Annotated in this window: 33 protein-coding genes and 2 pseudogenes (2 of these 35 running past the window's edge); 24 read left to right on the top strand and 11 right to left on the bottom strand. The window is 63.3% G+C overall.

Annotated features, from left to right (window positions below; translation table 11 throughout):
* The 3 genes in view from rnhB to AC56LV_RS07165 are tightly spaced (at most 50 nt apart) and all read left to right on the top strand, a layout consistent with a single transcriptional unit that may run on beyond the window.
* Positions 1-507 carry the 3' portion of a ribonuclease HII gene (gene rnhB, locus AC56LV_RS07175; protein ID WP_499556686.1) on the top strand. 162 nt of this gene lie to the left of the window's left edge, so only the last 507 of its 669 coding nucleotides appear in the window; its start codon lies beyond the left edge, outside the window; it ends in the stop codon at positions 505-507.
* Positions 504-1298, top strand: coding sequence for a TrmH family RNA methyltransferase (locus tag AC56LV_RS07170; protein ID WP_499556685.1), 795 nt, complete (start codon positions 504-506; stop codon positions 1296-1298). The genes rnhB and AC56LV_RS07170 overlap by 4 nt, the downstream gene beginning before the upstream one ends.
* Before the next feature lie 50 nt (positions 1299-1348).
* Positions 1349-2545, top strand: coding sequence for an EAL domain-containing response regulator (locus tag AC56LV_RS07165; RefSeq protein WP_499556684.1), 1197 nt, complete (start codon positions 1349-1351; stop codon positions 2543-2545).
* Positions 2546-2573: 28 nt separating this feature from the next.
* On the opposite strand, the gene AC56LV_RS07160 is transcribed toward AC56LV_RS07165, so the two are convergent.
* Positions 2574-3590: a LacI family DNA-binding transcriptional regulator gene (locus AC56LV_RS07160; RefSeq protein WP_499556683.1), complete on the bottom strand. Its 1017-nt coding sequence runs from the start codon at positions 3588-3590 to the stop codon at positions 2574-2576.
* A gap of 284 nt (positions 3591-3874) precedes the next feature.
* Between AC56LV_RS07160 and AC56LV_RS07155 the strand changes: the two genes are divergently transcribed.
* The 6 genes from AC56LV_RS07155 to AC56LV_RS07130 all read left to right on the top strand — a co-directional run bounded on the left by AC56LV_RS07155 (position 3875) and on the right by AC56LV_RS07130 (position 14001).
* The gene (locus tag AC56LV_RS07155) at positions 3875-6757 is read left to right on the top strand and encodes a TonB-dependent receptor (RefSeq protein WP_499556682.1); all 2883 of its coding nucleotides are present in this window, start codon (positions 3875-3877) and stop codon (positions 6755-6757) included.
* A gap of 82 nt (positions 6758-6839) precedes the next feature.
* A complete protein-coding gene (locus tag AC56LV_RS07150) occupies positions 6840-8171 on the top strand; it encodes a BNR repeat-containing protein (protein WP_499556681.1) in 1332 nt (443 codons plus the stop codon).
* A gap of 22 nt (positions 8172-8193) precedes the next feature.
* Positions 8194-9357, top strand: coding sequence for a glycoside hydrolase family 88/105 protein (locus tag AC56LV_RS07145; RefSeq protein ID WP_499556680.1), 1164 nt, complete (start codon positions 8194-8196; stop codon positions 9355-9357).
* Between the two features lie 67 nt (positions 9358-9424).
* Entirely contained in the window at positions 9425-11791 is a 2367-nt protein-coding gene (locus AC56LV_RS07140) for a beta-galactosidase (RefSeq protein ID WP_499556679.1), read from the top strand.
* Between the two features lie 49 nt (positions 11792-11840).
* On the top strand, positions 11841-13103 hold the full coding sequence (locus tag AC56LV_RS07135; protein ID WP_499556678.1) for a DUF2264 domain-containing protein: 1263 nt from the start codon (positions 11841-11843) through the stop codon (positions 13101-13103).
* A 268-nt stretch (positions 13104-13371) separates the two neighbouring features.
* Positions 13372-14001, top strand: a complete 630-nt coding sequence (locus AC56LV_RS07130) for a hypothetical protein (protein ID WP_499556677.1) — start codon at positions 13372-13374, stop codon at positions 13999-14001.
* A 46-nt stretch (positions 14002-14047) separates the two neighbouring features.
* On the opposite strand, the pseudogene AC56LV_RS07125 reads toward AC56LV_RS07130, so the two are convergent.
* Positions 14048-15135: pseudogene (locus AC56LV_RS07125) on the bottom strand (IS3 family transposase).
* Between the two features lie 949 nt (positions 15136-16084).
* Here AC56LV_RS07125 and AC56LV_RS07120 point away from each other — a divergent pair.
* From AC56LV_RS07120 to AC56LV_RS07105, 4 genes are all read left to right on the top strand, one after another.
* On the top strand, positions 16085-16696 hold the full coding sequence (locus AC56LV_RS07120) for a hypothetical protein (protein ID WP_499556676.1): 612 nt from the start codon (positions 16085-16087) through the stop codon (positions 16694-16696).
* A 153-nt stretch (positions 16697-16849) separates the two neighbouring features.
* Positions 16850-17182, top strand: a complete 333-nt coding sequence (locus AC56LV_RS07115) for an OmpA family protein (protein ID WP_499556675.1) — start codon at positions 16850-16852, stop codon at positions 17180-17182.
* Positions 17183-17196: 14 nt separating this feature from the next.
* Entirely contained in the window at positions 17197-20880 is a 3684-nt protein-coding gene (locus tag AC56LV_RS07110) for a hypothetical protein (RefSeq protein WP_499556674.1), read from the top strand.
* Positions 20881-20892: 12 nt separating this feature from the next.
* Positions 20893-24246 (top strand): tetratricopeptide repeat protein, encoded by a 3354-nt coding sequence (locus AC56LV_RS07105; protein ID WP_499556673.1) that lies wholly within the window; start codon positions 20893-20895, stop codon positions 24244-24246.
* A gap of 753 nt (positions 24247-24999) precedes the next feature.
* On the opposite strand, the gene AC56LV_RS07100 is transcribed toward AC56LV_RS07105, so the two are convergent.
* Positions 25000-26087, bottom strand: a protein-coding gene (locus AC56LV_RS07100; protein WP_499556672.1) for an IS3 family transposase whose coding sequence is annotated in 2 segments (ribosomal slippage) — positions 25000-25835 and positions 25835-26087 — 1089 coding nt in all. Because the reading frame shifts where the segments join, the coding sequence is not laid out codon by codon here.
* 453 nt (positions 26088-26540) lie between these two features.
* A pseudogene (locus AC56LV_RS07095) lies at positions 26541-27968 on the bottom strand (IS1182 family transposase); the annotation flags it as partial.
* Positions 27969-28091: 123 nt separating this feature from the next.
* Here AC56LV_RS07095 and AC56LV_RS07090 point away from each other — a divergent pair.
* Both AC56LV_RS07090 and AC56LV_RS07085 read left to right on the top strand, forming a co-directional pair.
* The gene (locus tag AC56LV_RS07090) at positions 28092-28406 is read left to right on the top strand and encodes a hypothetical protein (RefSeq protein WP_499556671.1); all 315 of its coding nucleotides are present in this window, start codon (positions 28092-28094) and stop codon (positions 28404-28406) included.
* A gap of 854 nt (positions 28407-29260) precedes the next feature.
* Entirely contained in the window at positions 29261-29644 is a 384-nt protein-coding gene (locus AC56LV_RS07085; RefSeq protein WP_499556670.1) for an Imm10 family immunity protein, read from the top strand.
* A 210-nt stretch (positions 29645-29854) separates the two neighbouring features.
* Here the strand turns inward: AC56LV_RS07085 and AC56LV_RS07080 are convergent, their stop codons facing one another.
* Together AC56LV_RS07080 and AC56LV_RS07075 are read right to left on the bottom strand one after the other, a co-directional pair.
* Positions 29855-30934: a glycoside hydrolase family 43 protein gene (locus AC56LV_RS07080; RefSeq protein WP_499556669.1), complete on the bottom strand. Its 1080-nt coding sequence runs from the start codon at positions 30932-30934 to the stop codon at positions 29855-29857.
* Positions 30931-31917 (bottom strand): family 43 glycosylhydrolase, encoded by a 987-nt coding sequence (locus tag AC56LV_RS07075; protein WP_499556668.1) that lies wholly within the window; start codon positions 31915-31917, stop codon positions 30931-30933. Before AC56LV_RS07075 ends, AC56LV_RS07080 begins: the two co-directional genes overlap by 4 nt.
* Before the next feature lie 186 nt (positions 31918-32103).
* Here AC56LV_RS07075 and AC56LV_RS07070 point away from each other — a divergent pair, with 186 nt between their 5' ends.
* The 6 genes from AC56LV_RS07070 to AC56LV_RS07045 all read left to right on the top strand — a co-directional run bounded on the left by AC56LV_RS07070 (position 32104) and on the right by AC56LV_RS07045 (position 43266).
* On the top strand, positions 32104-33621 hold the full coding sequence (locus tag AC56LV_RS07070; RefSeq protein WP_499556667.1) for a family 43 glycosylhydrolase: 1518 nt from the start codon (positions 32104-32106) through the stop codon (positions 33619-33621).
* 138 nt (positions 33622-33759) lie between these two features.
* A complete protein-coding gene (locus tag AC56LV_RS07065; RefSeq protein ID WP_499556666.1) occupies positions 33760-36102 on the top strand; it encodes a glycoside hydrolase family 2 protein in 2343 nt (780 codons plus the stop codon).
* A 106-nt stretch (positions 36103-36208) separates the two neighbouring features.
* The gene (locus tag AC56LV_RS07060; protein ID WP_499556665.1) at positions 36209-38461 is read left to right on the top strand and encodes a rhamnogalacturonan lyase family protein; all 2253 of its coding nucleotides are present in this window, start codon (positions 36209-36211) and stop codon (positions 38459-38461) included.
* 37 nt (positions 38462-38498) lie between these two features.
* On the top strand, positions 38499-39035 hold the full coding sequence (locus tag AC56LV_RS07055) for a PEP-CTERM sorting domain-containing protein (RefSeq protein WP_499556664.1): 537 nt from the start codon (positions 38499-38501) through the stop codon (positions 39033-39035).
* Between the two features lie 125 nt (positions 39036-39160).
* Positions 39161-41968 (top strand): exo-rhamnogalacturonan lyase family protein, encoded by a 2808-nt coding sequence (locus AC56LV_RS07050; RefSeq protein ID WP_499556663.1) that lies wholly within the window; start codon positions 39161-39163, stop codon positions 41966-41968.
* The gene (locus AC56LV_RS07045) at positions 41968-43266 is read left to right on the top strand and encodes a glycoside hydrolase family 28 protein (protein ID WP_499556662.1); all 1299 of its coding nucleotides are present in this window, start codon (positions 41968-41970) and stop codon (positions 43264-43266) included. Before AC56LV_RS07050 ends, AC56LV_RS07045 begins: the two co-directional genes overlap by 1 nt.
* On the opposite strand, the gene galK is transcribed toward AC56LV_RS07045, so the two are convergent.
* The 4 genes from galK to AC56LV_RS07025 all read right to left on the bottom strand — a co-directional run bounded on the left by galK (position 43241) and on the right by AC56LV_RS07025 (position 50251).
* On the bottom strand, positions 43241-44440 hold the full coding sequence (galK, locus tag AC56LV_RS07040) for a galactokinase (RefSeq protein ID WP_499556661.1): 1200 nt from the start codon (positions 44438-44440) through the stop codon (positions 43241-43243). The genes AC56LV_RS07045 and galK overlap by 26 nt on opposite strands.
* Positions 44441-44447: 7 nt before the next feature.
* Positions 44448-45527: a UDP-glucose--hexose-1-phosphate uridylyltransferase gene (locus AC56LV_RS07035; RefSeq protein ID WP_499556660.1), complete on the bottom strand. Its 1080-nt coding sequence runs from the start codon at positions 45525-45527 to the stop codon at positions 44448-44450.
* A gap of 34 nt (positions 45528-45561) precedes the next feature.
* Positions 45562-47232 carry a sodium:solute symporter family transporter gene (locus AC56LV_RS07030; RefSeq protein ID WP_499556659.1) on the bottom strand — a complete coding sequence of 557 codons (1671 nt, stop codon included), beginning with the start codon at positions 47230-47232 and terminating at the stop codon, positions 45562-45564.
* Between the two features lie 250 nt (positions 47233-47482).
* A complete protein-coding gene (locus AC56LV_RS07025; RefSeq protein ID WP_499556658.1) occupies positions 47483-50251 on the bottom strand; it encodes a glycosyl hydrolase 115 family protein in 2769 nt (922 codons plus the stop codon).
* A 275-nt stretch (positions 50252-50526) separates the two neighbouring features.
* On the opposite strand from AC56LV_RS07025, the gene AC56LV_RS07020 reads away from it, so the two are divergent.
* Entirely contained in the window at positions 50527-52359 is a 1833-nt protein-coding gene (locus AC56LV_RS07020) for a glycoside hydrolase family 2 protein (protein WP_499556657.1), read from the top strand.
* Between the two features lie 35 nt (positions 52360-52394).
* Here the strand turns inward: AC56LV_RS07020 and AC56LV_RS07015 are convergent, their stop codons facing one another.
* Positions 52395-53204 carry an NAD-dependent epimerase/dehydratase family protein gene (locus AC56LV_RS07015; protein WP_499556656.1) on the bottom strand — a complete coding sequence of 270 codons (810 nt, stop codon included), beginning with the start codon at positions 53202-53204 and terminating at the stop codon, positions 52395-52397.
* A gap of 231 nt (positions 53205-53435) precedes the next feature.
* Between AC56LV_RS07015 and AC56LV_RS07010 the strand changes: the two genes are divergently transcribed.
* Both AC56LV_RS07010 and AC56LV_RS07005 read left to right on the top strand, forming a co-directional pair.
* Positions 53436-56603 (top strand): TonB-dependent receptor, encoded by a 3168-nt coding sequence (locus AC56LV_RS07010; RefSeq protein ID WP_499556655.1) that lies wholly within the window; start codon positions 53436-53438, stop codon positions 56601-56603.
* Between the two features lie 65 nt (positions 56604-56668).
* On the top strand, positions 56669-57671 hold the 5' portion of the coding sequence (locus tag AC56LV_RS07005; protein ID WP_499556654.1) for a glycoside hydrolase family 43 protein. It continues 23 nt past the right edge of the window; the window shows 1003 of its 1026 coding nt (coding positions 1-1003); it begins with the start codon at positions 56669-56671; the stop codon falls past the right edge of the window.

The raw sequence follows: 57671 nt of genomic DNA, 5'->3' as shown, positions 1-57671 counted from the left end.
GGCCTGCGCGATTCGAAAAAGCTGACCGCCGCGCGGCGCGACGAACTCGCGCCGCTGATCCGCGCCCAGGCGCTGGCCTGGGCGGTGGCGGAATGCTCGTGCGAAGAAATCGACAGCATCAACATCCTGCAGGCGACCATGCTGGCGATGCGGCGCGCCGTGGAGGCGCTGCAGCATGCGCCAACCATCGCGCTCATCGACGGCAACCGCTGTCCCGAGCTGACAGTGCGCGCGCACGCGATCGTCAAGGGCGACGACAAGGTCAATGCGATTTCGGCCGCGTCGATCCTGGCCAAGACCGCGCGCGACGCGGCGCTCGTGCAGCTGCACGAACAGTATCCGCAATACGGCTTCGACCAGCACAAGGGCTATGGCACCGCGCTGCACCTGGAACGCCTGGGCGCGCATGGGCCGTCGCCGGCGCACCGCCGCTCGTTCGCACCGGTGCGCGGGATGCTGCAGACCGACCTGTTTGGCGCCATGGTCGGCAATGGGGTGACCGCATGAAGACCATCACCTCGCGCGACAACCCGTTCTACAAAGAGATCAAGGCGCTCGCCACCAGCTCGCAGGCCCGCCGCAAGGCCGGCCATAGCCTGCTCGACGGCGTGCACCTGTGCCAGACCTGGCTCGACCTGCGCGGCGCACCGCGCCACTGCGTGGTGTCCGAGGGCGCACTGGGCAATCCCGAAGTACAGGCCATCGTCGCGCGCTGCGGCGCCGTCAACGCGCCGGTGACGGCGCTGCCCGATGCACTATTCAACGCGGTCAGTCAGGTCGAGCATGGCGTGCACCTGCTGTTCGTGATCGACACGCCGCAGCCGGCGACGGCGCCGGCGCTGGTGATGGCCAGCGTGCTGCTCGATGGCGTGCAGGACCCCGGCAACGTCGGCTCGATCCTGCGCAGCGCCGCCGCTGCCGGCATCAAGCAGGTGTACTGCAGTCCCGGCACCGCGTTCTGCTGGTCGCCGAAAGTGCTGCGCGCGGCGATGGGCGCGCACTTCGTGCTCGAGATTTTCGAGCATGTCGAATTGCCGGACCTGGTGCACACCGCGCAGGTGCCGGTGCTGGCCACCAGCGGCTATGCGGCCGAAGGGCTGTACACGCTGGACCTGCGGCTACCTGTGGCGTGGGTGCTTGGGCACGAAGGGCAGGGCGTCTCGACCGAGGTGCTGGAGCTGGCCACGCACCGCGTCGCGGTACCGCATCTGGGGCAGGTCGAGTCGCTCAACGTCGCGGCCTGCGCCGCCGTGTGCTTCTTTGAAGGCCTGCGCCAGCAGCAGGCATTGCAGGCATAGACGGCGCCAGCGCCATCCAGTAGGCTAGCGGCTTGTAACGTGGAGTAACGATGGATATCGCGCATTTGCATTTTCTGGTGGCGCAAGCCGACCCTCTTGAACGCCGGGCGCTGGTGGCCTTGCTGGGCCAACTCGGCGCCGGCCAGGTCACCGACGTCGCCGACGGCGCGGCTGCGCTGCAGGCGCTGGAAGCTGGGGCCACGCCGGTCGTCAACGTCGCACTGATCGACCTGGACTTGCCCGGCATGGACGGCTTGACGCTGCTGCGGCGCCTGGGCGAGATCAAGTGCGCCGCGCGCCTGATCGTGACGGGCGCGCAGCCGGCCGACCTGCTGTTTTCCGTGGAGACGCTGGCCGAAGCCTTCGGCATCGAGCTGCTCGGCGCCATCGCCCGGCCGGTCACCGCCGTGACGCTCAAGCCGGTGCTCGAGAACTACACGCCGCTGCCGCGCTTCGCACAGGCGCCAGCCGAGCCACGCTTCACGTTCCAGCAAGTGGGCATCGGCCTGCAAAAGCGCCAGTTCGAGCCGTACTTCCAGCCCAAGATCGAGCTGGCGACGGGGCAGGTGAAGGGCCTGGAGGTGTTCGCGCGCTGGAACCATCCGGAGCACGGTGTGCTGGGGCCGGCGTCATTTGTCGATGCGCTGGGCGAGAGCGGCCGCATCGACTTCCTCGACTGGAGCATGATCGAGTTGTCGGTCGAGCGCCAGCGCTGGCTGCAGGACCAGGACATCGCGATCCCGATCTCGCTGAACATTGCCTCCGAAACCCTGGCCCATCCCGCGTTTGTGCGCCAGATGTCGGCGTGCCTGGAGCGCCACGGGGTCGCTGCGACCGACGTGACATTCGAGATCTCGGAATCGTCGGTGCTGAACACGGACCCCGACTTCATCGAACGCCTGGTCCGGCTACGGATGATGGGCTTCGGCCTGGCCATCGACGACTACGGCACCGGCCGCTCGAACCTGCAGCTGCTGGCACGTATCCCGTTCACCGAACTGAAGATCGACCGCAGCTTCGTCGACGGCGCCTCACGCCGCCTGCCACTGAGCACGCTCCTGCGCTCCTGCCTGAGCCTGGCCCACAGCCTGGACCGCAAATCGGTCGCCGTCGGCGTCGAAACCCGCCGCGACTGGGACTTCCTGCAGGCCCTCGGCTGCACCTACGCCCAGGGCTACCACATCGCCAACCCCATGCCCGCCACCGCATTCCCTGCCTGGCTGAGCGACTGGCGCCAATACTTCTAGCCCCCCCATCACGCGTCGCGCCTTCACGTCAGGTGCGCGCTGGCGGGGCGGTGGAGTTGCGCGTCACCAGTTCCAGGCTGTAGCGGATCCTGGCCGGCTTGATCTCGGCGCCCTGGATCAGGGCGATCACTTCGGTGACCGCGCGCTCGCTCATGGCGTCGTAGGGCGGGCGCATGGTGGTCAGTTTGGGGAAGACGAAGCTCGACGTCGGAATGTCGTCGAAGCCGATCACCGACACATCGCCCGGCACCGACAGGCCGCGGCTCTTGAGTGCATCCATGGCGCCGAACGCCATCTCGTCGTTGGCAGCAAAGATCGCGCTGGGCGGCTGGGCCAGCGCAAGCAACTGCTCGGTCGCCGCATAGCCCGAGGTCTGGTTGAACGCGCCTTGCACCACCAGAACCGGATCGGGTTCGACGTCCGCGGCGGCCAGCGCCTCGCAATAGCCCCGGTAGCGTTCCGCGCTCTGCCCCGTACCAGGGTTGCCGGCGATGAAGGCGATCCGGCGGTGCCCCAGCGACAGCAGGTGCCCGGTCGCGGTGCGCGCGCCGATACGGTTCTCGACCGTGATCACCGGCACGTTCATGTCCCGCGCTTCGGAATTCATCAGCACGCACGGGAAACGGCATTCGTTGACCACGTCCAGGTACTGGTCGCCGCAGGTTGGCAGTACCAGCAGCAGGCCATCGCACAGCTTGCTCAGCATCTCGCTGGTGCCCAGCCGGCCGGGACCGGCAAAGTGCTCGGCATTGAAAATGATCAGGTCGTAGCCGCGCGCACGCGCATGGTCGCTGATGGTGCGGATGATTTCATGCAGGATCACGGACCCGTAATTGTTGACGAAAACGCCGATCAGGTTGCTCTTGTCGCCGCGCATGCGCCGCGCCAGCATGTCCGGCGTGTAGTGGAGTGTTGCAGCCGCTTCCATGATGCGCGCACGGGTCGCGTCCGACACGTAGCCGACCCCCCGGACCGCCCGCGACGCCGTGATCGGGGACACACCCGCGAGCTTGGCCACTTCACTCAATTTACTCGGTTTGCGCATGCTGCATCCATTGATTTCAAGACGGTGATTGTAGTGTCTCGAGGTAGCTCCGGCTCATCGGCCAGAGCGATGTGCAGGAATTGTGGTGACGATACCACTTGCCGTGAAAAAATAAATTTCGTGATTTATTCGTAAATATTCAGGTACTTGCGTGAGCGTTTCGCGCGCCAAAAATCTTGACGTCTTGCAAATCAAAACCGTGATGGTAACGTGACCACATGCCCAGGGTGCGAAGACACCGGGTGCTGTAGTTCACCTACGGAGACAGAGAGATGAGACAGAAAATGTTAGTAACGCAGCTGGCGCTCGCGCTGGCAACGGCCTACGGTACCCAGGCGCACGCCCAGACGGCGACCGATGCACAGGAGGGGGCAACACCCGCCTCGGTCGCACCAGCGGGCACCGCAGCGCCGGCCGCCGACGCGCCCGTCGCCACCGTCCTGGTGACAGGCTTTCGCTCCAGCCTGCAGAAGGCGCTGAACCTCAAGCAGCAGGCCATCGGCGTGCGTGATTCGATCGTGGCCGAGGACATCGGTAAATTCCCTGAAGCGAACATCGCCGAATCGCTGCAGCGCGTGCCGGGCGTGATCCTGGTGCGGGACGAAAGCTCGGGCGAGGGGCAGCGTATCTCGATCCGCGGCCTGCCGACCGCGTATTCGGTGACAACGCTCAATGGCGCGCCGGTCAACGCCACGTCCACCAGCGGTATAGGCGGCGCGGCGCGCGGCTTCAACTACGACGTGTTCGCGTCTGAACTGTTTGGCCGCGTCGACTTCTACAAATCGCCACTGGCCGAGCTGACCGAAGGCGGTCTGGGCGGCGTGGTCGATTTGCAGAGCCCGCGCCCCTTCGACAATCCGAAGGGCGCGGTGCGCTATGGCGCCACGGCCAGCTACAACACCACGTCGAAGAAGATCGACCCGATGGGCTTCGCGCTGATGTCCAAAACCTGGGGCCAGTGGGGCCTGCTGGTGGGCGGCTCGCACTCGGGCGGCACCAACAACCGGTCCGGTTTCGAAGCGACCGGCGGCTACAACAGCTCGGCGCTGGGCAGCCAGAATCCGGTCCGCGGCAACTTCGCGCTGGCGCTTGACTATAACGACCCGCGCGCCAACCTGTCGGGTTACACCCGCGAGCAGGTCGACAATGCGCTGCTGCCCCGCATTTACCGGTTCTATGGCTCGAGCAACGAGCGCTCGCGCGACGGCATGGTGTCGTCGCTGCAGTACAAGACGCCAACCCTGAACCTGTCGTTCGATACGCTGTACTCGAAGCTGGAAAACGAGCGTGACGAGATTTTCTTTGGCGTCCTGATCCGCAGCACGCGTACCACCGAAGCCGGTCGCGCCACCGCAGCGCCGGGCACCAATACGCACAACGGGCTGGTGCCGATCGATGTGAAGATCGATCCGGCCTCGAACCTGCTGACCGGCACCTTCGGCAATACGTCCTACAGCAGCGGCGCTCTATACAGCACCGACGAGACGCGCTTTCGCTACAACGCCCTGAACGCCCAGTGGAAAGCCACCGACAAGCTGACCCTGACCGGCCAGATCAGCGACAACTCCAGTAAGGCCGAGCGCGCAAGCACCGAACTGTCGGGCCAGATCTTCGGCATCACCTCGACCATCGACTACGGCAGCGACCACGTCTATCCATCGCTGTCCTCGCCGACCAGTTATACCGATGCCGGCAATTTCGCCGGCTTCGCCAACTCGACCGGGTTGTTGCGTGAGCTCGACAAGGGCCGCCAGGCGCGCCTGATCGCCGACTACGACTACGCGTTGCCGGGCGAGTGGACCGGCCGTCTGAAGGGCGGCGTGGTGTATGTCGAAACCACCAAGGACATCCACCGGCGCAACGGCACCGCGAACGGGACCGCCAAGATCAACCAGGTGGGCACGGCCGGCATGCGGGCCGGCATGACGTCGAACCTGCCGATCGACAACCTCGACATCGGCGCCGGCTGGCCAGGTGCCTGGGGCACCTTCAACCGCGATTACGCCTACGGCAACTTCAATCCGTACACGCTCAATCCCGATGGCGCATTCTCTCCGGCAGACAGCTTTACTGCCGTGGAGGAGGTCCGCACCGCTTTCGTCCAGTCGGACTTCCGCGGCCAGGTCCTGGGGCGCGAGCTGCGCATGAACGCGGGCGTGCGCTATTCGGAAACCCAGACCGACATTGCCAACTACAAGCGGCGCGGGGCCGGCCTGCCGTACGATCCGAACGAAGAGCACGGCAAGTACAGCAATGTGCTGCCGGCGATGTCGGCGGCGTTCGACCTGACCGATACCCTGATGTGGCGTGCCTCCTGGGGCAAGACCATCTCGCGCGCATCGCTGTCGATCATCGCCGCCCAGACCGTCGTCCCGAACCCGTTCGACACCGTCGCCACGTCAGGCAACCCGAACCTGCGTCCGCAGGCGTCGACCAATATCGACACCAGCCTCGAATGGTACTTCCAGCCGGGCGGCCTGCTGTCTGCGGCGCTGTTCAAGAAGGAGCTGACCGACGCCACCGCGAACGTGTCCACGCAGACCACGTTCGGTGCGCTGGGGCTGCCGGATACGGTCATGGGCGCGCTGTTCCGGGATGCTTCGGGCCGGGTCGACCCGAACCTGCCGATGACGCTCAACACGTCCATCAATGCGGGCAAGCAGACCCTGAAGGGCCTGGAACTGGCGTACCAGCAGAACTTCGACTTCCTGCCCGCGCCGTTCAAGGGCTTTGGCGCGCTGGCCAGCTACACCTACATCGACCCGTTCAACAGCGCCAAGTGGATCACCAATGCCGGCCGCGAGATCGAGGTCAATTCGGTGCCGAAGTATGCGTACAGCGTCACGGGCTTCTATGACCGTGGTCCGCTGGCGGTGCGCTTCTCGTTCAATCAGAAGGGCCGGTCGCTGCACGGAGGCAATCCGCGCAATAACGGCGACGACCTGATTCGCTGGAACGGCGCGCGCGGTTATCTGGATGGCTCGATCAGCTACAGGCTCAGCGACAAGCTGGAACTGCGCCTTGACGCGCTGAACCTGTCGAACACCCTGGTGTACGACTACTTCGAGGACGCCACCGGCCAGTACGGCAGCGGCAGGAAGACCCGGATGGACTACGCCAAGTACGACGGCCGTACGATCAAGATCGGCCTGCGTGGCAGCCTCTAAGCCTGGTGGCTGCAACGTGACGAAGCCGGGCAGCGGATGGTTGGTCCGCTGTCCGTTTCCGCCATCTCTTTCTGGTGCGCGCATGACATTACCGAACCTTTCCGCCGCTCTCGTTTGCCTCGCCCTGCTGCTGGGTGGCTGCGCCTTGCCCGGTGCTGGCGGGCTTGTCAATGTGGTGGAGGTGGCGCCGGGCTGGGCGAAAAACTCGGTCAATGCCGTGGTGTTCCGCAAGAATTCGCTCGTGTCCCACGGCGACACGCAATACATCGCGTTCTACGACCAGGATGCCAACGTGGTACTGGGCAAGCGCCAGCTTGGCACAGCGCGCTGGCAACTGGCGCGCACCCAGTATCGCGGCAATGCCGCCGACGCCCACAACAGCATCAGCATCATGGTCGACGGCGACGGCTTCCTGCACATGGCCTGGGACCATCACAACGACCAGCTGCGCTACGCCCGCAGCCTGCAACCCGGGTCGCTGGCGCTGGGTGAGAAGCTGCCGATGGTGGGTGTGGACGAGGGGGCGGTCAGCTACCCCGAGTTCCACCTGCTGCCTGGGGGCGACCTGTTGTTCTTCTACCGAGACGGTGGGTCCGGCCGCGGCAACCTGGTGCTGAACCGTTACGACCGGGCGCGCGCCACCTGGACCCGCGTGCACAGTAACCTGATCAGTGGCGAACAGCAGCGCAACGCCTACTGGCAGGCGTTCGTCGACCAGCACGGCACCATTCACGTCTCGTGGGTGTGGCGCGAGTCACCCGACGTCGCCAGCAACCACGACCTGGCCTACGCCCGTTCGGTGGACGAGGGGCGCTCCTGGCAGAGTACGTCGGGCACGCCCTACGCGTTGCCGATCACGGCCGCGAACGCCGAATACGCGGTGCGGATACCGCAGAACAGCGAACTGATCAACCAGACCTCGATGGCGGCGGACAAGCGCGGCAACCCCTATATCGCCTCGTACTGGCGCGCAGCGGGGGAGCAGGTTCCGCAGTACCACGTGGTGTATCACACAGGAAGCCAGTGGCGTCAGCTCGACCTGAACTTCCGCAAGACACCGTTTTCGCTCAGCGGCCAGGGCACCAAGGCCATTCCCATCTCGCGACCGCAGATCATGGTCGATACGAGGGCCGACCGGCCATCGGGCCTCTTGGTGTTTCGCGACGAGGAGCGCGGCAGCCGCGTGTCGGTGGTGCAGATCGAGGACTTCGACGGCGCCAGGTGGTCGGTGCGCGACCTGAGCGAATCATCGGTCGGCGCCTGGGAACCGAGCTTTGATACGCAACTGTGGCGCCAGCGCGCAAAACTTCATCTTTACGCGCAGCGTGTCCGGCAGGCCGACGCCGAAGGCGTGGAAAAGGCCGCGCCAACCCAGGTGCAGGTGCTGGAGTGGACGCCGGCCTTCAACAAGTGAGATCACGAGGATGACAACATCAATGCACAAGAGACGACTGTACCTGAAGGCGCTGCTGGCCAGCGGCGCGGCGCTGGGCGCCGGCTGCACCATGGGCGCGCCCAACCGCAATGCCACCAGCGTCAACGCGACCCGCATCGAGGTGCTGGAAACGCTCACCCGTGCCAACGACTACTGGCAGGCCAACCATCAGCCCACCAGCTGGGCGTTCTGGGACTACGCCGCCTACCACACCGGCAATATGGAAGCCTACGCCGTCACCGGCAATGAACGATATCGCCAGTACTCGACCGCCTGGGCCGAGCACAATGGCTGGAGCGGCGCGAAATCGCAGGACAAGGCGGCGTGGAAGTACCAGTACGGCGAAACCGACGACTTCGTGCTGTTCGGCGACTGGCAGATCTGCTTCCAGACCTACGTCGACCTGTACCGGCTCGATCCGGCCAGGGACCGCCGCAAGATCGCCCGTGCGCTCGAGGTGTTCGAGCATCAGATGCGCACGCCGAACGTCGATTACTGGTGGTGGGCCGACGGCCTGTACATGGTGATGCCCGCCATGACCAAGCTGTACAAGGTGACCGGCGACAAGCGCTACCTCGACAAGCTGCACCTGTACTTCGTCTGGGCCGACCAGCTGATGTTCGACCAGGACGCCGGCCTGTACTACCGCGACGCCAAGTACGTCTACCCGAAGCACAAGGCATCCAACGGCGGCAAGGACTTCTGGGCGCGTGGCGACGGCTGGGTGTTCGCGGGCCTGGCCAAGGTGCTGGCCGATCTGCAGAAGGATCACGCTGCCTACGCGCTGGTGCTGGACCGCTACCGCCGCATGGCGCGCGCGCTCAAGCCCGCGCAGCAGAGCGCGGGCTACTGGACCCGCAGCATCCTCGACCCGAACCATGCGCCGGGGCCAGAATCGAGCGGCACCGCCTTCTTCACCTATGGCTACCTGTGGGGCATCAACCGCGGCATCCTGGCTCGGGACGAGTACACGCCGGTGGTGGCCAGGAGCTGGGCATTCCTGTCACGCACCGCGCTGGCCGACAGTGGCAAGTTCGGTTACGTGCAGCCGATCGGCGAGCGGGCCATTCCCGGCCAGCGCGTCGACCAGGAATCGACCGCACCGTTCGGCGTCGGCGCCTTCCTGCTGGCCGCCGCCGAGATGAGCCGGTTTGTCGGCGGCTGACCATGGCCGCGGTTGCCCAACCCTGGACTTTCGCCGCAAGGCGCCTTGCATATCGAGTGATACAACCATGACCACCACCATTCCCCGCCGCCGCCTCCTGCAAGGCGCGGCTGCCGCCGTCAGCGGCGCGCTGGTTCCGATGCGCGTCGTCGCGCAGGCCGCCTCACCGCGCTTTGCCATCGGTTCGCAGGACTTTCTGCTGGACGGCAAACCGATCCAGATCCGCTGCGGCGAGATGCACTTCGCCCGCGTCCCGCGCGAGTACTGGGGCCACCGCCTGCGCGCCATCCGCGCCATGGGGTTGAATACCGTCTGCGCCTACCTGTTCTGGAATTACCACGAGTGGCGCGAAGGGCGCTTCGACTGGGCCGGGCAGCGTGACGCCGTCGAGTTCTGCCGGCTGGCCCAGCAGGAAGGCCTGTGGGTCATCCTGCGGCCCGGGCCGTACGCCTGCGCCGAGTGGGAGATGGGCGGGCTGCCGTGGTGGCTGCTCAAGAAAAGCCCGTCCGACAGCTTCCTGCGTTCGAGCGACCTAGCCTTTGTCGACCCGGCGCGCCGCTACCTGGCCGAAGTCGGGCGCGTGCTCGGCCCGATGCAGGTCACCCGGGGCGGGCCGATCCTGATGGTGCAGGTCGAGAACGAGTACGGCTTCTTCGGCGAGGACAAGGACTACATGCGCGTGATGCGCCAGGCGCTGCTGGACGCGACATTCGACGTGCCACTGTTCCAGTGCAATCCCACCAATATGGTCGCCAAGACGCATATCCCCGGGCTGCTGTCGGTGGCGAACTTCGGCAGCGATCCCGAGCGCGGGTTTGCGGCGCTGAAGGCGGTCCAGCAGGGTCCGTTGATGTGCGGCGAATACTATTCCGGCTGGTTCGACACCTGGGGCAATCCGCACCGGCGCGGCGACAATGCGCGCGCCCTGCAGGACATCGCGTACATGTTGAAGAATAACGGCTCGTTCAGCCTGTACATGGCGCACGGCGGCACGACCTTCGGCCTGTGGGGTGGATGCGACCGGCCATTCCGGCCCGACACCACCAGCTATGACTACGACGCCCCGATCAGCGAAGCCGGCTGGGTCGGCACGAAGTTCGAGACCTACCGCGAGGGCATGCGCCCGTTCCTGGCGCCGGGCGAAACCTTGCCCGAGCCGCCGGCGAAGAACCCGGTCATCACCATCGACGCCTTCGCGCTGAAGGAAACCGCGCCGGTGTTCGCGAACTTGCCCGAGCGCGTCATCAAGACTGCGTCGCCGGAGCCGATCGAGCACTACGACATCAGCCGCGGGCTGGTGGCTTACCGCGTGCGCCTGCCAGCGGGTCCGGCCGGCGTACTGGCCGCCGCCAAGGTGCGCGACCTGGCCTGGGTGCACGTGGACGGCAAGCTGGTCGGCACCATGGACACACGTTACCGCCGCTTCTCGGTGGCGCTGCCGGCGCGCAGCAAGCCGGTCACGGTGGACATCCTGCTGTACACCATCGCGCGCGTGAACTTCGGCATGGAGGTGCATGACCGCAAGGGCTTGCACGGGCCGGTGACGTTCACGGCCGGGGAGGGCGCGCCCCAGGCGGTGGAAGGCTGGGAGATCCGCGCCATTGACTTCGACGCCGACGGCGTGCTGCCACCGCTGAAGTTTGCCAGGGGCCGGGCGAAGGGGCCGGCGTTCTGGCGCGGCAGCTTCGATGTCAAACGCACTGGCGACACGTTCCTCGACATGTCCAGCTGGGGCCAGGGCATCGTGTGGATCAACGGACGCTGCCTGGGCCGCTACTGGAACATCGGGCCGACCCAGACCATGTATTTGCCGGGCCCGTGGATCAACAAGGGACGCAACGAGATCGTGGTGCTGGACCTGACCGGGCCCGCCGTGGCGCGCATCGCCGGGCGCGCCGAGCCGATTCTCGACGAACTGCACCCCGAGAAAGACCTGCCGCGTCCACCGAGCACCGTCAAGCCCGCGCTGGGCAATGTCAAGCCGGCGCATGAAGGGCAATTCGCGCCCGGCGGCGCCACCCAGGAAGTGCGGTTTGCCGCGCCCGTGAAGGGCCGCCATTTCTGCCTGGAGTCGCTGAGCGCCTTTGACGGCAAGCAGTATGCGGCAGTGGGCGAGATCGCACTGTTTGGCCCTGACGGCAAGCCGCTCAACCAGCAGTCCTGGACCATCCTGTATGTCAGCAGCGAAGAGCGCAAGAAAGAGGATGGCTCGGCACTCAACGCCATCAACGGCCAGGCGTCGGATCACTGGCACACGGCGTTCAGCGGCAGCGGCGCGGGCGCGGCGCACCCGCACCAGCTGATCGTGGATATGGGACAGGAGGTGGACGTGGCGGGCGCGCGCTACACGCCGCGTCAGGGCGCCGAGGGCGTGACTGGCCGGATCCGGCAGTACCGGATGTATGTGGGCGAGAAGCTGGTTATCGACAAGTAGGCAACGACATCGTCCCAGTGACAACGACGAATAACGATCAGGAGACACGATGGAACGACGCAATTTTCTGGGCTCGCTGGTAGCCGGTTCGGCCGCCACGCTGGCCACCGCAGGCGAAGCACGCGCTGCAGACAAGCTGGCGGCACAGCCGGCCAGCGACCGCGCCTACATGGCCGGCCTGCTGCAAAGGATGACCGAGCCGGTATTGTCCGCCATGGCCCGGGGTGAACTGGTCAGGAAGTTCGAACTCGAAGTCAGCCCGACCTGGGACGGGCGCGACAAGCGTGTCAGCTACTTCGAATGCTTCGCCCGGCTGATCGCGGGCGCCGCGCCGTGGCTGGCGCTGCCCGATGACGGCACGCCCGAGGGGGCCACGCGCAAGCGCCTGCTGGACATGGCCCGGCAAAGCTATGTGAACTCGGTCGACCCGGCCAGTCCCGATCGGCTGATGTGGGACGGGCCCGGGCAGGTGCTGGTGGACTCGGCGTACTACACCAATGCACTGATGCGTGCGCCGCAAGCGCTGTGGGAACCGCTCGACGCCACCACCAAACGCCGCATCGTCGACCACGTCAAGTCGCTGCGCCGCATCGAGCCGCCATACATCAACTGGATGCTGTTTGCGGCCATGAACGAAGCCTGGCTGATGTCGATCGGCGAAGCCTATGATCCGATGCGCATGAACGTCGCCATCCGCAAGGTCAACGAATGGTACGTGGGCGACGGCTGGATCAAGGATGGCGAAACCTTCCACTTCGATTATTACGGGTCGTACGTGATGCACCCGATGCTGTGCGAGATTCTGGAAGTGCTGGAACAGCACAAGGGATCATTCTGGAACGGCAAACCGGACGAGATGCGTGCACTGGCCTTCAAGCGCATGCAGCGCTTCTCGGAACACCTGGAGCGCTTCGTGTCGCCCGAAGGCACGTTCCCGATGTTCGGGCGTTCGCTGACCTACCGCACCGCGGCGTTTCAGCCGCTGGCGTTGCTGGCGCTGAGAAAGCAACTGCCAGCCAAGCTGCCGGAAGGGCAGGTCCGCAGTGCCATGCGCGCGGTGCACGAGCGGATATTCTCGGCGCCGTCGAATTTCACCAGGGGCGGTTTTCTCACCATCGGTTTCGTCGGCGCCCAGCCGGAACTGGGTGACTGGTATTCGAACAACGGCAGCATGTACATCACGTCAGCCAGCTTTCTGCCGCTCGGATTGCCGGCGACCGATTCGTACTGGACTGCGGCGGCGCAGGACTGGACGCAGAAAAAAGCGTTTGCGGGCGCCAGGTTTTCAAAGGATTATCACGTTGATTATTAAATTGGGTCAGGTGAATTTTGCTTTCGCGCGCGGGTTGCGCTGGTGCGGTGTGGGCTACTAATAAGGTTCGCCACAGAACAATAAAGGCTGCTACAAGCCCAAGGCGACCGACTCGGCGGGGCTTGTTCCAACCGCAAAAAGCTTATAGGCTGAGGCATACTCGACAGGCCGCTTCCGGGCAAAAGCGGCCGTTAGCCTCATGATTGGTGCCTATTGCTAATTGAGGACCTGGTAACTTAATGCATCATCCCATATCAACAGGTTAGCTATGCCAAACCGAACTTTAGCTGCATTATTTCTTTGTGTCTTCAATTCATTTTGTGGTGTAGTCGACGGGGAAGCAATTTCATCAGATAAATGTCGATTTGACCGTTCTCGCCTACTTGCCTTAGGCGAGAACGAATTTGATCAAGATGTTTCAGGAGGATGGCGAGCACTGGCATCGACACCTGGATGCCTCTTGATTGCAGCCGACCTGCTTCGCGATTACCGGAACGCTCATCATAAAGAGTCTGGCCTGTTGTTCTGGCATGAGGCGCAGGTTAGGGCTGATGCTGGGCAGTATCCCGAAGCGATCGCTTTGATGGAACATGCTCACAAGCCCACTGAAGACGATAAGACGGGTTGGAATCCGTATGTCGATGCAACGATTGCCTTCCTCCGCAGGGACAGGCCTGCACTTAAGCGGGCACGGGAAAGGCTCACTGCAGTCCCACCGACAGTAGGAGTGGGCGCGCCGCCTGTCATCGACGGCTACATGGAGGCAGACTTTGACGGTGGTTCGAAAAAGAGAATTCGTTGGCCCATAAATATCGACGTTGTCGAAGGACTCGAGAATTGCTTCGACAAGACCTATGCAGAAGCATACAAGGAAGTCTGTCGCCCGAAAAAGCAATGAGATCAAGCGGTAACCCCCCCTTTTTAGAGCACACTAAAAGTAGAGGTTAAGCGGCCAGTGCCAATTTCTGTTTTAGCGTAATACCGCCGAGCGCCGTGTTGGGCCGGTCGTGATTGAAGGTCCACAACCAGTTGGTGGCAAATTCCTTGTTTTCGTCGAGCGTCTCGAACAGGTGATGAGCGAGCCAATCGTAGCGAACCGTCCTGTTGTAACGCTCGACGTAAGCGTTCTGCTGCGGCTGGCCGGGCTGAGTGAATTCGATGCGGATGCCGCGCTTTGAAGCACACGCCAGGGTCACCGCGCTGATGTATTCAGGGCCGTTGTCGCATCGGATGGCTTCGGGCTTGCCGCGCCATTCGATGATCCGGTCGAGTGAACGTATCACGCACTCGGGCGGCAGCGAGAAGTCGACTTCGATCCCCAAGCCCTCGCGGTTGAAGTCATCGATTACATTGAACAGACGGATGCTGCGCCCATCGGCAAGCTGGTCATGCATGAAGTCCATCGACAAGCTCTGATTAACGGTGGTCGGTACCGCCAGCGGTAGCGGCTTCTAGCGCACCAGGCGATGGCGCGGCTTGATCCGCAGGTTCAGCTCGAGTTCGCGGTAAATCCTGTAGACGCGCTTGTGGTTCCATTTGAAGCCCTTGACGTTGCGCAGGTACAGAAAGCACGGCCCAAAGCCCCAGTTGCGCTGGTTGTTCGTCAGTCGCACCAGCCAGTCCGCGATGAGGACGTTCTCTGCGTCCAACTTCGCTTTGTACCGGTAGCAGGTCTGGCTGATGCCAAACGCATGGCATGCCAGCTTGATCGTGGCTGACCGCTCTGTCACGGCCCATTGCGCCATCTCCCGCCGCTGAGATGGCGCTACCATTTTTTTGTGAGTGCCTCCGCGACGATCTCGGCCTTGAGGCGCTCTTCGACGTACATTTTCTTGAGGCGCCGGTTTTCCTCTTCTAGCTCCTTCACCCGTGCCATCAACGAGGCGTCCATGCCGCCGAACTTGGAGCGCCACTTGTAGAACGTGGCGTTGCTGATGCCGTGCTCGCGGCACAGCTCCGGTACCGGGCTGCCGGCCTCGGCTTGCTTGAGAATGGCGATGATCTGGCTGTCGGTAAAGCGGGAGGTCTTCATGTAGAGCTTTCTGTGTCTTAAGTAAAAAAATTCTACTTCTGACCGCGCTCTTTTTGTGGGGGGATTACCCGGTCTCGAGCTTGCCACGCTCTGTCATCTCCAACGCGACCGCATTGCCTCGTTGTGGATTCATCCACCTGACGACATTGTTCTGGTCAAACGCGTAAGATTTGACGTTGATGTCTGGCGCTGCGCCGCTCGGATCGCAAGCCGTGTTCGTATAGTTGTCAAATCGTGTGTTGAGCGCGGCACGCAGAGATGCGAGCAGGGAAGGCGTGGGAAGCGCCGAGACCCGGACTTTGCCGCCGTTGAGGCGATTAAGCCACATTGAGCCGGTACACACGAATGGCGTCAGCGCAGCGGTACTGATTGGCGGCCTAGCTGAGGAATCTGCGCGTGTACGGCGCGGCACGACGGTGCTGCATCAACGGCACCTTGCGGAAAGCTAGTGTTTCGCCGTCATCTCATGCTTCCCCCGTCTTCCTCGTCACTGTTATTGCATTAAAAAATAGCTTAGACGCATCAATCTTAGCCAGCTCGCGGCGAGCGGAGTTGACGCGCGGTAAATACGAAGGCTGAGCGCCAAGTAGAGGCCGTAGACAGTCAAACCATCCATGTTCTGCAGAGATGCTATTCAGATCGGTAATCATCCTTGGGAATAGACTGACACCAACCAACCTTCAGATAAGCAAAGAGCGCTATACGGTTAAAAAACTTTCAAATTGTGACAATTGGAGAGATTTAATCGCTATCGTTCTGATAACTTTCCAAACATCATTGTATTTACGTTTCAGTGGCTTTCAAACTGTAAGTATCCTAAGCCCCACTAACTGGAGGTTCGATGATGTCAACAGCAACGAAGTCTGCACGGTCCCCCACGGTGTTTCGATGCGTCTTTGGTCTTCTCTTGGTATTGGTTGCTACAGCCGGCGCTAGTACAGCAGCAGAGGTGACGAAGACAATCACTGCAAAGTCGTTCATCCAGAAGATCGATATCTCTGCACCAGCCCAGTGCACTGGTCCGCTGGCAAAGCTGCTGGCCAGCTTCGCCAACTGTAACTTCTCCGAAAATCCGCAGACACCTTCGCCGACTTCGAAAGACTATCGGCTCTACAGCAAGGTCAATGCCACCGTAAGTTGTGAAGGAGACCGCGTGGCCAAGTGGTCGCTGACTCCTGTTGAGACCAAGTTTGGGACCGAGATCCTGATCTTGAATGCGACGGGCGCCGTCAAGGACCAAGTCAAGACGAACCCACCGACGAGTGGCATGTCATCGCAGGCCAAGGTCAGCTATTCCTATGCCATGAAGGGAAGGCCACACGACTCGGCTGAGCCGACGTTTCAAGCCGTTAAAGCACGTAGTTGCCACTACATCTGGCACAGGGTGGATGGTGAGATCTCGTGTAAGGCCGGGAACCCCGTCGTCACGGCCAATGTATCTGGTAGCGGGTTTCCATCTCACCGGGCGTGGGTTGGCGAGACGCGTGCTTCTCAAATCGACCAAGGCCCCTTTATGAAACTATGGGAGTGTTCGGCGTCGGATCCCACCTTGATTCGCTGATGTCAACGGCATACCGATTAACAAGGCGGAGATAACCAGATGCGTATGCGCTTTCTCGCAATGTTGTTCCTATTGTGCGCGCCTCTGCCTTGGTCATGCGCTTCGGCGCAAGGCGACGGGGCTGGTGCGCCAACTGCTCCATTCAAGGAGCGTATGCGCATTTTCTTCGCCGCTGGCAGCAGCGATATCTCTGCACACGGATTGGCGACCATTCGCCGCGTGGTGGAGGTGGCTCGTGAGTTGGATGCACTGTCGATCAAGATCGTCGGTCACGCCGATCGTATCGGCATCGCCGCCGACAATGAACGACTGGCGCAGGAACGTGCCCAGAACGTTGCGGCGGCAATCAAAAATGCGCAGGTACCGGACGGCGCGCTTAGCCCTGTCGAATCACGCGGATCAACTGAACCGTTCACGACCGATAGAAATGCATTGCACCTTAACCGCCGAGTCGAGATATCGATTTACGGCATCCCTCGTCTGTAGATGGGAGCTCCACGATGATGAAGCTTTTGCCTTTGACACTCAGTCTGTTCGTCGCCAGTAGCGCGTTTGCACAAGGGTTCGATACAGAGCTCGATGTAGACCCTAGCCTGCGGGAGAACATCGAGTTACAGGCCGCTCTGTTGCGAAAAATTCGCGCTGATGAGCAATTCTTGACTGCCGGGGCGATCGATGACGCCACAGCCAAAGAGCTGGGCGAGCTTTACGCTTTAGCACAAGCAAATTTGGATTGTGGGAAAGAGCCGGCGCCAACGACTGAAGCTGACCCTCGCAATCTTGCGAAGAAGAGACTGCTATGTGCAGACATCAAGTATCGCAAGTTTTTACTCGAGAAGCGGATTGGTTTCTGGGGAGGGGTGCGCAATCTCGTGCCCGAAATCCCGCCGATTCCATTGAAAGCGATGGAAAAAGTGCTCGAAAAGATGGTAGCGCTTCAGAAGGATAATTTATCTGTCGACCTGGCCGTGACTGAATCCGATTACCGGATGATCGACATGATCTCCCAGGCCAGAATCCATAAAGGGCAGGAAAAGGCCAGCGGATACAGTGAGCAGAACGCAGCAACCCGTGCCAACGCTGCGCAAGCACGCGCTGCGCAGCTGCAGGGTAGGCTCGATGCGCTGTGGGAGCAAAGGCAAACGCTCAGAGCTTATGAGGCGGAAGCCCGGAATCGACTAGAAGCGGCCGAGGCCAGCATGGGCAACGCTATGGTCGAGGGACTCACTGCAGCCACCGGTGCGCCTCCGTGGGTAGTCGACCTGGCAAAAGGCAATGCCCCAGAAAAGGCGCTGTATTCCGCCGCGCTGGGTTACCTCCAGTCTGAGCTCGCCAGCAATGCCGACTTCCGCAACAAGGTGACCGAACATCTCGGACCGATCAGGGAAGGCGCTAGAAATGTCGCAAACGTGTACGCCGAAGCTGCGGAGTGGAAGCAGAAGATCGAACTGTATAAGGGTAAAGCAGAGACCGTCTACGCAACCTTGCGGCAGCCGACGATAGAGGGAGTGCTGGGACTGGGCCAAATGGCGTGGGAGTCGATGCCGAACGACCAGCGCGCCAAATGGATGGCTAACGTCAAGGCAAGTACCCCCATCATGGAGCTCGCCACCATCATGGCTGCGCCAGGGTCTATCAAAGACAAGTTTGCAGGGCGCGCGTTCGAGTACGTTGCCAATTCACCCGCGTTCGCCAAGGTCATGGCTGAGGCCATCGATAACACCGCCATTTACCGCTTCGCCGAAATGAAAGACGATGCGGCCGCGGTCTACGCAGGATGGATCAAGAGCATACCCTTGGCTTCCCTTTCTACCCAGGAACTGGGCAAAGTCGCGGACTCTTATTTGCGCGCCGACGCAGAAAAATTTGTCGCGGGCTTGACTGACCAAGCGAAAGCAGCGCTCAAGGCGCAACTCAAATTGCCCGATGAGCTTTCGATCGCTCAGCACATCGCGGCGCAAGGCATGACAGCGATTCCGAACATCAAGGTTGAAGCAGGCGAGATCCGAGTGTTGGGCGCTGGCGCCACCGTCACGTGGCGTGCACCGGTATCGGATTTGATCAACAAGAGCCTCGCTGTTGGCGACCTCACTTCACCCCGGGCCCAGGAGGAACTTCGTCGGGCCATGAAAGCATTCGCATCGAGTGGCGCTTCTCTGCGAAAAACGGTCACCGACATCATGCCGCCTGCGCAGGTCGAAGTCGCGCTTCGGACCTTGATTGCGCCAGAGGGTCCGATCGATACGAGCAATGCGAAAGAGGCGTGGAAAGCGATCGTCGGTAACGACCTTGATGACCTTACAGGGGCATACGAGCAAGTGGCCGCAAATCGGATCGGCATGATGCTTGGCGCTGAAGAGATGGAAAAGGCGGCAAAGCTTGCGACGAAGTTGCAATCGCAAACAGGTGCGGTGATCGCAGGGGCCAACCGCCCAGCAACGCAGCAACCGGACCAGGTACAACAGGGCGCGATACTGGCGGCACAGGCCGCGTTCCCTGGGGTGACCACAGCCGCGCTATTGGCAAGAAAGTTCGCCGACAGCATGATCGAGATGGATCTGGCCAATTCTTGGCTCGACGATATCCGATCGCGTCTCGAAGCCAACTTGGTGTCCGAAGCCAGAGTGCGTGATCTGCACGAGGCGGCGTCGATCGACTCGGAGCTCACCGAAAGGGAAGGGGACTTACACCGGGAGTTGCGTAGTGCCTACGCCGCGAGTTTCGATATCTTGGCCAGCGGCGCTGAAATGGAAGCAACTCAGCGATCGATCCAATTGGCGCGTATAGCCCGGCGTCGTACGCTCATCCTTTACCTAGCTGAACAGATGCGTACTCATTTTGATGCGTTCAATCTTGCGATCAGCCGATGGGGGAATTTCCCATTAGATTCTCGAAATCAGGTCTTCCGCCGTCTTGGCAACAATCCGCAAAACCTTCGCTTGGCGCTCGACCCAGAAATTCAGCTGTTCAAGCAATTCGATCGGGATAATGAGTCGAGCAAGACCGATATCGATCGTCTGGTCGTGCATTGGCAGACGATGGTGCAGTTCGCAACCGATGCTTGTGCCGAGGTTGGATGCGACGGCGCTAAGCCAGCCGCGACAGTGAATGAAACCGAGGTCTTGAGCTTGTGCGCACTGCTCGATCAGCGCGAGCGCGAGCAGTGGCAGATCTGGCAGCGATCAAAAAGTGCCAAACCCTTTCAGGTCAGCGTGTTCCTGGATCCAGTGGCGCTCAATATCGACGTCAGCGATACATCCACGGAACGGGCCCATCGCATCGTCGATTTGCGCGCCGCACCGACCAAGCCTGCGGGCACAGCCTCTAAGGCAGCTTGCCAAGGGCATGAAGGCGACGGTTTCGTCGACCTGCCAAGCATCAGAATTGCGCATTCAGGGACGGGATACATCTTCCGTGGCAAGGGCGTGTTCGATCGCGAAGTGCTGCTTTCCCACGTCACGCCGCCTGGCGAGTCGCCAAAGAAGAATTTTCCTATGACGAGTTTGAAGACGCGGTGGGCCGGCGCGGCGCCAAAACGTGGAGAGCTGGAAGGGCAAGCCCTGTTCACTGAGCTGCAGGTGACCATTCCGGCAAATGCTACCGGCAAACAGCTTTCAGATCTGCGTTTGAGGATCGCGTATCAATACGTGGACACCGCTAATGTGCTGAACGAAGAACAGTATGTAAAGAGTAATGAATCCGAGATGTACAAGCCTTATCAGTATCAGTTCGAGATGCCCAAGCGAAAGGTTTCGACAAAGACGGTCGATGAGAGGAACATCACGTATTCGCTTCCAGCGCAAGCCATCTCAATGTCGGCGGACAGGATTGGCATGGTCAGCCGCGTACAGAACGCCGCATTCCCAGAACTGAGCAAGGCGCGCGCAGCGGTCTCGTATTCCTCAAAAACGCCGTTGCAAGCCAAGGATGTTCGTCTGATTCGAAGCTGCCGAAGCGTGCAAGAGATCGTCGACGAGATGGTGGAAAACAAGACCGTGGTCTTGGCGGATCAAATCAACAAAAAGCATGGGGGGAATGACGAAACCGTATCGTCTGTTCATCGGGAAGCAGCAAGACTGAAAGTCAAGACACAGATTCCGCTGTATCGAAGCCAAGCGGAAAAAATCTTGAGTGACGCCGGATGTAAAAACCCTGAGCTCGAGCTCATCCAGGTCAAGAATTGAACGGGACCCCCTATGAAGACGATAAAAACGCTTTTTCTCGGCCTGCTGTCACTCATTACCGGCCTAGCCCACATGCCCTTGGTGCATGCTCAGGCAGAGGGCGCCGCCATTACGGCGCTAGTGCCAGTCGATTCCAACACCATCAAACCTCTTTTTACAGGCGCGCGCTTTTACCCTGGTGAAAAGGTCACCTTATCGGTACGCGGCCCAGTGTTTCCACTGCGGCGCGCCGACTATGTCGAACGCTGCACCAAACGCATATCATTCGGCATCGGGAACGTTTGTACAAGAAAAGAAAAGAAACTGGAGGTCGTGGAGGAGGTGGCTGGCGGCCCTGAAGTAATCCCCTTGCTGCTCGAGTTGCACGACGCCAGCCAGACACCGCCCGGTGCGGCAGATATCGGTGTCGTACCGGCCGTGCAACCGGGGTTGGTGATACCAGAATATGCCAATACACCGTTTTTGCTGGTATCGCCCGATTCGATAGAGATCGATTTGCGCGCTCCCAACTCGCAATCCATTGCGGACATGCAGCGCCGATTTACGATGGATGCTGTCACTGCAACCGTCTTCCAAGGAAACAGGGTAAAGCCAGCAAATCAGTGTGCCGAACTTTCTGTGGGGAGTTGCAGCGCTGGTAATTTCACTGTCCGGGTGGTCGAAGTGGATAGCCGTGTTCGTTTCAAGGCTGTCAAAGACATGCTCACTGGCCCCCAACCGATCAGTGCCGCGGCGGTCGAAAATCTCGTCGATCTATGGTTATATTCGGACATCAAAGGTGGAAAAATCGTACGCAATCCAGAGCGTGCGAAAGAATTGTCCGGTGCGGTGATGAATCATGCCTTGAAAAATTATGCTGGCGCCGGCTTTGCCAAAGATCGGCAATCACTTTTCGAAAAGGCCCTCGAACTCGATCCCGACAACGGCATGGCGGCTGCTAGGCTCGTGGGCAACTTGATCGAAAGTGGCGACCTGGTGAGAGCGCGATTGAAGCTCGACACTTCGTTACCGAAACTGCGCGACGCCTATCAGGACGAAAAAAGCAAAGCAGTAATATCGGCGGCCGTATTCATGAATTACGCTGAGCAGTTGGGAAATGCAGCAAACCTGATGATCTTGCAGAGGGCGAAGGTAGAGGGCAATGATATCCGTGCTGCGGTCTCGATACTCGATTCGTCGATCGCGACCCTGGACGAACTTCGAGGAAGACAAGTGGACTTCGGTGTGCGCAGCATGCAAGAAGTCGACAAGATGCACGTAGCCCAAGCGGAGTCCGCCGCCATGGCAGGACAGATCTTACGCGATCCCGCTAGTCTCGATCACGCTATCGCCAAGTTGGATGCAGTGTTAAGGCTGTTACCTGAAACCACGCGCGGGTATCTCGTGGGCGCGGGACCGACATCCGGGTCGCGTCTGGTCGCGGAAACGCAACTGGTCTTTCCAAGTAATCGTGCCGAGGCGCGCTTGGTGGCCGAATTGAGCGTCTTGTCACCCCGGCTGAAAGATGCCGTCGCGGTCACAGATCAGTTTGCCATTGGGCGCGCGGCAGGACCGACGACCAATAACCTCGTCTGGTCTTCGAAAAGCGGGTACATGGAAACGAGCAATCCAACGCCAATCCCCGCTAATGCGGCGATGGTGGCGGGACGACCGCAGGGCGGCGGCGCTGTATTTCGTCAAACTGGCGCGGGCGACGTAAACCACTGGCTCGTGCGTGACGGCAGCTCCGTGATGTTCAAAGCAGTGCTGGCCGTACCGATCAATGATGGCTACCTGTCGATCACTGACGATGGCAAGATCCATGTCGTTAAGAATGGCAATGATGAGCAGCTGACGCAGGGAAACGATCCCGAGCTCATGAAAGGGGTATCGGTATTAGCCAGCGATTCCAACGCTCAGCAGATCGCTGCTCTCCGGGTCACGGGTACGCCTGAATTAGTCATTCTTGGCTCGTCGCCTGACAAGCCGTCCTCGGCGATTGCCCTCCCGTCGGTCAATGCCGACGCCATGGGAGTCAGGCTAGCTGTCGGCCCTAAGGGACATATCGTCGTGTTGACGCCATCTCACTTGTGTATGGTTGCTGAAAGCAAGTTGAGCTGTGAAGCACATGGCGACGCAAACGTGCTGACGCACTTGGTCGCGCCGGGAATCATTCCCGGTGAAGAGCGGGTAGTCTACGCAGTGCGCGCCAATGACGACAGCTTCGCCACCATTCGGCATCGAGAATACGCATCGTGGGCAAAGTTCGATGAACTGCTGGTGCCTGCCGCAACTGACTGGAAAAACGCCCATTTGACGACTGTTTCGACACGGCCCGCTGCACAGTTGAATAGTCCATCCATCGTTACATCCCAATTGACCGTTCCCACGATCCCAGCGCGACTCTCGCTTCTGGGACTCGAGAAAGAACTCAGTCGCTCCGAGCAATATTTTGCCGGGCACGCCGTCGCGTTGAGTGCGACCGAGATCGTCGTGCGCGATCGAAGCGGCGCTTGGCGATCTGCTGGGACCGATACGGAAGTCGGTAAGCGCGGTGCAAGACCGGTATTTGCTGCAGGCGCGAAGAGCGTATGGATTAATGAACCCGACGACGCCATTACCGAAGTAACCATTGTCGACACGGCGTCAAAATCCTCATCCGTCGTTAAGCTGTCGAGCGTTGGGAAGAAGTATCGTCATTTACCACTCTACGAGCGTGACCACACGCTTTTGCAACATAGCCTCGTAGTGGTCGATAACACCGATCCGGCTGCGAAGCCGCTGTTTTTCAACCCACAAAAGAATGTCTTTGAAGAGCTTGCCGTTCAAATTCCCGCCGATGCATTGGCGATTGCGCGCGCTGCCGATGGTATCGTCGTGTTGACCCGCAGCGACGGTGACTTCTACCTGAAAAATGAAACAGGAAGCCCCATCAAAGTGTTTTCGGCGCCTGCTGACACCAAAATCCATGCCAAGGCATTTTCGTCTACGACGCATTTCATTGCGAGGCTCCTTGACGAACAAGGCAATGGGACCATCGTGACGGTTCCTTATGCAAAATGGCCACAATCGGAATCGGAGCTGACGCCGCACGCATTTGCTGCTGTACGTCACGTCTCAAAACAACGTGGCATTGGCCAACCTACGCCAGGTTTCGTCGACGCCGCGCTTGGCATTGCTGCGATCCCAGCAGATGGATGTAATCTCATTGCCATCCTCGGCCCCGCAAACAACAAGCCATTGCCCAGCGTCGTCAGCGGAGGGTCCAATGTCCTCATATCGCCGTCGATAGCGTACGTTGGCATGAATGGGGTAACGACGATCACGCGAGCTGGTGCGCAGAACACTGCATCGGAGAAATTCCCTGCAAGCTGTAAAAAGAGTTGATAGCCTAGAAGCTGGTCGAACATCGCAAGGTTGCCATGGGTTTGATTTGTCACCAGTCGATCGTTTCGCTTCCTTCCTTTCAAGAAAGTTTTACGCTCTCTGCATTACCATTACTAGGAGGCGATCCAAGCCGTTCAGGGCGCTCAGGCGGGATGCGAAAAGGTTTAATAAATCTGTAGCCAATTGGACGATGTTCACGGACCGCTTGCACAAGCTGCGGCGAGATCGCGACGTGAGTTGGACAATGGCGTGGAATCGGGCGAGCGGCTTGCGCGATTGTGACCGCGCGCCGCGCTAATTCATGGATGGCTTCAACTTTCATGTCGACCGCGTATACATATGAGCGACGAATAATTTACTAGGTGGTCCGTCCGCTTGCGCTCTCTTCACGTCGTCGAGCTACCTAGAAAGACTAGCTAGACGCTCTTCGTGCCTTGAGCGCTACGCGTATCTCGCCCACTGCATCAGGACGGGATTGTGGTGCAGATCGTAGGCAGTACGTGCCCATTCGGCGCCGAGCGTGTGCGAGGGGTCAGTAAGCAGCTGCTCGATGCACTCGATCAGAGTGAGCACGCCTTGTTCGCTAGGCATATGCAGGTGTGACAATGCATGCATGTGAAAGCGATCGAGTGCACAGATGTGTACGCCGGTAATCCCCCCACAAAAAGAGCGCGATCAGAAGTAGAATTTTTTACTTAAGACACAGAAAGCTCGGTAATCCCCCCCCTTTTTAGAGCACGCTAAAAGTAGAGGTTAAGCGGCCGGTGCCAATTTCTGTTTTGGCGTAATACCGCCGAGCGCCGTGTTGGGCCGGTCGTGATTGAAGGTCCACAACCAGTTGGTGGCAAATTCCTGGATTTCGTCGAGCGTCTCGAACAGGTGATGAGCGAGCCAATCGTAGCGAACCGTCCTGTTGTAACGCTCGACGTAAGCGTTCTGCTGCGGCTGGCCGGGCTGAATGAATTCGATGCGGATGCCGCGCTTTGAAGCATACGCCAGGGTCACCGCGCTGATGTATTCAGGGCCGTTGTCGCATCGGATGGCTTCGGGCTTGCCGCGCCATTCGATGATCCGGTCGAGTGAACGTATCACGCACTCGGGCGGCAGCGAGAAGTCGACTTCGATCCCCAAGCCCTCGCGGTTGAAGTCATCGATTACATTGAACAGACGGATGCTGCGCCCATCGGCAAGCTGGTCATGCATGAAGTCCATCGACAAGCTCTGATTAACGGTGGTCGGTACCGCCAGCGGTAGCGGCTTCTCGCGCACCAGGCGATGGCGCGGCTTGATCCGCAGGTTCAGCTCGAGTTCGCGGTAAATCCTGTAGACGCGCTTGTGGTTCCATTTGAAGCCCTTGACGTTGCGCAGGTACAGAAAGCACGGCCCAAAGCCCCAGTTGCGCTGGTTGTTCGTCAGTCGCACCAGCCAGTCCGCGATGAGGACGTTCTCTGCGTCCAACTTCGCTTTGTACCGGTAGCAGGTCTGGCTGATGCCAAACGCATGGCATGCCAGCTTGATCGTGGCTGACCGCTCTGTCACGGCCCATTGCGCCATCTCCCGCCGCTGAGATGGCGCTACCATTTTTTTGTGAGTGCCTCCGCGACGATCTCGGCCTTGAGGCGCTCTTCGACGTACATTTTCTTGAGGCGCCGGTTTTCCTCTTCCAGCTCCTTCATCCGTGCCATCAACGAGGCGTCCATGCCGCCGAACTTGGAGCGCCACTTGTAGAACGTGGCGTTGCTGATGCCGTGCTCGCGGCACAGCTCCGGTACTGGGCTGCCGGCCTCGGCTTGCTTGAGGATGGCGATGATCTGGCTGTCGGTAAAGCGGGAGGTCTTCATGTAGAGCCTTCTGTGTCTCAAGTAAAAAAATTCTACTTCTGATCGCGCTCTTTTTGTGGGGGGATTACCCGACGACCATATAAGAAAAGCGGATTTCTTGCTGACTTTCGTGTTCTGGCTGGCTGTTTCGGTAAGCGTACGCAACGCAGTGAAGCGTTGGCGGACCCGCGTATGAGCTTGTCGGCGAGGTCCGCTATGGGTCGGTACCGGCCTGTCGTGACGGTCCGTGCTTTTTCAAGCCAGGCAACCGGCTAAGCTGACGTAGACGGCCTAGTTCGGCCCAGGCTGTGTAATAACTTAGAAGCAGGCTTTGGCAGTGGAACTGTACCCGCCGATGCGTATGGTGCGGCGCTTTAGGGTAATCAGGGAGCAGTGCCGGTTTTTTGGGGATACTGACCTGATAAGCACGGCACTCGCTCCAAACACGCACTGCAGGTCCAATAAAAAGGCGTACGCCTTAATTGCTTCCATCATGCCAGCGACCCCAAACAGGGACATCAAGCGTTTGAAGTTATAGGCGAGCACGTGCAAGCTCATTTCGGTCTTCACTCGTTCCAGTCCTTTTGTCATGAAGTGCGTTGCCCCCATCCAGGACTTGATGGTCCCGAATGGATGCTCGACTGAGCAACGCCGGATCCGCATGGCATCCGGGCTCCGTTCAAGCTGCTCCTGCATGTCGTCGAGCACATCCTGGTGCTCCCAGCGCGTCACCCGGCGCTGCTGGCTAGGCGTGCACCTGTCTTTGAGCGGGCAAGTCTTGCAATTCGAGCTCCAATAACGGTTGAGCGTCATGCCTTTTTTAACCCCGGCAAAACGCCAGATCAGTGCCTAACCCGCCGGACAACGGTACTCGTTCTTCTGCCGGTCATAGACGAAGTCTGCCTTGTCGAATCTGCCGTCGGCCTTGGCGTTCGATGTCCTGGTAGCCGGCACCAGTACGGCAATGCCGGCTTGCTTGCACGCCAAAATTTCCTCGCCCTTGAAGTAGCCGCGATCAGCGATTGCGGTCAGCGACTCTGTCCTGATTGCGGTGCGAGCCTTCTTAGCCATTCGCGACAGCTGATCGCGGTCGTTGCCGATATTGGTTACCTCGTGTTCGACGATCAAATGGTGCTTGGCATCGACTGCGGTTTGCACGTTGTAGCCGACGATGCCTGAGCCGCGCGTCATCATAGAACGGGCATCTGGGTCGGTCAGCGAGATCTGCGTTTCGCCAGTCGTCTCCAGCTTCGCTTCAATTTCTTTGAGCGCTGCCATCTGCAATTTCATCGCTGCTATCTTGTCGTTCAGTCGGGCGTTGCGCGCTTGCTTTACCGCCGGCTCTTGTCTGTCAGCCGTGTCCAGCTCTGCCAAATAGCGGCCGATATTGGCCTCGATTTCTTCCATCCGACGCTTGAGCTTGGCCTGCGTAAAGTTCCGATCACTGCTGTTGACTGCTTTGAACTTGCTGCCGTCGATTGCCACAACCGCGTCCGAGAACAGGTCCAGTTGCTGGCACAGCACAACAAACTGCCGGCACACATTACGAATCGCTTTGCCATTATCTTTGCGGAAGTTCGCGATCGTTTTGAAGTCCGGCGCCAAGCGTTGTGTCAACCACATCAGCTCGACATTGCGCTGCGCTTCGCGCTCGAGCCGACGGCTCGATTGGATGCGGTTGAGATAGCCATAAATGTAAAGCTTGAGAAGAACGGTGGGATGGTAAGCCGGCCGGCCCGTCTTTGCTGGTTGCACCCGCGTGAAGCCCAGGAGGGCAAGGTCGAGTTCGTCCACGAATACATCGACCACTCGCACTGGATTATCTTCGGCGACGTAGTCGTCCAAGAGTTCGGGCAACAGCGTGCCTTGGCCACGATCCTCGCCTTCAATAAAGCGCTTCATTTTGCATCCGTCTTGATGAGATACTGGCTTAACGTTTACCGGACGACGTCCGTTTACACGACGCTACGTTTTTACACAGCCTGGGCCGAAAGCGGACACGCGTAACGGAATTAAAGGGACGTAATGAACGTACTTCCAGTGACTATTGAGCGATTCGTTAACGACGACTTCCCCGGTTTTGTGGAGTGCGTTTTGATTGACTCCCAAGACTGCTCGCATCGTTTCGTTGAAAAAGCGCCTGTCTTAAGCACTGCAAATCTTTCGCTCGACAGCGCTTTTCCTCAGCCAGGTCACATCGCTTGCGTCGTTGAAGACGAATGGATCGATGAGCGAGGGCGGCAATTGGTTCGCGTCAGCACCACCGATCCATGGGGTATTAAATCAACAACTGGGAAGACGACCTTCACCGTCGTGCGCCACGAAATTGAGCTTGTGTGATGCCGTCCGCTTTGGGGCGGTTGCTGCCCACCGTTACAGCCTGCGACTTTCCTGCCTTGGGCACCTGATATGCTCACTTAGGGTCGATTCCTGCTTGTTAAGGTTTCGTTAGATTTCAACCCGGCAGACTGCTGTGCTGGGCTAACCGGTTAACTTGGTCTGAGACAGACACTTTCACTTACTTAAATGTCGATCACACCACCCCGTAATCAGCCTTACTCTGGAAGACATGTCAAGACACAAGTGTTGTTGTTTTGTGTTGTAGGGTGTTGTGTTGCTGTGCTTCTATACGGATTAATGATGTACCCAGACGCGCCGTACAAGTTATGCAAAGGCGCGCAGTATTGCGGTAAAACAGGCAAACCTCATTCGTACGAATTTTTTAAGGCCTGGACGCATTGGGAAGGATTACTGATAGTGTGCTGGCCGTTTGGCATCGTAGCTGGTATTTTTCTAAAATTCTTACTAAAGAAGACGTTTAAGTCTTAGACCGCTTTCGTTCTTCGCGGTCCGCTTCGGGTCGAAACCAGCAAGTGTTGACAGGCGGTTTTCAGCCAGAGGCGGACTTGTTGATCCACTGAGATTTTTTGCTTTTCGCGGTGTCTTTAAGGAAAAATATGCTTCTAGATTTGTTTGTTAACATCGTTAGTCCCATAGCGGAAAAACGCTATCCAGCAGTACGCAAAGCGTTCAGATGGTCCGGCGCAGTGTTTCTGGGTGCCTTGGTCCTCTACGTCGCATACTCGTTCTTCGCGTCTTAAGGAATGACGGCTGTGGGTTGGAACCAGCCGGTTGTGACAGGCAGGAACCGGCCAAGAGTAGATTTTCCGATGAATTACGAAAGAGCCAAACAGATGAACGACGCACTTGTGGCAAACATCGTGTCATTCGAGGAAGACGACGCCGTGGCGGTTCTCGCATTCTGCGCTGAAGAAGGGCAGTCTTCTCAATACCTGATGCTTCAGTTTCCTTTGCAAACGGACGAGCAAGACAGACGTCCTCGGCTGGACGGTCTTTACATCGAACCAGATGATCAAGCGTTCGGGTGCCACCACGGGGTAGAGTCAATAATGCGGAATGGTGATCGCATCGAAATCGATCTGAATACGGAAGGCAAGCGACGGCTGAAAGTAGAGCGAATAGTCATTGTTCCCGTGCCCTGGAGTCCGACAATCGACCAAGGACTCGCCCGCTTCGCCGAATTGTCACGAGGCGAATATGATGTCCTGTTCCAGTGAGGATACGACCGTCTGCTGCGGGTCGAAAGCACATTGTCGGGCAACGCAAACGGCTGACAGGTTGTGGCAAACATTATTTGCGCGGCCACCTGCCAAAATCATCTTGCCTCATGAAGGACGTTGTGGGATGCGTTGCGTTCGACCACCCCCTGCGCCTGCACCCGCCTAAGCCAATAGGCCGCAGAACAGCCGCATGGCGCTGGCATCACGTTACCGCGGACTCGCGCCGCTGGTCGAGCCGACCGGCCACCGGGCCTGCAGGCGCCGGTATTCGTCGGTCGTGATATTGAGGATGGACCCGTGGCGCTTCTTGCTCTGCCCATAATCGACGTTCCCGGCGTCGACGCGGCGAAAGCGTTCGGGCCGTGACAGGTCGTCGCTGACCAGGGCCAGGTAGCCACCCTTGCGGGCATACTGGTCGACCCACATCCCCCATTCGCCCGTCTGCGCAATCTTGAAGAGAATCGGTCCTTCGACATCCTTGCCGGTCAGGCCCAGCGGTTGCAAGTCGCCCAGGGTGTCCCACTTGCCCATCAGCGTCGTTGCGCCTTCGAGCGTCAGCTGGCCGTCGCCCGAGGCGCGCACGTAGCGGTAGCGCGCCTTGGGATCGTCGACCTTGACGATCTGGGTGTCGATCAGCCCCGTCGTGCCGGGCCGGTCGATATAGAGCGCTGCCGGGGTGAAGCTGACGAAGTCGCGCGTGCGGGAGGAGTAGATGCGTGGCTTGGTGACGCCGCCGGCCGGCGAGATGGTCGCCCAGTAGACGAGGTAGTCGCCGCTGGCCTCATCGTAGATGGCTTCCGGCGCCCAGGCGCAGCCGGCATCGGGAATGGCGCCGGCGACGTCCACCAGACGCGGCGCCGACCAGGTGACCAGGTCGGCCGATTCCCAGATCACCAGCTTCGTGCTGCCACGGTTCATGGCGGCGGGCCAGCCTTTGTCGTTTGCGATACGCAGGTCGGTGGCCAGGATCCAGAACCTGTCGCCGTCCGGCGAGCGGGCGATTGCCGGGTCGCGCACGCCGCCGTCGCCGAGGGTGCTGCGCAGCACGGGCTTCGATCCATTCAGGTCGGTCCAGTGGTAGCCGTCCTGGCTTGTGGCGAAGTAGAGCTGCTCGCCATCGACGGTCTCGCTGGTGAAGTGCACCAGCAGGTAGTTGGGCTGCGCCGCGGCCGTGGCGCGCGGGGCTGCAACGGTACCAGGCGCGCTGCAGGCGGACAGCAAGGCAACGCTGGCGCTGAACAGGGCGCACAGCGCGATCCTGGCGGCGCTCGGGAGCATCGTCATCATGGCTTCGGCACGCCTTTGCCGCCGACGATGGGTTCACCCATGTCGCCCGGCTGGAAGGCCGGCTGCATCGGGTCCATCGGCAGGATGTTCCCTTGCGCGTCGAACGTCATCTTCGCCAGCACCGTCTGGCGCCGGTAGCCATTGCCGTCCGGGATGGCATGGCGATGGTAGGCGACGTACCAGCGGTCCGTGCCTGGGACGTTCACGACGCTGTGGTGGGCGGTGCCGACCGCCGGTCCGTTTTTCTGCAGGACGATGAAGTTGGTCTGCGCCGCCCGCACTGGACCCAGGGGTGAATCGGCCGTGCCCCAGCCCACCCGGTAGTTCGGGCTGCGCGCATCGTCGATCGACCACATGAAGTAGTAGGTGCCCTGGCGCTTGAACACGACCACGCCTTCGCGGAAGTCCTTCATCGGGATGCGGTGCACGGCTCCGTCGAGCGTGACCATGTCCGGTTTCAGTTTGCGGACGTTGGCTTCGTCGCCGTTGCCCCAGTAGATGTAGGCCTGGCCATCGTCGTCGATGAACGGGTAGGGATCGATGGTGTTCGTGGTCATCGTGGCGTCGCGCACCAGCAGCGGCTTGCCGAGTGCATCGACAAATGGGCCAATGGGGGAGGTGGCGGTCGCGACGCCAATCTTCTGGTCGGCGCTGAAGTAGAAGTAGTAGGTGCCATTGCGTTCTATGGCGTCCGGCGCCCAGGCTTTGATATTGGCCCATGCCAGGCCACGGCTGACGTCGAGAATCATGCGCTCTTTCTTCCACGTGAGCAGATCCTTCGATGACCACACCGAGAAGTCGGTGGTCATCCAGTTCGGCTTGTCCGAGGTGGGGTAGAGGTAGTAGGTGTCGCCGAAGATCCGGATCGCCGGATCGGCAGTAAAGCCGTCAAGGGCAGGCGCCGGCGCCTGCGCCTGCGCGTGGGAGAACCCCAGGGCGGTGGCCACTGCCACGGCGATGGTCGACAGGAGGGAACGATGCATGCGCGGATGGACTCTGCAGGGACGGAAATCCCATTATGGGCGATGTCGCCGGCTGCATTCCGTGCCGGCGGCGAGTGCTCAGCATCTTGATTGATTCGGCGCCCCCCGTTCGCACGCCGTCCCCCGCTTTATACTGCCGGGCCAGGCACAGCCGCGCCGCGCCGCCTGTCCCTACTGGAGATGTCGATGACCCAATCGTTCCGCCGTCCGCTTGCCTGCCTGGCCTTGGCCCTTGTTGCCGCAGGCAGTTCGCTCCACGCCGCAGGGGCCGACACGACGATCCGCAATGGCGTGTTCTGGAAGGACACCGCCGGCACACCGATCTACTCGCAGGGTGGCGGCATCCTCAGGATCGGCGCCAGGTATTACTGGTATGGCGTGAAGTATGCCGAGGCGGTCACCTATGCGCGCGCGCCGGGACCGACGACCGACCAGCCGCACTTCAGCGCGGTCACGGCGTATTCGTCGACCGATCTGGTGAACTGGACGTTCGAGGGCGACGTGCTGACGCCGGCGGGCCTGGGCCAGCAATTCGACCCGAATGCCTGGCTCGGCCGCATGGGCGTGGTGTACAACAAACAGACCCGCAAGTATGTGCTGATCACCCAGTACAGCAGCAAGGGCACGGGCGGCGGTGTGCTGTTTGCCACGAGCGACAGTCCGGCCGGTCCGTTCGTCTTCGAGCGGCTGCAGGCGCGCATCGATAACGTCGCCACGCCGACCTCGGGCGACCAGACCGTCTTCATCGATGACGACGGCAAACCGTACCTCATCTTCAGCAATAACGGCGACCGCCGCCAGCTGTACGTGGCGGCGCTGCGCACGAGCGACTACCTGGCGGTCGAACCCGCGACGCACATCTACAGCGCGCCGGCTGGCGGGCGCGAAGGCAATGCGATGTTCAAGTACAAGGGCCTGTACTACTTCTGCTCATCCGACCTGCATGGCTGGAATGCGTCGCGCAGCTTCTACATGACGTCGCCGAACATCACCGGGCCGTACACGCCGGAGAAGATCATCGAGGGCACCGAAGCGGACTTCTCGCACGTGTCGCAGAACGGTTTCTTCATCCCGGTGCACGGCAGCGCCGGTACCACGGTGCTGTATGCGGGCGACCGCTGGAGCAATTTTGCCGGCAATGGCCACGGCTACAACGTCTGGGCGCCGCTGTCCTTCGACGGCGTGGCCCCGAGGTTCAATTCGCTCAGCGAATTTGTGCTCGACGCGCCCAAGGGCACGTGGGCGGTCGGCAAGGGCAACAACTATGTGCGTAACCCCGGCTTCGAGGCGGACCGGGTGCGCCAGACGAGCGTGGCCGGGTGGGTCAGCAGCTGGACGAGCCTGAAGGGCGACGCGCCGTTCATGAACACCGCGGGCGGCCGCGCCAGCAAGTGGGCCTTGACGCTGCGCCATCCGGGGCAGACGATGGGCAGCGCGATCCAGAACGTGACGCTGCCCGATGGCAGCTACACCCTGAAAGCGTGGATCAGGAGCAGTGGCGGCCAGCGCGTCGCGCGCCTGTACGTGGCCGGCCATGGCGGTGCTACGATTGCGCTGGCGCTGCCGGACCAGCTGGCGCAGTGGACCGAAGTCACGCTGCCGGGCATCCGGGTCGCGACCGGCAGCGTCCAGATTGGCGTCTACTCGGAAGGCAAGGAAGGCGAATGGCTCAGCCTGGACGATGTGAGCCTGGTGCGCGACTGAGCACGCCCCGCGTCCATGCGACGCGGTAGAAAATCTCAAAACCGTGAGTGTTTCATTTGCCGCGACGATATCGCTTGCGACGCCTGCCGGGATGTACCTAGACTGGCAATCCGCTCCAGTCGCTTCAACAACATCACCATGACCTTCTTCGATTTCGCCGGCGCAGCGCGCCTGCGCAAGGCCGCCGTACGCCTGCTGCTGCCGTGGTTCGGATTGCTCGCCCAGGCGCATGCCGCCGACATCAACCTGAACGCGGGCTGGCAGTTCTACCGCGCTGATGACCGCCAGATCGCCAGCGCCGACCAGGTGCCGGCCGGGGCCTGGACCCGGGTCGACCTCCCGCACGCAGCGCGGCTCGAGCCGCGCGTACCGACGGCGCCCTGGCAGGGCACCGCGTTTTACAAGAAGCGGCTCGACGTGACGCTGCGCCCGGGCGAGCGCGCGATCCTGCGCTTCGAGGGCGTCATGAACGTGGCCGACGTCTGGTTGAACGGCACCTACCTGGGCCAGCACCTGGGTGGCTACCTGCCGTTCGCGTTCGACATCACCGCAGCCCTGAATGCCGGCGGCGCCAATGAACTCGTCGTGCGCGCCAATAACGAGGACAACCCGGTCACCGGTCCCAAGCCGCTCAAGGACCTCGACTACATTCAGCACGGCGGCATCTACCGCGACGTGCGGCTCGTGATCAAGCCGGCGGTGCACATCACGGACGAGATGCTGTCGAACACGCCGGGCGGTGGCGGCGTGTTCGTCACGTATCCGAAGGCAGGCAAGGCGGCGGCCGTGGTGCAGGCCAAGACCGAGGTCGCCAACACGTCCGGCGCCGCGCAGCTGGTCACGCTGCGCCACGCGCTGGCGTGGCAAGGCAAGGCAGTGGGCCAGGCGCAGGAACAGGTGCGCCTGGCGGCCGGCGAACGCCGCCACGTCACGCTGTCGATTGCGCTGGACCGGCCGAAACTGTGGTCGCCCAGAGACCCCAATCTGTACACGCTTGCATCGACGGTCGTCTCGGCGGCAGGCCTGGATGCGGTGACGCATCGCATCGGTGTGCGCCGCCTCGCCTTCGAGGGCGCGCGGCTGCTGCTCAATGGCGCGCCGCTGCAGCTGCGCGGCGTCAACCGGCACCAGGAATACCCGTACGTCGGCTATGCGCTCTCGCTCCAGGCCGATGCGCGCGACGCGCTCCTGATCAAGCGCTACGGCTTCGATTTCGTGCGCCTGTCGCATTATCCGCAGTCGCCGGCTTTCATGCGCGCGGCCGACGAACTTGGGCTCATGGTGCTGCCAGCGATCCCCGGCTGGCAGTTCCACAACCCGGACCCGGCGTTTGCGCGCCAGGTGGTGCAGACCTGCGCCGACATGATCCGGCGCGACCGCAACCACCCGAGCGTCGTGGCCTGGGAATGTTCGCTCAACGAGACGCAGATGCCTGACCCGTTGATCAAGGCGCTGCACGCGACGGTGCACAACGAATACCCGGGCGACCAGGCCCACTCGGCCGGCTGGGTGCCGCAGACCTACGACCTGTACCTGCAGGCGCGCCAGCACCGCATCGGCAGCAAGCATCCACTGCCGGCCAAGCCGCTGATCGTTTCGGAATATGGCGACTGGGAGTACTACGCGATGAACGCGGGCTTCAACCAGACCGCCTGGGCCGACCTCAAGCCGGCCGACCGCTCCAGCCGTCAGGGCCTGGGGCAGGGCGAAGCGCGCCTGCTGCAGCAGGCCCGCAACGTGGCCGAGGCCCGCGACGACAATGCCGCCACGCCCGCCTTCGCCGACGGTTACTGGGTCATGTTCGATTACGCGCGCGGCTATGCGCCCGATCTGGAAGAGTCGGGCGCGCTGAGCATCGAGCGCCTGCCCAAGTTCGCGGCCCAGTTCTTCCGTTCGCAGCGCAGCGCAATGGAGCGCTCACCGCAGTGGGGTGGCGGCCCGATGGTCTTCATCGCCAGTTACTGGCAAGCCGGTTCGGCGCCGCGCGTGCGGGTGTTCTCGAATGCCGACGACGTCGAGTTGCGCCTGAACGGCAAGCCGGTGGGCCGCCAGAAGAGCGGGCCGTCGACAGCGCACCCGCACCTGGCGCATCCTCCGCTGGAATTCGAGACAGGCGGCTTCGTTCCCGGCGAACTGGTGGCGCGCGCGTACACCAAGGGCCGTCTCGTGGCCGAACACCGCGTGCGCACGCCGGAAGCGCCAGCAACGCTGGCGCTGGCGCTCGACGACATGGGCGTACCGGTGGCCGAGGGCGACCTGGTGTTCCTGCGCGCGCACATGCTCGACGCCCGTGGCACGACGGTGCCCGCGAGCGGCCGCGACGTCGCGTTCTCCGACGTCCAGGGCGCGCAGATCGTCGGCAGCGCCGTCGCGCCGCTCGAAGCAGGCGTCGCCAGTGTGCTGGTGCGCGTGACGGGGCCACGCGCCGGAGTCGCTGCGCAGGCCCAACTGGGCGCGCTGACAGGCAGCCTCGAACGCTGAGCAGCGCCGCACCCCCTCGACCCTTTTTTTCAACGGGCCGTCCTGACCCGGGCAGTGCAATTCAGGCATACGCAGGCATCACCAATCGTTAGCTAACGGAGACAAAATGATCCAACATAAAGCTAGAGCCTCGTACTTCCTGCTCGCACTGCTGGCCGCCACAGTAGCTGGCAGCGCGAGCGCCGTCATCACCATCCCGGGCAAGCAGATCGAACGGCTGGACCGGGGCGCCGTCGCCATCAGCGCCGGCGCCGGTGTCGGTGGTGGCGTGTTCATCAGCTGGCGCCAGCTCGCGCTCGATGCGCCCGGCACGCGCTTCAATGTGTACCGCGGGGCCACGCGCCTGAACAGCGCGCCGCTCGATGCGCTCAACTACACCGATCCGGCCGGAACAACAGCGCACGCCTACACGGTGCGCGCCGTCGTCGGCGGCGTGGAACAGGCGGGCGTCGCTGCAGGCGCCACCTGGAACAAGCCGTACCTGGCAATCCCGGTGCAGGCGCCGGCAGCGGGCACCACGCCCGACGGCGTGGCCTACACCTATGAACTCAACGACGGTTCGCCGGCCGATCTCGATGGCGACGGCGCCTACGAAATCATCGTCAAGTGGCAACCGACCAACGCCAAGGACAACTCGCAGTCCGGCTACACGGGCAACACCTACCTGGACGCCTACAAGCTCGATGGCACCCGCATGTGGCGCATCGACCTGGGCAAGAACATCCGCGCCGGCGCCCACTACACCACCTTCGTGGCCTACGACTTCGATGGCGATGGCCAGGCCGAGGTGATGGCCAAGACGGCCGATGGCACCGTCGATGGCAAGGGCGTGGTCATCGGCTCGGCCACGGCTGACCACCGCAGCCCGAATGGCTATATCCTCACGGGGCCGGAATTCCTGACCGTCTTCAACGGCCTGAGCGGCGCGGCCATGAAGACGGCGAATTACCTGCCGGCGCGCGGCAGCGTGGCCGCCTGGGGCGATAATTACGGCAACCGGGTCGACCGCTTCCTGGGCGGCGTGGCCAATCTCGATGGCAACCGCCCGAGCGCCGTCTTCTCGCGCGGCTACTACACGCGCGCGGTGATCGCGGCCTGGGACTGGCGCGACGGCGCCTTGACCAGCCGCTGGGTCTTCGATACCGACGTCGCCGGCGCGGCCGCGCGCGGCCAGGGCGCCCACTGGTTCGCGACCGGCGACGCCAATGGCGACGGCCGCGACGACATCGTGTACGGCGCGGCCACGATCGACAGCTACGGCCAACTGCTCTACACGACGGGCCTGGGCCACGGCGACGCGCTCCACTTCGGCAAGTTCGACCCGAACCGCCCGGGCCAGCAGATCTACATGATCCACGAAAGCCCGGCATCCTACGGCGCCAGCGGCTCCGGCATGCACGACGCGGCCACGGGGGCGCTGATCTGGGGCGCGAGCGGCGCCAATGCGGACGTGGGCCGCGGCGTGTGCTTCGATATCGACCCGGCCTACGCTGGCGCCGAGTGCTGGGCTTCGCGCGGTGGCCTGCGCAGCGCCACCGGCCAACTGATCAACGCGACGCCGCCCAATTCCACGAACTTCGGCGCATGGTGGGACGGCGACCTGCTGCGCGAAGTCGTCAGCGGCGCTGCGGTCCAGAAGTGGGATCCGGCCACCCGGACCCTGGCCACGCTCATCGACGGCGCAGTCAACGGCGCCACGACCAACAACGGCACCAAGGCGACACCGGTGCTGAGCGCGGACCTGTTCGGCGACTGGCGCGAAGAGATCGTGCTGCGCAACAGCAGCAACACGGAGCTGCAGATCTACAGCACCACGATCCCCACCAATACCCGCATCACGACCCTGATGCACGACCCGCAGTACCGCAGCCAGGTGGCGGGCCAGAACGCCGGCTACAACCAGCCGCCGCACCCAAGTTTTTACCTTGGACACGGCGCGCCGGCGTTCCCGCAGGCGCCGGTACACGTGCCGTATGACGGCAGCGGCGCGGTGCAGGCCGAGACCGCGATCGTCGGTGGCAACGTGCAGGTCATGGCCGACCGCCCGGGCTTCCGGCACATCGGCTTTCTCAACTTTCCGTTGAACGGCGGCAGCGCGCAGTTCCAGCGCATCAATGGCGGTGCCGGCGGCGTGAAAACCATCACGATCCGCTACGCCAACGGCAATCCGACACCGCGCACCGGCGTGCTGCGCGTGAACGGGACCGCGCAGCCGATCACCTTCCGCCCGACCGGCGCCTGGAACAACTGGACGACGATGAGTGCGAGCGTGAACCTGGCCGCTGGCCAGGACAACACGCTGCGCTTCGAGTCGACCGGCCAGGGCCTGGGCAATCTCGATGAACTGACGGTGCCGTAAGCCGTTTTCTTTCCTCTTTTGATGACAAGGTTATCCCATGAAAAAGCTTCACATGCTGTTCGCGATGGTGCTGTACATGCTCGCCCAATCTGCCTGGGCGGCGCCAGTCGGCTGGTACGACCTGAAGGCAACCTGGCGCGACGGCGCGTTTGACGGGCAGTTCTACTACGACAGCAGCGCGCCCACGCACGTCACGGCGGTCCAGGGCACGCTGGTCGACCTGGTGCGCACCGTCGCCATCGACCGGGTCTGGAACCTGAGCCAGGACGAGCCCCAGCCATGGATCTTTCTGAGCAATACCAATCCCGCCGATCCGGGTGGCCATGACGCCGGCTTTTACCTGACACTGGTCGATCTGGGCACGTCGCTCACGCTCGACCTGGCCGGGATGAATGGCCTGTACGACTGGAGCGACTGGGATGTCTACAATCCTGGCCAGCTCGACGACTCGCCGCTGCTCTCGTTCAGCATCGTGCAGGCGAATGAAGTGCCGGAGCCGGCCAGTGCGATGCTGCTGCTGGGTGGGCTGGCGGGGCTGCTGGCGCTGCGCCGCCAGCGTGCCGTCAACGGCTGACGCACAGGGCGTTGTCTGGCCGGGCGCGAATCGATCGGCCAGATGATTATTGTTGACCGGGCGACGAGCGGCGGGCGGCGCGGTTGCATAATCCATCGCACCCTGAGTGATGATGGAGACACGATTTGCCAACCTTCCTCCCGGCCCGGCGCCGCTTCGTGCAGCTCGCGGCCGCCCTGGCCGCCGTGCCGGGCGCGCCGGCCGTCTCCTCGGCCACCACTGCCAACATCCCCGGCAAGGGCAAGCCGGTGACCGGCACTGCGCTGCACTGGCTCGACGGCCAGCCGCCCGCCCGCTTCGAGGGTGCCACACTCGGTGTGCCCTGGCCGCGCGGCACGCTGCGCCTGCCGGCCAACAAGACACTGCAGTTCACGCTCGGCGCGGGGGCGCCGGCGGTCCAATCCTGGCCCCTGGCCTACTGGCCGGACGGTTCGCTCAAGTGGACGGCGCATGCGGTGGCTGCCGGCGCCACCGCGCCCGGCTGGAACCTGAAGGCCGGCGCCGGCACTGCGCCAACGGCCGGCGTATCGGTCACGCAGTCGGCTGCGGCGATCGTGATCAGCGCGGGCGAGCTGGCCTGGACCGTGCCGACGAGTGGCGAATACCTGGTCGACAGCGCCACGCGCGCCGGCCGCGTAACGATGCAGCACCTGCGGCTGGTCGCGCTGCGTCAGGATGGCGCCGAGCTTGAAGGGGCGGGCAGCGTGCAGCGCGAGGCATTCACCAGCAAGGTCACGCGCGTCGCGCTCGAGCAAAGCGGCCCGGTGCGCGCCGTGGTCAAGCTCGATGGCGTTCACGTCGCCCGCGCGGGGAGTAGCCGCACCTGGCTGCCGTTCTCGGTACGCCTGTACTTTTACGCCGGCGCGGACAGCGTGCGCATCGTCCATTCGTTCATGTTCGACGGCGACCCGGCCACCGACTTCATCGGCGGCCTGGGCGTGACGGCGCAGGTGCCGATGCGCGACGCAACCTATGACCGCCACATCCGCTTTGCCGGCGAAGGCATTGGCGTGTGGGGCGAAGCCGTACGGCCCGTGACGGGACTGCGGCGCGACCCCGGCCAGGCATTCAAGGACGCGCAGGTGGCCGGCAAGGCGCTGCCGCCGCTGGCCGGCATGGCCAGGCCGGTCCAGGATGGCATGCGCTGGATCCCCGAGTGGGGCGACTTCACGCTGGCGCAGCCGACGCCGGACGGCTTCACTCTGCGCAAGCGTACCCGCAGTGGCCATGCCTGGATCGATGCGAATGCCGGCACCCGCAGCAAAGGGCTGGTCTATGCAGGCGGGGTGTCGGGCGGCGTCGCGCTCGGCTTCAAGGATTTCTGGCAGCGCGCGCCGGGCCAGCTGGACGTGCGGGGCGCCGCGACCGCCATGGCCGACGTCACCGCCTGGCTATGGTCACCATCGGCCCCGGCGATGGACATGCGCTCGTACCGCTCGGCCGACGGCATGGACACGTTCGAAGAGCAGATCGCGGGCCTGAACATCACCTACGAGGATTACGAACCGGGCTGGGACGCGTCGACGGGGGTGGCGCGCACCACCGAGCTGCAGCTGTGGGTGCTGGATGGCACGCCGTCGCACCAGGCGTTCTCGGACATGGCCGGGCAGGTGGCCGATCCGGCCCGGCTGGTGCTCGATCCTGGCCGGATCCACACCTGCGGCGTGTTCGGCGACTGGGACCCGGCCGAGCGCAGCACGCCGGCGCGTGCGGTGATCGAGGATCACCTGGCGTTCCGGCTCGACCAGTACCTGCGCGAAGTCGAGCAGCACCGCTGGTATGGCTTCTGGTCGTACGGCGACGTGATGCACAGCTACGACAACGACCGCCACATGTGGCGCTACGATATCGGCGGCTACGCCTGGGACAACTCGGAGCTCTCGACCGACCTGTGGCTCTGGTACAGCTATCTGCGCACCGGGCGCGCCGACATCTTCAGGCTGGCCGAGGCGATGACGCGCCATACGGGCGAAGTTGACGTCTACCATGCGGGCCCGTTCAAGGGCTTCGGCACGCGCCACGGCGTGCAGCACTGGTCCGACTCGTCCAAACAGCCGCGCGTCTCGAACGCGGCCTACCGGCGCATCTATTATTTTCTGACTGCCGACGAGCGCACGGGAGACCTGATGCGCGAGCTGCTCGATTCGGACGCCGACCTGCACAAGGTCGACATCGGCCGCAAGCTGCGTCCCTTGTCCACTCCGGGCGCGCTGCCCACCAGCGCGCCATCGCCCAGGCCCTATCCGCTCGTGGAAGCGTCGTTCGGCACCGTCTGGGGTTCACTGGCAGCGGCCTGGCTGGCCGAGTGGGAACGCACGGGCGACACGCGCTGGCGTGACAAGATCGTGCATGGCATGCGCACGATCGGCGCGCTCGAGCGGCGCTGGTTTGCCTCCAGCGCGCCGTACGATCCGAACACCGGCACATTCAGCGGACCGGGCGACACCGTGCGTCTCTCGCAGCTCAATGGCGTGTTCGGCGTGGTCGAAATGAGTTCGGAGTTGCTGACCCTCGTCGACGAGCCGGGCTACCGCAAGGCCTGGCTCGAATACTGCCGCAACTACAACGGGTCGACGGAGGAACTGGTTGTGCTGCTGGGCAGCGCGCCACGCGGGCGCGCCCAGCCCGATTCGCATTCGCGCCTGACCGCCTATGCGGCCCACCACGAGCGCGACCGGGCGCTGGCCCTGCGCGCCTGGCGCGAGCTGTTCGCATCGGGCTTCATGAAGTCGCATGCGGGGGCGCGCAAGGTCGGCGGCGTGGCGGTGCTGCGCGCGCTGGACGAACTGCCGGATATCAGCACCAACAGTTCGGCGCAGTGGAGTCTGGCGGCGATCCAGAACCTGGCACTCGTTGGCGACACGTTGGACGAGGCGGCGCGCGCCGCGTCCATCATTTTCTACAACACGTCCCCGCAAAAGGAACCCAAGTGATGCCCACTTCCTGTTTCAGCCGCCGCCGCACCACCATGTCGCTCCTGGCCGCGCCCTTGTACTTGGGTACTTGGCCGGCCCTGGCCGCGCAGGCCAGCCAAGCCGACATCACGGCCCACGGCGCCGTGGCCGACGACAGCACGGTCAACACCGGGGCCATCCAGAAGGCCATCGACACCCTGGCCTCTAGCGGCGGCGGCACGGTCGTCGTGCCGCGCGGCGTGTTCGTCAGCGGCGCGCTGTTCTTCAAGCCGAAGGTCAACCTGCACCTGGCCAGGGGCGCGGTCCTGAAATGCTCGACGGACCTGACGCATTTTCCGGCCGGGCGCACGCGGATCGAGGGCCACTTCGCCGCGCACTTCAATCCGGCCCTGATCAATGCCAGTGGTTGTGACGACTTCCATATCAGCGGCGAAGGCACGCTCGATGGCGCCGGGCGCCCGATCTGGGACCAGTTTTGGAAGCTGCGCAATGCGGCCAGCGACCCGGGCAACTTCCCGAACATCAGCGTCCCGCGCGCCCGCCTGGCGCTGATCGAGCGCTCGCGCGGCGTGATCGTCGAAGGCGTGACGTTCAAGGATTCGCAGTTCTGGAACCTGCACCTGTACCGCTGCCAGGATGTACTGGTGAAGAATGCGCGTTTCGTGGTGCCGGATGACTATCAGCAGGCGCCCAGCACCGACGGGATCGACATCGACAGCAGTCAGCGCGTGACGATCGACGGCTGCTACTTTTCGGTGACCGACGACTGCATCGCCGCCAAGGGCTCGAAAGGCCCGTTCGCACTGGACGACAAGGACAGCCCGCCCGTGGTCGGCATCCGCGTGCGCAACTGCGAATTCCGGCGCGGCCACAGCGTCATGACGCTCGGCAGCGAAGCGACGCTGGTGCGTGACGTGCTGGTCGAGGATTGCCGTGTGACCGGGCACGTGCTCAACGTGGCGGTGCTTAAGCTGCGGCCGGACACGCCCCAGCACTACGAGAACATCCACCTGCGCAACCTGACGCTCGACTCGCCGCGCGGCGCGATCGTGTCAGTGCAGCCGTGGACGCAGTATGTCGACCTGAAAGGTGCGCCGCCGCCCAGGTCCATCGTACGAAATCTCAGCCTGGTGGGGATCAAGGGCCGTTACGGTGGCTTCGGCAAGATCGCCCCGAATCCCGACCAGACCGCGATCAGCGACATCGTGTTCAGGGATATCGTGCTGACCCTGGCCGACGCGCGGCCGGACATCTCGGGCGCGAGCGGGGTGCGCCTGGAGAATGTTGTCGTCAATGGACAGCAGGTGACGCTGTAGATGCCGCTTTGAGCAGGCCTGCGCCCGCAGCGGCGCGGCACACGTGCACGGTGGCCTGCTCGCCATTGGGCGCGCGGTAATCGCGCGCCACGGCCAGGCGGGCCGCCTCCACCAGGCGTTCCGGCACCAGCGCCACGACACAGCCGCCAAAGCCACCGCCCGTCATGCGCACGCCACCAGCCTCGCCGATCGCCGACTTGATGATCTCGACCAGGTGGTCGATGGCGGGCACGGTGATCTCGAAGTCGTCGCGCATCGAGACGTGTGATTCGGCCATCAGCACGCCCATGCGCGCCAGGTCGCCGGCGGCGAGCGCCAGCGCGGCCGCTTCCACACGTGCGTTCTCGCTTACCACATGGCGTGCGCGCTGCAGCACGACCGGATCGAGGCCGGTGCCCACGGTCTGCAGGGCGGCCAGGTCGACGTCGCGCAGGGCCGGCACGCCGAAGTAGCGCGCGGCTGCTTCGCACTGCGCGCGGCGCGTGTTGTAGGCGCTGTCGACCAGGCCGCGGGTGATGTGCGACTCGACGATCATGATCGCCGCTCCCTCAGGGATCGGCACCGGCCGCACATCGAGCGAACGGCAGTCGATCATCAACGCATGGTCCGCGACCCCGCAGGCGGAGCTGATCTGGTCCATATTGCCGCATTTGCAGCCGACGAAGTCGTTCTCGGCGCGCTGGGCGATCAGGGCGCCTTCGATCGGCGTCAGGTCCTGGAACGCCGGCTGGGTGGAGAACAGGGTGCACACGGCCACCGACAGAGAGGCCGACGACGACAGGCCGGCGCCCTTCGGCACATCGCCCGCGATCACAAGGTCCATACCGCGCGCGGCGCCGTGCGGCGATTCGCGTTCCAGCAGTTCACGTACCACGCCGCGCACGTAGTTGGCCCACATCGGTGCGGCCAGGCGTTCGATCGGCGCGTCCAGCGAAACCGTGTCGACGGGGTCGTCGTAGTCGGCCGCCACCACCCGCAGCACGCGGTCGTCGCGCTCGCGCGCCACGATCACCGTGCGGTAGCCGATCGCGCAGGGCAGTACCAGGCCGTCGTTGTAATCGGTATGCTCGCCGATCAGGTTGACGCGGCCCGGCGCCTGGACCTTGACCGTTGGTGGCTGGCCGAACGCGGCCAGGAAGACATCGGCCGCGCGGGCCGTCAGGAAATCGCTCATCGTGTTGTCAAGGTGTGGGTTCGGTCGGGAGGGCGTCGAGGTAGTGCACGTCATCGGACACGGCGCGCAGCATCGCGGCCGCCTGCTCCGGCGTCAGGTCACGCTGCGCTTCGGCCAGCATCTCGAAGCCCACCATGAACTTGCGCACGGAGGCCGAACGTAGCAGCGGTGGATAGAAATGGGCATGCAGCTGCCAGCCGTCAGCATTGTCACCCCGGTCACCCCGGTCATCCTGTCCATACGGCGCGCCGTGCCAGCCCATCGAATACGGGAACGAGGTCTGGAACAGGTTGTCGTAGCGCGTGGTCAGGCGCTTGAGGGCGAGCGCCAGGTCGGTGCGCTGGGCATCGGTCAGGTCGTCGAGGCGGCGTACCGCGAAGCGGGGCAGCAGCAGGGTTTCGAATGGCCACGCGGCCCAGTAGGGCACGACGGCCAGCCAGTGTTCGGTGGCGACCACGACCCGTTCCTGGGCCTGGGCTTCGCGCTCGACGACGTCGAGCAGAAGCGTGCGGCCATGCTCTGCGCGGTAGGCGCGCTGCTGGCGGTCTTCACGCGCTGGCAGGTCGGGCAGGAAGCTCGTTGCCCACACCTGGCCGTGCGGGTGGGGATTGGAGCATCCCATCGCCGCGCCCTTGTTCTCGAAGACCTGGACCCAGCGATAGCGCTCGCCCAGCTCGGCCGACTGCGCGCACCAGGTATCGATCACCTCGCGCAGCGCCGGCAGCGCGAGCTGCGGGAGCGACTTCGAATGGTCGGGCGAGAAGCAGATCACGCGGCTGGTGCCGCGCGCACTCATGCTCTGGAACAGCGGGTCGGCAGCGGGTGGCGCGTCGGGCGTGTCGGGCGTCAGTGCGGCGAAGTCGTTCTCGAAGACATAGCTGCCCTGGTAGTCGGGATTGCGTTCGCCGTTGACCCGCGTGTTCCCGGCGCACAGGTAGCAGCCGGGGTCGTGGGCCGGCCGCGTGGCGCGGTCGACGGCCTCCTGCTGCCCCTGCCAGGGGCGCTTGGCGCGGTGGGGCGATACCAGCACCCAGTCGCCGCCGAGCGGATCGTAGCGGCGGTGCGGATGGTCGGAAGGATTGAACATGATCGGGCCTTGTCTGGTTCGGATAGCCGGAAGACTACCATCCCAGCCCGTAAATGGCGACCAGCAGCACGCAGATCACGGCCGAACCCAGGGCAAAGCCGCCATCGACCCGGAACAGCGTGCGGTCGATCTGCATGCGCTTGAGCGAACCGTCCTGCCGGGCCATCGTGCTCATCACGACCATGCCGATGACGACCATGATGAACACGATCAGCATCCGGTCGAGGAACGGGATCTCATACACGCCGGCGCCATTCCGGACGGCGAAGCCGATCGGCGCCAGGAAGCCCAGGTCCATCGCGAGCGGCAGAAACTTCAGGAAGATCGAGAACACCAGGCCGCCGATGGTCGCGAACATCGCCGCTGCAGCGGTGGTCTTGCGCCAGTAGAAGCCGAGCAGGAACATGGCCAGGATGCCGGGCGAGACGAAGCCCGTGTATTCCTGGATGTACTGGAAGCCGCCTTTCTTGTCGATGCCCATCAGCGGCGCGAGCATCACCGCCAGCGCCATCGAGACGACCACCGACACGCGGCCGATCCACACCATGCGCTGCTCGCTGGCTTCGCGGTTGAAGTGCTTGTAGTAGACGTCGAGCGTGAAGATCGTGGCGATGCTGTTGGCTTTGCCGGCCAGCGAGGCGACCACCGCCGCCGTCAGGGCCGCAAAAGCCAGGCCCTTGATGCCGGCCGGGAGCAGGGCGAGCAGGGTCGGGTAGGCGCGGTCGGGATTGAGTTCGCCATTCACGCGCATCGCGTCGCCCAGCGTGCCCGACTTGTCGAGTGCATAGGCGGCGATGCCCGGCAGGACCACGATCACCGGCATCAGGAGCTTCAGGAACGCTGCGAACAGCAGGCCCTTGCGGGCGGTGTGCAGGTTGGCGCCCAGCGCGCGCTGGATGATGTACTGGTTGCAGCCCCAGTAGTTCAGATTCACGATCAGCATGCCGCCAATGATGGTCGACATGCCCGGCAGGTCCATGTAGTGCGGATCGTCGCGCGACAGGATCATGTCGAAGTGCTCGCCCGCACGCAGATACAGTTCGCTCATGCCGCGGATGGCGCCCTGGCCGCCGGCCAGCGCCGCCACCAGGTCGAGCGCGATCCAGGTGGTCACCAGGCCGCCGATCACGAGACACAGCACCTGGATCACGTCGGTGTAGCCGATGACCTTCATGCCGCCGAGGGTGATGACGGTGGCGAACACCGCAAGGAACAGCATGCAGGCCATCACGTCCAGGCCCGCGATGCTGCTGATCGCCAGTGCGCCGAGATACAGGATGGCGGTCAGGTTGACCACCACGTACAGGCCGAGCCAGAAGATCGCCATCGTCGTGGCCACCGCCTTGCCGTAGCGCTGCTCGAGGAACTGCGGCATCGTGTAGATGCGGTTCTTCAGGTAGACCGGCATGAAGAAGATGGCGACGATCACCAGCGTCAGCGCCGCCATCAGCTCGTACACGGCGATCGCCATGCCGATGCGGTAACCGGAGCCGCTCATGCCGATGAACTGCTCGGCCGAGATGTTCGAGGCGATCAGCGAAGCGCCGATGGCCCACCAGGTCAGCGAGCCTTCGGCCAGAAAGAAGTCGTGGGTGGCCTTGCCGGTGGTGCGCTTCTTGCGCCAGTAGATCCAGATGCCGTAGGCCGAGATGGCCACGAAGTAGACCAGGAAGACGAAGGTGTCGAGGGTGGTGAATGGGGTCATTGAATTCGCTGTCTCTGTGCGGCCGGGTACGAGCGTCCCGCCTGCTGTTATGTGCCTGACGCGGCGCGCGGCCTTCGCCCCCCGGCGCACTGTGTCGGTAGGCCGGCAGACGAATAGTACTCTGCGGCACGGCTACTGCTGCGGGCAGGACTACTCAATCTGGTGATTGATTGACAGCGAAACGATCAGTGCGGCGATGTTGCGTGAAATCGTGCCGGATAAATCGGGTTGCCCTGGCCGCTCTCGGGGGTCAGTCCGACGGCGGCATGCCGTAGTAGTCCGGGGCGCCGTCCATCACGACGTCGATGCGGTCGAGCACCACGCCCGGGTCGAGGGCGTACACGCGCAGGGTATGCCGTCCCGGCGCGAGCCGCTCCAGCGTCTTGCTGCGCACGGCCATATTGGCCAGGACGTTGTGCTTCCATTCGTCGCTGCGCCCGAACGTCGTGTAGTCGAGTGTCTCGAGCGCGCCGTCGTCCAGCTGCACTGCGATGCGCACCCGGTTTTCGACGGTCAATGCATGGACCGGCAGCGCGACAAAACGCACGGTGGCGCCGCCTTCGCTATGGGTCTGGAAGCGGTATTCGAGTGGCGCTGCGCCCTCGAGCGCATCCGCGCCGCGCGAGGCCAGGTCCAGGCGGGCGCGCATGGCTTTGCCCGATGTGCCCAGGCCGGGCAGCGCTTCCCAGTCCGGCGCGGGCGCGGCGCTGGCCGCCGGCAAGACCACGATCCGTTCGCGCTCACCGGCCACCGCGCCGTCGGACGCCTGCACCTGGACGTTGACCTTCAGCGTATGCGCGCCACAGCGCAGGGAGAGCGCCGGATCGGCCGTCCCGTCAAACTGCACGGTGAGCCGCTGCTCGTGGCCATGGGCGGCGTCGAGCCGGCCCGATGCGATGTCCACGCGCACGCCGCGCGCGCCGGGCGCAAGCGACCAGGCGGCGTCCTCGCCGCCATGGCTCACCAGCGTCAGCTGGCGGCGGGTGCCCCGTCCGGCCGGCACCACGAGGGTGCTGGCCTCGACCGAGAACGGCGCCGGGTAGACCAGGCTGCAGCCGCGCCGTGCGGATCTGCCATAGACCGGATACACCGGCTCGGCAAAGACCGGCAACCGGCGCGGCGCGATGTCCATGAAATGGGCCCATTTGCCATTCGACAGGCCGTTGTAGCGGGCGGCGTCGGCCACCAGCCTTGCGTGAGCCGCCTCGGCCTGGCGTACGTACAGAGTGGATGACGGTCGTTGCTGGCGCGCGTAGTCGGCGGCCAGATCGAGCTTCAGGATGCGCTCGTTCAGGCTGGCGCTGGAACGCACCGGGTAGAGCACCAGCTGAAAATACGCATCGTGCAGGGACGCAGGCAGCTTGTCGTTCAGCCCTTCGGCGCGGTGCACCAGGTCGCGGTAGGCGGCCAGGCGCCGCTCGGCTTCCTCGCCGCCGGTGCGCATGTACTCGGTGGTGCGTACCTGGCGCGTGGGTTCGGTCTGGCTCCAGCCCATGAATTCCGGACGGCGCTCCCAGGCCAGCCGGTAGTATTCCAGCATGATCGCGGTGACTGCTCCGGCACGCGCAGCGCCGAACTGGCGCGCAGCCCAGGTGGCCAAGTGGTCAGCCGGGGCCTCGCGTAGAACGTTCGCATCGAAGGCGGCGTCGAGGAAGTACTCGGTCAGGTATTCGTTGGGCTTGATGTCGCCCACGTTGACGACCCAGAGCCGATGCGCGCCGGTGGCCCAGGCACGCTGGAGCTGGTCTCGGATCAGGGCAGGGTGGGTGGTGCCCAGCCACAGGTAATCGTGCGGCCGGCCCCAGTACGACACGTGGTAATAGATGCCGTTGCCGCCGCTGCGGGCGCGCTCGCGCGGTGTGCCGAGCTGGCTCAGGTAGCCGTAGTTATCGTCGGGCCAGACCAGCGTCGCGTCGTCCGGCACCCGCAGGCCGCGGTTGTAATAGTCCAGCACTTCCTTGTACATCGTGAATGCCTGCGGGATGCGCGCGGCCGGCTTGCCCAGGCTGCGCTCGAGCATGGCGCGCTGCAGCGTGACGACGTCTTCCACGGTCGCGCGCGCATGGTCCGGACTCGTCGCCCCCTCCATGGCCGAGTCGTGCACGCCGCGCAGGCCAAGGGTGTAGACGTTCTCGAAATCCTTGACCTCGTCCACGCGGCCCTGCCAGTAGCCGAGCAGCGCGTCGCGGTTGGTGAACCAGTTGAATTCGCCGAAGGACGTTCGCCACTCGCCGACGTTATTGCGCATCATCGGCTCGGCATGCGAGGTCCCGACGACGATCGCATGGTCATCGGCCGCCCGGGCATTGCCGGGGATCGTGTAGAAGGCCCCGGTGCTGTCGTGCATGGCGGGCCACAGCAGGTTGGCTTTCAGGCGCCACATCAGCTCGAACACGCGTGTGTAGGTGCGTGGGCCGATGTCTCTGGCGGGATCGTGGGTCTTCGCGGCCCACGGCTGCAGGCCCCAATCCTCGTCGTTGATGAAGATGCCGCGGTAGGCCACGGACGGCGCGGCCGACAGCCGCAGCCCGCCGTCGAGTACCAGGTTGGCGCGCCGCGCCGGCCTGACGTCGGCCCACCATTCCCACGGCGAGACGCCCAGTTCGCGCGACGCGTCGACCACGCCATAGACCGCGCCACGGCGCTCGGCGCCGGCAATGAGCAGTAGCTCACGGCCCCCGGCGCGGCCGGCGGCGCGGACATAGCGCTCCTGCTGGCCCGCCAGCGGCGTCAGGTCGATGTCCATGGCGGCAGCGACCTGGCGCACCAGCGCCGAGTCGGCGGTGCCGATCACGATGCAGCGCTGCGGGCAGTCGGCCAACTGCACGGCGCGCTGGCTGGCGATGCCGGTCAGCTGCTCCAGGTCGCGCCCGAGCAGGTCGCCGGCCAGCCGCATGGTGATGCTGCCGTCGGTGACGAGCACGGGCAGGGCGCCGTCACGGTCCAGGGCGAAGGGGCCGGCATGGACGATGCCGCTTGCCAGCAAGGCACCAACGAAGAGCAGGCGCAACGGTTTCATTGGTGTCGGGTCCGGGACAAAAGACGGCATATGGTAATGCGGACGGACATGTCAGTCATGGCTGGAGCGCTCAACTGCATGAGCATTTGGCGCAGGCTGCGCGCGCGGTAACCGGCATTGGCAGGACGCGCCCAGATTCTCCGGGGTGTCAGCTGCCAGCTCCCGGCCGATGCAATCACAAGATTGATTGCTGCCGGCGTCGGCGCGCACCTATACTCGGCGGGCACTGATATATCAGCTGGCCTGCGCCGGACAATATCAACAGACGGGACACCATGAGCACGCTTCTCACCGCCTTCTGGCTCTTTCTCGCTGCAGCCGCCTGCCTGCCGGCGTCGGCGCAAGACCTCCGTCCGACCTTCCTGCTCACCGGCGCGCTGCAGCGCGACACGCAGGATCTGTCGGGACAGTGGACGTATTCGAAGGACCTGTACCGCACGGGCCTGAACGACATCAACGGCTGGGTCGCCAAGTCACGCATGCAGCGCTTTCGCGACGTCGATGTCGCCGCCGTCGAAGCCAGGGGCGGCGTGGACTTTTATGAGTTCGACCTGGACCGCGGGCCGATCATCAATGTGCCGGGCGCCTGGAACGCCGCCGCACCCGAGTTGCGCTACTACGATGGCCTGGTCTGGTTCCAGCGCAAGTTCGCCGCCCAGGCCCTGCATGGCCAGCGCGCCTTCCTGCGCTTCGAGGCCGTCAACTACCGCGCCTACGTCTACCTGAACGGCAAGGAGATCGGCCGCCACGAGGGCGGTTTCACGCCGTTCGTACTCGAGGTGACCGAGGCGCTGCGCGCCGGCGGCAACCGCCTGGTGGTAGGTGTCGATTCGAGCCACGATGCGCAATCGATCCCGACCTTCATCACCGACTGGGACCTGTACGGCGGCATCACGCGCCCGGTGCGCCTGGTGACCACCCCGGCCACGTTCATCGACGACGCGACAGTGGGCCTGCGCCCGGACGGGCGTATCGCCGGCGAAGTGCGCCTTCAGGGACCGAAGGCGGCCAACCAGCCCGTGGAGATTGCGATCGGCGAGCTGGCCAGCATCCGCGCGGTGACCGACGCCGAGGGCCGCGCCGTCTTCGACCTGTCGGTCCCGAAGGACCTGGAGCGCTGGTCGCCCGACCAACCCAGGCTGTACGATGTCCGCGTCGTCGCCGCCGGCGACCAGTTGCGTGACCGCGTGGGCTTTCGCACGATCGCCGTCGAGGGCAGCCAGATCCTCCTTAACGGCAAGCCACTGTACCTGCGCGGGATCTCGCTGCACGAAGAGGAGTTCGGTCCGAACCCGGCGCGCAACATGACCGGGCAGGCCTCGCGCGCGCTGCTGCACGAGATCAAGCATGGCCTGAACGCGAACTACGTGCGCCTGTCGCACTACCCGCACGCAGAGACCACGCTGCGCCTGGCCGACGAAATGGGGCTGCTGGTATGGAGCGAAATCCCGGTCTACTGGAGCGTCGACTGGGACAACCCGGCCGTGCTGCGCAAGGCACTCGCGATGCAGGCCGAGACCATCTACCGCGACCGCAACCGCGCCGCGGTGATCCTGTGGAGCGTCGGGAACGAGACGCCGGTGGCGCCGGCGAGAACGCGTTTCCACGCCGCGATGGCCGACAATGTGCGCCGGCTCGACCCGACCCGCCTGGTCAGCGCTGCACTGCTGGTCGAACGCAAGGGCGATGAACTGCAGATCCAGGACCCGCTGGTCGACAAGCTCGACGTGCTGGCGATGAACGTCTATGCCGGCTGGTATGGCGGCGACTCGCTCGAGGCAATCCCGAAACTGAAGTGGAACGTGCCGGGCGGGCGGCCGCTGATCCTGTCCGAATTTGGCGCCGACGCGCTTGCCGGTTACCGCAACGACGGCATGAAGAAGTTCAGTGAGGAATATCAGGCCGAGTACTACCGCAAGACGCTCGCGATGGCCGACGCCATTCCGACCCTGCGCGGGATGTCACCGTGGATCCTGAAGGATTTCCGGTCGCCGCGGCGCGAGCACCCGGTGTTCCAGAATGGCTGGAACCGCAAGGGCATCATGTCCGAGACGGGCGTGCGCAAGCAGGCGTTCGGCGTGCTGGCTGACTACTACCGCAGCAAATGACCAGTCCACGCCATGAGGCGCCGGCGCGCTTGTGATCAAGCCGGATACCTGGGGCCCGTGGTCACGAACATCCCGCCCTGCAGGAAGGTACTCAGGTCGTCCTCCGGCGGATAGGCAAACGGCTGGCCCGCGTCCACGGTGAACTGGGCCGCGCTGTCCTTCGCCTGAAACGCCAGGTGGCGCGCGGCGCGGTCGTCCCACCAGCTACCGGGATTGTCGGACACGCCGAAGGTGATCGTGTGGCCCACGCGCGGCGTCACCAGCGCGCGGCGCAGCAGTTCGACCAGGTCGTCGAGGCTCAGCCAGGTCACCATCTGGCGGTGCGTGACCGGCTCCGGGAAGCAGTAGCCGATGCGGATGCATACCGTCTCCACCTTGAACCGGTCCCAGTAATAGCGCGACAGGTTCTCACCCCACACCTTCGACAGGCCGTAATACCCATCGGCGCGCGGCAGCATGCCGGCATCGACACGCTCGCTCGTCTCGTACATGCCCATCGTGTGGTTGCTGCTGGCGAACACGACGCGCCGGATGCCCAGCTTGTGCACCGCTTCGTACAGGTTGACCAGTCCCAGGATATTGGCCTGCATGATCGGTGCGAATTCGACCTCGGTCGATACACCGCCGAAGTGCAGGATGGCGTCCACGCCGTCGCACATCCGCAGCACCTGGTCGCGGTTGGCCAGGTCGCATTGCACGACCTCTTCGCCAGGGCCTGCGGGGCCGATATCGGCCACGTCGGCCAGGCGCACGATGTCGGCAAAGGCGTGCAGGCGTTCGCGCAGGCGGCGGCCCAGGTTGCCGCCTGCGCCGGTGAGGAGGATGCGTCGGAATGGTTTGCTCATGGTCGTGGGTAAACAGGAAGAACGTCGGAGCGCCATTACCGGGCGATTTCGCGCGAGCGTCAATGCGGCCAGCGCGATTGCTCACGATGTTGAGCGAAACCACCCCGCGCACGCGCATATCGCTCAGGTAGATGATTCTTTCTAGGCTTCATGGAATGTCGCAACGGTCCACACATAGAATGTTTTCAAGGCCGAGCAGTACACCGATAACAGAGCCCATGGAGACGATTGATGAATCATGTAACGACACGCACGCAAGTGCTTCACCCGACCCGCTGCGCGCGAGCGGTAGCCACAGTGATTGCCGTCCTGGCTGCGCACGGCGCGCTGGCACAGGAAGCCGGGCAGGCCGCAGCGGCAACCGCAGCGCCCGCAGCCAGCACGGCGCCAGCCACCATCAGCGACGCGCAGACCGCGCCCGCCGTGGTCCACATCGCCGGCACGCGCCGCTCGGTGGCTTCGGCCATCGACCGCAAGCTGCGCGCCAGCACCGTCTCTGACTCGATCGTGGCCGAAGACATCGGCCAGTTCCCGGACAAGAACGTCGGTGAAGCGCTGTCGCGCGTGACGGGTGTGCAGCTCTCGCGCGACTTCGGCGAAGGCTCGCAAGTGTCGATCCGCGGCGTCGAGCCGGACCTGAACCGCATCGAGATCAACGGCATGTCGGTGCTCAGTACCGGTGGCAACGCCGGCCGCGGCGCCGAACTGCGCGAACTGGCTTCGGAGCTGATTGGTTCGATCGACGTCTACAAAGGCATCACCGCCGACATGACCGAAGGCGGCGTGGGCGGCTCGGTATCGATCAAGACGCGTAAACCGCTCGACTTCAAGGAGCCGACGATCGGCACCAGCATCTCGGCCGAGCACTCAACCTCGCGCGGCGGCGTCCAGCCGCGCGCCAATCTGTACATGGCCGACAAATACCTGAACGGCAAACTGGGCCTGATGGCCAACTTCGTCTACGACAAGGTCCACACGCGCAACGACTACGCCCGCAACACGTCGTGGCGCTTCATCCAGGACTGGGACCGCTCGCCGGAGAAAACGGTGGTCAGCCGAGACGCGGCGCTGGCGGCGATTGGCAACCAGGCCAGCTGCTCGACGGCCGGCCTCACTACCGCGCAGCGCACCGCATGCCTGAGCCAGTGGTACGACTACTCGCCCGGCATCGCGCGCTACGGCATCTGGACGCGCGACCACAAGCGCTCGTCGGGCGAAGTCACCGCGCAGTACGAATTCAGCAAGGACTTCAATGCGTGGGTCAGCTACCAGGCCAATATGCAGCGCCAGAGCCTGAACGACCGCAACTTCGGTACTGATTTCCCGAATGCCTCGCGCCTGGCCAACACCGGCGCGGCGCCGGTCTACAATCCAGCCACCGGCGTGCCAAGCACGGTCGGCCGCTGCGACGCGCCGACCACGACGCCATCGGACATGGTGATCACGAACCACCATGTCACGTCCTACACGGTCGGCAACTGCCTGTTTGCCGCCGGCCAGGGCGGGCAGGGCGCGTTCGGTACCTCGTCGCGCGACTTCCAGCTCGATATCGATTCGCGCTACACCACCTCGGGCTTCAACTTCAAGCGCGACCGCCTGGAGATCGATGGCCTGTTCGGCACCTCGAAATCGCTGTACGACAGCGACAGCAACAACATCTCGCTGACCCAGAACGCGCCGGGCCTGAAAGTGACGCTGGACGAGCAGGGCCTGCCGCGCTTTACCTTCCCCGCCGGTTACAGCCCCGATGATCCGGCTTCGTACGTGCAGGCGCAGCTGCAATACCGCCCGAGCGAAACGAAGAACAGCGAAGACCAGGCCAAGATCGACCTGCGCTACCGCCTGTCCACGCCATTCTTCACCAGGGTGCACTTCGGCGCGCAGGCACGGCGTGCCGAATCGACGCAGTACAACGGTGGCGGCTACCTGGCCAGCAATGGCGCCAACCTGGCCTCGACCGCCGACGACATCAACGTGCGCGGTGCGAACGTGAACCAGACCGCGATCTACGATCCGCTCTATCGGGGCAGCGCGCAGCGTCCGAACGACGCGCAGTCGTTCATCAATTCGGGCTACGCCACGAGTTATCTCAACGCGTCGCAGATGGCGAACCTGATCAGCGCCGTCAGCGGCCGCTCGCCGGGCACCTTCTTTGGTGGCCTGGGCGACGTCAAGGGCCTGCCTTCGGGCTGGATGTCGCCGGTATATGCGAACGGGGTCCAGTTCTTCGACACCTCGGCCTTCAACCACGACTACCTGTACAACGCGCCGGGCAGCGATGGCAAGACGTATGCGCAGATTCCGGCATTCGGCGTGAAGGAAAAGATCGCCGCCACCTACCTGCGCCTGGATTACGCGACCCAGCTGTTCGGTTATGAAGTCGACGGCAACTTCGGCATGCGCTACACCCGTACCGACAACAGCTCGTCGGGCCTGTCGCGCTACGCCGTGCGCACGGCCACCTCGCCCGGCTCGGCCACCTTCACCGACGTCGTCGTGAGCAATGCCGTATCGACGGTCGATAACACCTACCACGACTGGCTGCCAAGCTTCAATGGTGCCTTCTGGTTCATCGATAACAAATTCCTGGCGCGTGTCGGCTGGGCCAAGGCGATGGCGCGGCCGCGCATGGACCTGCTGGCGCCGAACGCCACCTGCGTTTTGAACAGCGGTAATCCGCAGTTCGGCGGCGAAGGCGTCGACACCTGCACGGCTGGCAATCCGGACCTGAAGCCGTACCGTTCGACCAACAGCGACTTCAGCCTCGAGTACTACCCGACCCGTGACAGCCAGCTGTCGCTGGCGCTGTTCCAGAAGGACATCTCGAGCTACGTGATCGAGCGCGTGCTGACCCGTGACGTGGACCTGTTCAAGAATGGCCAGCGCTTCAACGTCACCCAGGCGGTCAATGGCGAGGGCGCGACCACCAAGGGCATCGAGCTCGCGGGGCGCACGGCGCTGACCTTCCTGCCAGGCTGGCTGGGCGGCTTCGGCGTGGACGCGAACTACACCCGCATGGACTTCAAGTATGCAGCGGGTGCCGAGCGCCTGAACATCCTCGACGGCACCGTGCTGCCTTACCCGGGCATGTCCAAGAGCGCGTACAACCTCTCGCTGTGGTACGACCAGGGGCCGATCAATGCGCGCCTGGCCTACACCTGGCGTGACCGCTTCTTCACCGGCAGTAACGATGTCTCGGGCAACCCGGTGTTCCAGGAAAAGACGGGCTTCCTTGATGCGAAGATCCAGTACCGCTTCAACGACCGCGTGTCGCTCTCGCTGGAAGGCAAGAACCTGACCGACGAATCGCAGCGCACCGACGCCGGCGACCCGTTCCGGATCAACGAACTGGCCTGGTCGGGACGCCGCTACTTCCTGACCCTGGGCGTCAAGATCTGATTCCTGCCCGCCTGTCTGCAGCCAGTCACCTCAGGGTGACTGGCTTTTTCGTTTGAGAGGACACGATGAATATTACTTACCTTGCCGTGCCAGGCATGCTGCTGGCGCTGGCCGGCTGCCAGGTGGCGCCCACGGCGCCGGCTGAGATTCGGGTTGAGACTCGTTTCGCCAATCCGCTGGTGCAGCAGCGCGCCGATCCCCACGTCACGTTGCAGCCGGATGGCTGGTACTACTTCACGGCCACGGTGCCCGAATACGACCGCATCGAGGTGCGCCGTGCGCGCAGCCTGAATGACCTGGGCAAGGCCGAGGCGAACGTCGTCTGGCGCAAGCACGCCAGCGGCGAGATGGGCGCCCATATCTGGGCGCCGGAGCTGCACCGGATCGACGGCAAGTGGTACCTGTACTTCAGCGCCGGTCGCGCCGACAAGGTGTGGGAGATCCGCCTGTATGTGCTGGAAAACAGCGCTGACAATCCGCTGGAAGGCGAATGGATCGAGCGCGGCCAGCTCAGAACGGGTTGGGAGAGCTTCAGCCTTGACGCCACCACCTTCGCGCACCGCGGCCAGCGCTACCTGGCCTGGACCCAGGGGGCGCCCGATGGCAGCAAGGGCACGAATATCTATCTGGCGCGCATGGACGGACCGCTGGCGATCCGCCAGCCCGCAGTGCTGCTCACGCGGCCCGATCTGCCCTGGGAACAGATCGGCCACCACGTCAACGAGGCGCCGGCGGTGCTGGTCAAACATGGCCGCGTCCTGCTGACGTATTCGGCCAGCGCCACCGACGCCAACTACGCGCTGGGCCTGGTCAGCGCGCGCGACGACGCGAACCTGCTCGATGCTGCGGCCTGGACCAAGTCGCCGGTGCCGGTGCTGCGCAGCAGCGAGAAGAACGGCCAGTATGGCCCGGGTCACAACAGCTTCACCACCAGCCCGGACGGCAAGACCGACATCCTGGTCTACCATGCGCGCAACTACCGCGACATCGTCGGCGAGCCGCTGCGCGACCCGAACCGGCATACGCGCGCGCAGCCGATCAGGTGGCGCGCCGATGGGATGCCGGATT

The sequence above is a fragment of the Telluria sp. RB2R28 genome (assembly GCF_059685835.1).
This window is presented reverse-complemented; position numbering and strand designations above follow the sequence as displayed.

What these genes read in the sequence shown, in the direction of transcription:
- AC56LV_RS07170 (WP_499556685.1), top strand. Translation starts at nt 504, where the DNA reads ATGAAGACCATCACCTCGCGCGACAACCCGTTCTACAAAGAGATCAAG.
- AC56LV_RS07165 (WP_499556684.1), top strand. Translation starts at nt 1,349, where the DNA reads ATGGATATCGCGCATTTGCATTTTCTGGTGGCGCAAGCCGACCCTCTT.
- AC56LV_RS07160 (WP_499556683.1), bottom strand. Translation starts at nt 3,590, where the DNA reads ATGCGCAAACCGAGTAAATTGAGTGAAGTGGCCAAGCTCGCGGGTGTG.
- AC56LV_RS07155 (WP_499556682.1), top strand. Translation starts at nt 3,875, where the DNA reads ATGTTAGTAACGCAGCTGGCGCTCGCGCTGGCAACGGCCTACGGTACC.
- AC56LV_RS07150 (WP_499556681.1), top strand. Translation starts at nt 6,840, where the DNA reads ATGACATTACCGAACCTTTCCGCCGCTCTCGTTTGCCTCGCCCTGCTG.
- AC56LV_RS07145 (WP_499556680.1), top strand. Translation starts at nt 8,194, where the DNA reads ATGCACAAGAGACGACTGTACCTGAAGGCGCTGCTGGCCAGCGGCGCG.
- AC56LV_RS07140 (WP_499556679.1), top strand. Translation starts at nt 9,425, where the DNA reads ATGACCACCACCATTCCCCGCCGCCGCCTCCTGCAAGGCGCGGCTGCC.
- AC56LV_RS07135 (WP_499556678.1), top strand. Translation starts at nt 11,841, where the DNA reads ATGGAACGACGCAATTTTCTGGGCTCGCTGGTAGCCGGTTCGGCCGCC.
- AC56LV_RS07130 (WP_499556677.1), top strand. Translation starts at nt 13,372, where the DNA reads ATGCCAAACCGAACTTTAGCTGCATTATTTCTTTGTGTCTTCAATTCA.
- AC56LV_RS07115 (WP_499556675.1), top strand. Translation starts at nt 16,850, where the DNA reads ATGCGCATTTTCTTCGCCGCTGGCAGCAGCGATATCTCTGCACACGGA.
- AC56LV_RS07110 (WP_499556674.1), top strand. Translation starts at nt 17,197, where the DNA reads ATGATGAAGCTTTTGCCTTTGACACTCAGTCTGTTCGTCGCCAGTAGC.
- AC56LV_RS07105 (WP_499556673.1), top strand. Translation starts at nt 20,893, where the DNA reads ATGAAGACGATAAAAACGCTTTTTCTCGGCCTGCTGTCACTCATTACC.
- AC56LV_RS07090 (WP_499556671.1), top strand. Translation starts at nt 28,092, where the DNA reads ATGAACGTACTTCCAGTGACTATTGAGCGATTCGTTAACGACGACTTC.
- AC56LV_RS07085 (WP_499556670.1), top strand. Translation starts at nt 29,261, where the DNA reads ATGAACGACGCACTTGTGGCAAACATCGTGTCATTCGAGGAAGACGAC.
- AC56LV_RS07080 (WP_499556669.1), bottom strand. Translation starts at nt 30,934, where the DNA reads ATGATGACGATGCTCCCGAGCGCCGCCAGGATCGCGCTGTGCGCCCTG.
- AC56LV_RS07075 (WP_499556668.1), bottom strand. Translation starts at nt 31,917, where the DNA reads ATGCATCGTTCCCTCCTGTCGACCATCGCCGTGGCAGTGGCCACCGCC.
- AC56LV_RS07070 (WP_499556667.1), top strand. Translation starts at nt 32,104, where the DNA reads ATGACCCAATCGTTCCGCCGTCCGCTTGCCTGCCTGGCCTTGGCCCTT.
- AC56LV_RS07065 (WP_499556666.1), top strand. Translation starts at nt 33,760, where the DNA reads ATGACCTTCTTCGATTTCGCCGGCGCAGCGCGCCTGCGCAAGGCCGCC.
- AC56LV_RS07060 (WP_499556665.1), top strand. Translation starts at nt 36,209, where the DNA reads ATGATCCAACATAAAGCTAGAGCCTCGTACTTCCTGCTCGCACTGCTG.
- AC56LV_RS07055 (WP_499556664.1), top strand. Translation starts at nt 38,499, where the DNA reads ATGAAAAAGCTTCACATGCTGTTCGCGATGGTGCTGTACATGCTCGCC.
- AC56LV_RS07045 (WP_499556662.1), top strand. Translation starts at nt 41,968, where the DNA reads ATGCCCACTTCCTGTTTCAGCCGCCGCCGCACCACCATGTCGCTCCTG.
- galK (WP_499556661.1), bottom strand. Translation starts at nt 44,440, where the DNA reads ATGAGCGATTTCCTGACGGCCCGCGCGGCCGATGTCTTCCTGGCCGCG.
- AC56LV_RS07035 (WP_499556660.1), bottom strand. Translation starts at nt 45,527, where the DNA reads ATGTTCAATCCTTCCGACCATCCGCACCGCCGCTACGATCCGCTCGGC.
- AC56LV_RS07030 (WP_499556659.1), bottom strand. Translation starts at nt 47,232, where the DNA reads ATGACCCCATTCACCACCCTCGACACCTTCGTCTTCCTGGTCTACTTC.
- AC56LV_RS07025 (WP_499556658.1), bottom strand. Translation starts at nt 50,251, where the DNA reads ATGAAACCGTTGCGCCTGCTCTTCGTTGGTGCCTTGCTGGCAAGCGGC.
- AC56LV_RS07020 (WP_499556657.1), top strand. Translation starts at nt 50,527, where the DNA reads ATGAGCACGCTTCTCACCGCCTTCTGGCTCTTTCTCGCTGCAGCCGCC.
- AC56LV_RS07015 (WP_499556656.1), bottom strand. Translation starts at nt 53,204, where the DNA reads ATGAGCAAACCATTCCGACGCATCCTCCTCACCGGCGCAGGCGGCAAC.
- AC56LV_RS07010 (WP_499556655.1), top strand. Translation starts at nt 53,436, where the DNA reads ATGAATCATGTAACGACACGCACGCAAGTGCTTCACCCGACCCGCTGC.